This window comes from Rhizocola hellebori (assembly GCF_016862955.1).
Classification (GTDB): Bacteria; Actinomycetota; Actinomycetes; order Mycobacteriales; family Micromonosporaceae; genus Rhizocola; species Rhizocola hellebori.
This window is the reverse complement of record NZ_BONY01000017.1, coordinates 1-57,004: the sequence shown is the minus strand read 5'-3', so window position 1 is coordinate 57,004 and position 57,004 is coordinate 1. Positions and strand designations below refer to the sequence as shown.

At 64.4% G+C, this 57,004-nt stretch carries 50 protein-coding genes and 1 pseudogene (1 of these 51 cut by a window edge); 17 read left to right on the top strand and 34 right to left on the bottom strand.

Going from position 1 to position 57,004, the window contains the following annotated elements; all coding sequences use genetic code 11:
• The 7 genes from Rhe02_RS16085 to Rhe02_RS16055 form a co-directional block, all read right to left on the bottom strand.
• Window positions 1-472 carry the 5' end (the start) of a pseudouridine-5'-phosphate glycosidase gene (locus Rhe02_RS16085; protein WP_203909042.1) on the bottom strand. 479 nt of this gene lie to the left of the window's left edge, so the window shows 472 of its 951 coding nt (coding positions 1-472); it begins with the start codon at window positions 470-472; its stop codon lies beyond the left edge, outside the window.
• 10 nt (window positions 473-482) lie between these two features.
• The gene (locus Rhe02_RS16080; RefSeq protein ID WP_203909041.1) at window positions 483-707 is read right to left on the bottom strand and encodes a tautomerase family protein; all 225 of its coding nucleotides are present in this window, start codon (window positions 705-707) and stop codon (window positions 483-485) included.
• A 13-nt stretch (window positions 708-720) separates the two neighbouring features.
• Window positions 721-4,485: an amino acid adenylation domain-containing protein gene (locus Rhe02_RS16075; protein WP_203909040.1), complete on the bottom strand. Its 3,765-nt coding sequence runs from the start codon at window positions 4,483-4,485 to the stop codon at window positions 721-723.
• A gap of 186 nt (window positions 4,486-4,671) precedes the next feature.
• Window positions 4,672-5,634, bottom strand: coding sequence for an L-histidine N(alpha)-methyltransferase (gene egtD, locus Rhe02_RS16070; RefSeq protein ID WP_203909039.1), 963 nt, complete (start codon window positions 5,632-5,634; stop codon window positions 4,672-4,674).
• The gene (egtC, locus tag Rhe02_RS16065; protein WP_203909038.1) at window positions 5,631-6,365 is read right to left on the bottom strand and encodes an ergothioneine biosynthesis protein EgtC; all 735 of its coding nucleotides are present in this window, start codon (window positions 6,363-6,365) and stop codon (window positions 5,631-5,633) included. The genes egtD and egtC overlap by 4 nt, the downstream gene beginning before the upstream one ends.
• Window positions 6,365-7,666, bottom strand: a complete 1,302-nt coding sequence (egtB, locus tag Rhe02_RS16060; protein ID WP_203909136.1) for an ergothioneine biosynthesis protein EgtB — start codon at window positions 7,664-7,666, stop codon at window positions 6,365-6,367. The genes egtC and egtB overlap by 1 nt, the downstream gene beginning before the upstream one ends.
• Complete coding sequence (locus Rhe02_RS16055; RefSeq protein ID WP_239123857.1) at window positions 7,663-8,862, bottom strand: glutamate-cysteine ligase family protein; 1,200 nt, start codon at window positions 8,860-8,862, stop codon at window positions 7,663-7,665. Before Rhe02_RS16055 ends, egtB begins: the two co-directional genes overlap by 4 nt.
• Window positions 8,863-8,953: 91 nt before the next feature.
• Between Rhe02_RS16055 and Rhe02_RS16050 the strand changes: the two genes are divergently transcribed.
• From Rhe02_RS16050 to Rhe02_RS16015, 8 genes are all read left to right on the top strand, one after another.
• Complete coding sequence (locus tag Rhe02_RS16050) at window positions 8,954-9,325, top strand: cupin domain-containing protein (RefSeq protein ID WP_203909037.1); 372 nt, start codon at window positions 8,954-8,956, stop codon at window positions 9,323-9,325.
• Window positions 9,326-9,850: 525 nt separating this feature from the next.
• Window positions 9,851-11,650, top strand: coding sequence for a branched-chain amino acid ABC transporter permease (locus tag Rhe02_RS16045; RefSeq protein ID WP_203909036.1), 1,800 nt, complete (start codon window positions 9,851-9,853; stop codon window positions 11,648-11,650).
• Window positions 11,651-11,655: 5 nt separating this feature from the next.
• Complete coding sequence (locus tag Rhe02_RS16040) at window positions 11,656-12,537, top strand: haloalkane dehalogenase (RefSeq protein WP_203909035.1); 882 nt, start codon at window positions 11,656-11,658, stop codon at window positions 12,535-12,537.
• A gap of 89 nt (window positions 12,538-12,626) precedes the next feature.
• On the top strand, window positions 12,627-13,838 hold the full coding sequence (locus Rhe02_RS16035; RefSeq protein ID WP_203909034.1) for an ABC transporter substrate-binding protein: 1,212 nt from the start codon (window positions 12,627-12,629) through the stop codon (window positions 13,836-13,838).
• A gap of 13 nt (window positions 13,839-13,851) precedes the next feature.
• A complete protein-coding gene (locus Rhe02_RS16030; protein ID WP_203909033.1) occupies window positions 13,852-14,709 on the top strand; it encodes a branched-chain amino acid ABC transporter permease in 858 nt (285 codons plus the stop codon).
• A gap of 64 nt (window positions 14,710-14,773) precedes the next feature.
• On the top strand, window positions 14,774-15,730 hold the full coding sequence (locus Rhe02_RS16025) for a branched-chain amino acid ABC transporter permease (protein ID WP_203909032.1): 957 nt from the start codon (window positions 14,774-14,776) through the stop codon (window positions 15,728-15,730).
• Window positions 15,727-16,491 carry an ABC transporter ATP-binding protein gene (locus tag Rhe02_RS16020; RefSeq protein WP_203909031.1) on the top strand — a complete coding sequence of 255 codons (765 nt, stop codon included), beginning with the start codon at window positions 15,727-15,729 and terminating at the stop codon, window positions 16,489-16,491. The genes Rhe02_RS16025 and Rhe02_RS16020 overlap by 4 nt, the downstream gene beginning before the upstream one ends.
• Window positions 16,475-17,167: an ABC transporter ATP-binding protein gene (locus tag Rhe02_RS16015; protein ID WP_203909030.1), complete on the top strand. Its 693-nt coding sequence runs from the start codon at window positions 16,475-16,477 to the stop codon at window positions 17,165-17,167. The genes Rhe02_RS16020 and Rhe02_RS16015 overlap by 17 nt, the downstream gene beginning before the upstream one ends.
• Here the strand turns inward: Rhe02_RS16015 and Rhe02_RS16010 are convergent.
• The 6 genes from Rhe02_RS16010 to Rhe02_RS15985 are packed head-to-tail and all read right to left on the bottom strand — an operon-like array spanning window position 17,164 to window position 23,256.
• Entirely contained in the window at window positions 17,164-17,991 is an 828-nt protein-coding gene (locus Rhe02_RS16010) for an arylamine N-acetyltransferase family protein (RefSeq protein WP_203909029.1), read from the bottom strand. The two genes, Rhe02_RS16015 and Rhe02_RS16010, sit on opposite strands and share 4 nt — an antisense overlap.
• Before the next feature lie 8 nt (window positions 17,992-17,999).
• Complete coding sequence (locus Rhe02_RS16005; protein WP_203909028.1) at window positions 18,000-18,629, bottom strand: mycothiol-dependent nitroreductase Rv2466c family protein; 630 nt, start codon at window positions 18,627-18,629, stop codon at window positions 18,000-18,002.
• Window positions 18,626-19,948, bottom strand: a complete 1,323-nt coding sequence (locus Rhe02_RS16000) for a sulfate adenylyltransferase subunit 1 (RefSeq protein ID WP_203909027.1) — start codon at window positions 19,946-19,948, stop codon at window positions 18,626-18,628. Before Rhe02_RS16000 ends, Rhe02_RS16005 begins: the two co-directional genes overlap by 4 nt.
• Window positions 19,948-20,847 (bottom strand): sulfate adenylyltransferase subunit CysD, encoded by a 900-nt coding sequence (gene cysD, locus Rhe02_RS15995; RefSeq protein ID WP_203909026.1) that lies wholly within the window; start codon window positions 20,845-20,847, stop codon window positions 19,948-19,950. The genes Rhe02_RS16000 and cysD overlap by 1 nt, the downstream gene beginning before the upstream one ends.
• Window positions 20,844-22,079: an ABC transporter substrate-binding protein gene (locus tag Rhe02_RS15990; protein WP_203909025.1), complete on the bottom strand. Its 1,236-nt coding sequence runs from the start codon at window positions 22,077-22,079 to the stop codon at window positions 20,844-20,846. The genes cysD and Rhe02_RS15990 overlap by 4 nt, the downstream gene beginning before the upstream one ends.
• Before the next feature lie 10 nt (window positions 22,080-22,089).
• Complete coding sequence (locus Rhe02_RS15985; protein ID WP_203909024.1) at window positions 22,090-23,256, bottom strand: sulfotransferase family protein; 1,167 nt, start codon at window positions 23,254-23,256, stop codon at window positions 22,090-22,092.
• 171 nt (window positions 23,257-23,427) lie between these two features.
• Between Rhe02_RS15985 and Rhe02_RS15980 the strand changes: the two genes are divergently transcribed.
• Together Rhe02_RS15980 and Rhe02_RS15975 are read left to right on the top strand one after the other, a co-directional pair.
• Window positions 23,428-24,219 carry an aminotransferase class IV gene (locus Rhe02_RS15980; protein WP_203909023.1) on the top strand — a complete coding sequence of 264 codons (792 nt, stop codon included), beginning with the start codon at window positions 23,428-23,430 and terminating at the stop codon, window positions 24,217-24,219.
• A 17-nt stretch (window positions 24,220-24,236) separates the two neighbouring features.
• A complete protein-coding gene (locus tag Rhe02_RS15975; protein WP_203909022.1) occupies window positions 24,237-26,081 on the top strand; it encodes a class I adenylate-forming enzyme family protein in 1,845 nt (614 codons plus the stop codon).
• A 73-nt stretch (window positions 26,082-26,154) separates the two neighbouring features.
• Here the strand turns inward: Rhe02_RS15975 and Rhe02_RS15970 are convergent, their stop codons facing one another.
• The 9 genes from Rhe02_RS15970 to Rhe02_RS15930 form a co-directional block, all read right to left on the bottom strand.
• Window positions 26,155-27,975 carry an FAD/NAD(P)-binding protein gene (locus Rhe02_RS15970; protein WP_203909021.1) on the bottom strand — a complete coding sequence of 607 codons (1,821 nt, stop codon included), beginning with the start codon at window positions 27,973-27,975 and terminating at the stop codon, window positions 26,155-26,157.
• Complete coding sequence (gene pabB, locus Rhe02_RS15965) at window positions 27,959-30,097, bottom strand: aminodeoxychorismate synthase component I (RefSeq protein WP_203909020.1); 2,139 nt, start codon at window positions 30,095-30,097, stop codon at window positions 27,959-27,961. The genes Rhe02_RS15970 and pabB overlap by 17 nt, the downstream gene beginning before the upstream one ends.
• Window positions 30,098-30,099: 2 nt before the next feature.
• Complete coding sequence (locus tag Rhe02_RS15960) at window positions 30,100-31,323, bottom strand: 3-deoxy-7-phosphoheptulonate synthase (RefSeq protein WP_203909019.1); 1,224 nt, start codon at window positions 31,321-31,323, stop codon at window positions 30,100-30,102.
• Between the two features lie 182 nt (window positions 31,324-31,505).
• Window positions 31,506-33,059, bottom strand: a complete 1,554-nt coding sequence (pdxR, locus tag Rhe02_RS15955; protein WP_203909018.1) for a MocR-like pyridoxine biosynthesis transcription factor PdxR — start codon at window positions 33,057-33,059, stop codon at window positions 31,506-31,508.
• Between the two features lie 37 nt (window positions 33,060-33,096).
• Window positions 33,097-33,825, bottom strand: a complete 729-nt coding sequence (locus Rhe02_RS15950; RefSeq protein ID WP_203909017.1) for an acyl-CoA synthetase family protein — start codon at window positions 33,823-33,825, stop codon at window positions 33,097-33,099.
• Between the two features lie 83 nt (window positions 33,826-33,908).
• The gene (locus tag Rhe02_RS15945; RefSeq protein WP_203909016.1) at window positions 33,909-35,297 is read right to left on the bottom strand and encodes an aldehyde dehydrogenase family protein; all 1,389 of its coding nucleotides are present in this window, start codon (window positions 35,295-35,297) and stop codon (window positions 33,909-33,911) included.
• Complete coding sequence (locus Rhe02_RS15940) at window positions 35,297-36,376, bottom strand: acyl-CoA synthetase family protein (RefSeq protein WP_203909015.1); 1,080 nt, start codon at window positions 36,374-36,376, stop codon at window positions 35,297-35,299. The genes Rhe02_RS15945 and Rhe02_RS15940 overlap by 1 nt, the downstream gene beginning before the upstream one ends.
• Window positions 36,377-36,401: 25 nt before the next feature.
• Window positions 36,402-37,244: an SDR family NAD(P)-dependent oxidoreductase gene (locus Rhe02_RS15935; protein ID WP_203909014.1), complete on the bottom strand. Its 843-nt coding sequence runs from the start codon at window positions 37,242-37,244 to the stop codon at window positions 36,402-36,404.
• A gap of 33 nt (window positions 37,245-37,277) precedes the next feature.
• Window positions 37,278-37,874: an FMN-dependent NADH-azoreductase gene (locus Rhe02_RS15930; RefSeq protein WP_203909013.1), complete on the bottom strand. Its 597-nt coding sequence runs from the start codon at window positions 37,872-37,874 to the stop codon at window positions 37,278-37,280.
• A 347-nt stretch (window positions 37,875-38,221) separates the two neighbouring features.
• Between Rhe02_RS15930 and Rhe02_RS15925 the strand changes: the two genes are divergently transcribed.
• Complete coding sequence (locus Rhe02_RS15925) at window positions 38,222-38,683, top strand: MarR family winged helix-turn-helix transcriptional regulator (RefSeq protein WP_203909012.1); 462 nt, start codon at window positions 38,222-38,224, stop codon at window positions 38,681-38,683.
• Window positions 38,684-38,737: 54 nt separating this feature from the next.
• Window positions 38,738-39,148, top strand: a complete 411-nt coding sequence (locus Rhe02_RS15920; protein WP_203909011.1) for an MmcQ/YjbR family DNA-binding protein — start codon at window positions 38,738-38,740, stop codon at window positions 39,146-39,148.
• On the opposite strand, the gene pdxR (Rhe02_RS15915) is transcribed toward Rhe02_RS15920, so the two are convergent.
• A complete protein-coding gene (pdxR, locus tag Rhe02_RS15915) occupies window positions 39,145-40,623 on the bottom strand; it encodes a MocR-like pyridoxine biosynthesis transcription factor PdxR (protein ID WP_203909010.1) in 1,479 nt (492 codons plus the stop codon). The two genes, Rhe02_RS15920 and pdxR (Rhe02_RS15915), sit on opposite strands and share 4 nt — an antisense overlap.
• Window positions 40,624-40,689: 66 nt before the next feature.
• Here pdxR (Rhe02_RS15915) and Rhe02_RS15910 point away from each other — a divergent pair, with 66 nt between their 5' ends.
• The 3 genes from Rhe02_RS15910 to Rhe02_RS15900 all read left to right on the top strand — a co-directional run bounded on the left by Rhe02_RS15910 (window position 40,690) and on the right by Rhe02_RS15900 (window position 42,650).
• Window positions 40,690-40,917 carry a SelT/SelW/SelH family protein gene (locus Rhe02_RS15910; protein WP_203909009.1) on the top strand — a complete coding sequence of 76 codons (228 nt, stop codon included), beginning with the start codon at window positions 40,690-40,692 and terminating at the stop codon, window positions 40,915-40,917.
• 100 nt (window positions 40,918-41,017) lie between these two features.
• Window positions 41,018-41,509 carry an RrF2 family transcriptional regulator gene (locus tag Rhe02_RS15905; RefSeq protein ID WP_203909008.1) on the top strand — a complete coding sequence of 164 codons (492 nt, stop codon included), beginning with the start codon at window positions 41,018-41,020 and terminating at the stop codon, window positions 41,507-41,509.
• A 205-nt stretch (window positions 41,510-41,714) separates the two neighbouring features.
• Window positions 41,715-42,650: a DNA alkylation repair protein gene (locus Rhe02_RS15900; RefSeq protein ID WP_239123855.1), complete on the top strand. Its 936-nt coding sequence runs from the start codon at window positions 41,715-41,717 to the stop codon at window positions 42,648-42,650.
• A 62-nt stretch (window positions 42,651-42,712) separates the two neighbouring features.
• On the opposite strand, the gene Rhe02_RS15895 is transcribed toward Rhe02_RS15900, so the two are convergent.
• From Rhe02_RS15895 to Rhe02_RS15850, 10 genes are all read right to left on the bottom strand, one after another.
• Complete coding sequence (locus Rhe02_RS15895) at window positions 42,713-43,057, bottom strand: YidH family protein (RefSeq protein WP_203909006.1); 345 nt, start codon at window positions 43,055-43,057, stop codon at window positions 42,713-42,715.
• A 307-nt stretch (window positions 43,058-43,364) separates the two neighbouring features.
• Complete coding sequence (locus Rhe02_RS15890) at window positions 43,365-43,592, bottom strand: SelT/SelW/SelH family protein (RefSeq protein ID WP_203909005.1); 228 nt, start codon at window positions 43,590-43,592, stop codon at window positions 43,365-43,367.
• 215 nt (window positions 43,593-43,807) lie between these two features.
• Window positions 43,808-44,986, bottom strand: coding sequence for a chorismate synthase (gene aroC / locus Rhe02_RS15885; RefSeq protein WP_203909004.1), 1,179 nt, complete (start codon window positions 44,984-44,986; stop codon window positions 43,808-43,810).
• A gap of 264 nt (window positions 44,987-45,250) precedes the next feature.
• Window positions 45,251-46,771, bottom strand: a complete 1,521-nt coding sequence (locus Rhe02_RS15880) for a hydrogenase large subunit (RefSeq protein WP_203909003.1) — start codon at window positions 46,769-46,771, stop codon at window positions 45,251-45,253.
• A gap of 2 nt (window positions 46,772-46,773) precedes the next feature.
• Entirely contained in the window at window positions 46,774-48,246 is a 1,473-nt protein-coding gene (locus Rhe02_RS15875) for a proton-conducting transporter transmembrane domain-containing protein (RefSeq protein WP_203909002.1), read from the bottom strand.
• Window positions 48,246-48,905, bottom strand: a complete 660-nt coding sequence (locus Rhe02_RS15870; protein WP_203909001.1) for a hypothetical protein — start codon at window positions 48,903-48,905, stop codon at window positions 48,246-48,248. Before Rhe02_RS15870 ends, Rhe02_RS15875 begins: the two co-directional genes overlap by 1 nt.
• A gap of 17 nt (window positions 48,906-48,922) precedes the next feature.
• Entirely contained in the window at window positions 48,923-49,861 is a 939-nt protein-coding gene (locus Rhe02_RS15865; protein WP_203909000.1) for a respiratory chain complex I subunit 1 family protein, read from the bottom strand.
• Window positions 49,858-51,876 carry a proton-conducting transporter transmembrane domain-containing protein gene (locus Rhe02_RS15860; protein WP_203908999.1) on the bottom strand — a complete coding sequence of 673 codons (2,019 nt, stop codon included), beginning with the start codon at window positions 51,874-51,876 and terminating at the stop codon, window positions 49,858-49,860. Before Rhe02_RS15860 ends, Rhe02_RS15865 begins: the two co-directional genes overlap by 4 nt.
• Window positions 51,873-52,349, bottom strand: a complete 477-nt coding sequence (locus tag Rhe02_RS15855; RefSeq protein WP_203908998.1) for an NADH-quinone oxidoreductase subunit B family protein — start codon at window positions 52,347-52,349, stop codon at window positions 51,873-51,875. Before Rhe02_RS15855 ends, Rhe02_RS15860 begins: the two co-directional genes overlap by 4 nt.
• A 147-nt stretch (window positions 52,350-52,496) precedes the next feature.
• A complete protein-coding gene (locus tag Rhe02_RS15850) occupies window positions 52,497-52,841 on the bottom strand; it encodes an ArsR/SmtB family transcription factor (protein WP_203908997.1) in 345 nt (114 codons plus the stop codon).
• A gap of 935 nt (window positions 52,842-53,776) precedes the next feature.
• Between Rhe02_RS15850 and Rhe02_RS15845 the strand changes: the two genes are divergently transcribed.
• On the top strand, window positions 53,777-54,112 hold the full coding sequence (locus Rhe02_RS15845; RefSeq protein ID WP_203909135.1) for a MerR family transcriptional regulator: 336 nt from the start codon (window positions 53,777-53,779) through the stop codon (window positions 54,110-54,112).
• Between the two features lie 630 nt (window positions 54,113-54,742).
• On the opposite strand, the pseudogene Rhe02_RS15840 reads toward Rhe02_RS15845, so the two are convergent.
• Window positions 54,743-55,598 (bottom strand): annotated as a pseudogene (locus tag Rhe02_RS15840) (ADP-ribosylglycohydrolase family protein).
• Window positions 55,599-56,358: 760 nt separating this feature from the next.
• Between Rhe02_RS15840 and Rhe02_RS15835 the strand changes: the two are divergent.
• Window positions 56,359-56,790: a Fic family protein gene (locus tag Rhe02_RS15835; protein ID WP_203908996.1), complete on the top strand. Its 432-nt coding sequence runs from the start codon at window positions 56,359-56,361 to the stop codon at window positions 56,788-56,790.
• Window positions 56,791-57,004 lie beyond the last annotated feature (214 nt).

Here is a 57,004-nt window from a genome sequence, read left to right as displayed (position 1 = left end):
CGACCTTGGAACGGGTGAGCTGGATGAGGTCTGAGGAGATGTCCATGGTCTTCTCGGCGCCGCGATGCACGCCGCCCATTCCGGCGCTGGCCAGAAACGGGATTCCGGCGAGATGGGCCGCCACCAGGGAGGAGGCGATGGTGGTGGCACCCATCCCGGCGGAGGCGAGGACTATCGGCATGTCCCTGCTGCTTACCTTGGGGATGCCGGGCGTGACGGCGAAACGTTCGATTTCCTGCTCGTTCATTCCGGCGATGATGTGGCCGTCCTGGATGCCGATAGTGGCTGGCACAGCGCCGGAGGCCCGCACCGCGGCCTCCACCTTTCGCGCGGTCGCGGCATTGTCTGGATAGGACAATCCATGGGTGATGACGTTGGACTCCAACGCCACCACCGCGTTACCTGCCGACAGCGCGTCGGCCACTTCGTCACCGAGGCGAAGCGGGATGCCGGGGCGTAGTTCGCTGCGCATGAGCGCCGGCCTAGTAGTTGGGAACCTTGCGCAGCAGGTCCCTGCGGGCAACGATTTCGGGCTGGTAGACCCGGTCGTTCCAGGCGGCCTGCTCCACGGGTTCAAGCGCGATGGAGATGACATTCTCGTCGCAGCCCAAGGCATTTTTGACGGCCTCGGTTATCGCGGCGACCAATTTGGATTCCTGGTTACGGTCAAGCGGTACCGGGAAAAATTTGATATTGACATGTGGCATCGGTTTCTCCTTCTCACTTCTTGAGGAGCTGGGCGATCAACCTGAGCAGCTCGTGGACATCGGGTTCCTTGAGAGTGCTGTAGTGGTCGGCCTCGAGCTCGATGACCCGGGTCGCCGAAAAGTCACAGGTATCCACGAAGTCGCGGTCGTCGCCGCGGGTCTGGAAGATCGTCACAGGTGCCGCCACCCGCCGGTCAGCCATGGCCGCGAAGGATTCCTTGAACCGGTAGGTCTGGCGCACCACGGCCATGATGCGGCGGGTGAGATCCGGGTCCAGATGCGGGAAGGTGCGCACGAAGTACGCGACCTGACTGTCCTCGTCGTGAGGCACGCTGTGGTAGCTACGCAGCGCGGGATCGTCTAGCGTGCCGGCGAAGACGGTGAACAGGATCGTCCGATAAGCCCGCTCGCCTTGCGCCTCAAGCAGTGGCGATCCGGGCGCAATCAGCAGGAGGTGGTCGACCCGCGCGCCGGAGTATTCCAGCTGCCGGGCTGCTTCGAAGGCGACTTGCGCGCCGAAGGAGTACCCGCACAGGGTGTAGGGCCCGCTCGGCTGGTTGCGCCGGATCAGCTCGACGTCGTGGGCGGCCATTTCCTCGACAGTGGGGTAGGCGACTTCGCCCTCGTTGATGCCGTAGGCCTGGATGCCATAGACCGGCCGGTCGGCGTCGAGTCCTGCGGCCAGCCGCCGAAGGTTCATGGTGTAGCCGCCTAGGCCCGGCCAGCAATACAGAGGATTGCCCGATCCGCTGGCACGCAGACGCACCAGCCGGGAGGCGACTACCGGCACCTCCCGGTCTACTTCGGAGGCAAGCTGCTCGATGGTGGACAGGCTGAACAGGATCTGTAGCGGCAGGCGGACCCCGAACTCCCGGTTTATCTGGTTTATCAGTCCGACCGCGACCAGCGAGTCGCCACCGCTGGCGAAAAAGTCGTCGTGCATTGAAGCCACATCGCGTTTGAGGACTCGTTTCCAGATGTCGCTGATGCGCCGCTCTGCATCGGTGCGCGCCTCGACTGGCGGCCGGTCGTCGACGGCGGCGGCAGCAGCGCTGGCCAATGCCCGTAACGTGTGATGGTCGATCTTCCCGTTGGACGTTTGCGGCACCCGGTCGATGATCATAACGCGGTTGGGCATCATGTAGTGGGGCAACAGATTGGCGAGGTCGTCGCGGACCATCTCCGCTGGGCCTTTCATGTGCACGATGTCCTCGTGCATGCCCTCGCTGAACATCTGCTCGTCGGTGACACGCCCGCCGAGGAAGAAGTAGGAAGGACCGCCGGTCCTGCCGCACGCATTGAGAATGCTGGCCATCCTGGTGGCGGTGTGTAGGTCGTGGCCAGTTTTGGAACTGTAGCCGGAGGACATGAAGCCCAGGTTGAGGTCGTTCATTTCCAGCCGCTGCAGCTTGCGCCCCAGGTCCACGTAGCTCATCCAGTCCTGACGCGAGTGGCTGATCAGGGTGATGCCGATGCTGGCACGGTCGTACACCTGCTGGTTGATGGCGATGACATGCTTGCGCTGGATCAGCTCGTCGGAAATGAGGTGCAACTCGCCCTTGCGGTAGAGGTACTGCCCGGCCGGCAGGTCGGCCACCTTGTTCGGATGGGTCTGCACGTAAATGTCAAAGGTATCCTCAGGACGCGGCACGGCATATGGCGCGACTTCGAAGCTGCCGAGATAATGGTCCTCGGCGGCGCAGTCGAGCTTGTCCTTGATGGACGGCATGAACCTCGTCGGGAAGATGTTCAAGCCGTAATCGGGCAGGATCTCCTCGAACAGGCCGACCATGTGGCCGGCCTCGATCTCCAGGACCTCGCGAATGTTGTGCTTGTAAACCGGCTTGATAGCACTCGTCTTGCCGACGAAGTGGAGCTTGAACTTGACGATACCGGTGTGGTTGCGCTTGGCCATCAGGACCAGCCGGTGCTGAACCGGATCGTAGTAGTGCAAGCCGTTTCGGATCCCGGCGAGCCCACGCGCTTCCACATACATCTGCGTGGCATAAAGCGATCCGGGCGACGCATAGGCGTGCTTGGCAAGCAGCCTGTCTTCGCTGTGGAACTGCCCGAAGTACCGCAAGATCTCGCCAATCTCGGTAAAGCGCAGCGTTTCCAACCCGCGTGAGCCGGTGCCGACGCTGCGCTTGGCAAGCAGGTGCCGGATGTCGGCCTCCTTGACTTCGCCGCCGTTGAAGAACCTGTAAGTCTTGCGCGCGAAAGCCTTGCGCCGGTGTGCCTCCGGAGGCGTGCGACCGGGCAGCTCCACAAAAGGCCTGCCTTGCAGGTCCGCCTCGTCTCGGCGGCCAGGGTTGGACAGCTGCGCACGGACTTGAAGCCGACTTCCTTTGGACTGATGGTGCGCGCCGGCGTTGCCCTGGTCCATCAGCGCAGCCTCGTTCGGGTTCAGCTCGATGAAGGCGGTGAGGCTCACCGCTGCTGTGCGTGGGTCCTCGGTGACCGTTACGGCAGCGTGCCGGACCCAGTTGTGTGCTTCGATCGCCAGGCGTACCTCGTCTAGCTCGACTCGGTACCCACGCAGCTTGATCTGGTTGTCGACGCGGCCAGCGAAATGCATCACACCGTCAGATGTGCTGAACGCCAGGTCACCTGTGCGATAGAGCCTGGCGTACAAGGGGTGCGTGGACAGCGGGTTCGGGATGAACCGGCGTGTCGTCAGGTCTGGACGGTTGAGATAGCCGCGCGCGACCTGGATCCCGGAAATGTATAGTTCGCCGATCTCGCCCGCGGCCACCGGGGCCATCGAATCGTCAAGGATGTAGCACTCGGTCAAGTTGACGGGGGTGCCGATCGGTATGGCATCAGGCCCTGACCCGACAGTGAGCGGATCGATGGTGTAGGCGCAGGAGTTGATGGTGCATTCGGTGGGACCGTAGAGGTTGGCCAGCTGGCATCCAGGAAGCATGGCCAGGCAGCGCGTCGCCACGTGTTTGGAGAGAGCCTCACCGCCGCTGAAGACCTGGGTCAGTGATTCGCACTTGGCGAAGTCATCCATCTCCAGCAAGGCCCGCAGGAGGGTGGGCACACATTGCAGGGTGGTGACGCGGTGCTTGCGGACGGATGCGATCAGGGCATCCGGGTCGCGGTGCACCCCTGGTGGGCCCATCACGACAGTGCTTCCACAGGCGGGGGCAAGGATCTCCCACTGCGCCGCGTCGAAGCTCATTGGTGTCTTCTGCAGCACGACCTTTGACTCATCGAGCCCGTACTCGCTGCCGAGCCAATGCATCTGGCTGACGATGCTGCGATGCTCGATCATGACACCTTTGGGTCTTCCGGTACTGCCGGACGTGTAGATGACATAGGCAAGGTGCCGCGCCGACGCGCCACCGCGGACAGTGCCGTGTGGCGTTGAGCGGGCGAACTCATGCGCCTGCCGCAAGGTGACAATCCGCGTGTTTGGCGAAGCTAAAGCGGCGGCCGTGTCGGCGAGTTCCTCCTGTGCGACCACGACTTTGGTCTCGGAGTCGTCGAGCATGTAGCGCAGCCGTTCCTCCGGGTATTCCGGCGACAGGGGAAGGTAGGCGCCTCCGGCGATGAGGATCCCCCAGACACCCACCATCAGGTCCTGCGACGGCTCGACGAAGAGGCCTACCCGGCTGTCACTGGTAACGCCGAGATGGCGCAGATATATGGCCAATTTCGTGCTTTGCTGAACGAGCTCGGCGAAGGTGAGACTTTGCCGGTCGTCAACGACCGCGAGGCTGTGCGGGTGCGTTTGAGCCCGCTCCAATAGCATGTCAGCAAGTGTGGTCACGGCCGTTCCCCGAGCAGTAGAACTAAATCGACGAATATTGTCTGTTATGAATGTTGACACTACTGAGTCGCTTGCCCCGGGAAGAAGAGCCATATACGGATGTGGCGGGGAACCAAACTGTGTATCCGATGCGGAGGGTTTCGGAGGTCCGGGTGCCGCGGGGGCACCCGGATGGTGTGAAGACGGCTATTGGGCCTGGGCCAGGGTGACGCCGAAGCGGCCGGCCGGGTCGGTCCACCAGGCCTGGCTGGCGAAACCGGCCCGCTCCAGCTCCGCGGCGATCCCATGGCGACGGAACTTCGCGGAGATCTCTGTGCGCAGCTCCTCGTCCTCGTCGAAGTGGACTGTCAGGCCAAGGCGGGAGATGTTCACCGTCATCTCTCGCTGCGCGCGCAGCCGCATTTCGATCCATTGCTCGGGCACATTCCATACCGCAACATGGGCGAATGCCTCGACGTCGAAGTCCGCTCCCAGCTCACGGTTGATAACCCGCAGAACGTTGCGGTTGAACTCGGCCGTCACGCCACTGGAGTCGTCATAGGCGTCGATGAGTGTCGGCAACGGCTTGACCAGATCCGTGCCCAGCAGCAGCCACTCACCGTCACGCAGCGTGCCGCGCAGCGCAGTGAGGAACTCCGCCCGCTCGTGCGGCATCAGGTTGCCGATGGTGCCGCCAAGGAAGACCACCAGGCGGTTGGCGCCGTCCGGGATCCGGCCTAGATGTTTGAGGAAATCGCCGACGATGGCATGGACCTGCAGCCACGGAAAGTCCGCCGCGATCGCCTCGGCCGACATCTCAAGCATCGACGCGGACACGTCTATCGGCACGAACCCGCGGAGTGTGCCGTGCCGGCCGAAGGCCTCAAGCAGCAGGCGGGTCTTGTCGGAGGATCCCGACCCGAGCTCGACGACCGTGGTGGCGCTGGTGATGCTGGCGATGTCGTCGGCGTGGGCGCTCAGGATGGCTCGCTCACAACCGGTGGGATAATATTCGGGCAACTTGGTGATCAGCTCGAACAGCTCGCTGCCTGCTTCGTCATAGAACCACTTGGGCGGCAAGGTCTTCGGTTTTGTCGATAGTCCACACTGGACATCGTGGCGGAGGTCGGCGGCCAGATCGGCCTCGGTCAGATAGATATCGAACTTCACAACTCCTCCAAGGTGTATCCGGACGGTTCGGTGGTAAGCAGGTGGTTGTCGGGAATCGAGGTCCACGCCGGATGATCGTCGAAGGGCTCCGACGCAATCACGACCTGACCCGGCAGGCACCGGACGAACAGCGAATGGCCCACGCACGAGGCGTACCCACGTACGCCATCGGTGAGCAGGAAGTTGAGCCGGGAGGCGGGGGCTGCCGCGGCTATTTCGGCTACGGTCGTGATGAGGGCGGCGTCCGGCTGCTCGCCGGAGCGCAACAGATGGCGCACCATGGTCCACGTGAACGCGGAGTCCGTTGGCGCGTCGACGGTGAGCAGGTCGGTGATGGGCAGCCGTTCGGCCAGCTTGGCGATGCTGTCGGGCCACCCGGCGATGAAACCGTTGTGGCTGAAAAGCCAGCCGTCGGATCCAAAGGGCGCACACGCGGCGTCGCCCACCGGCATACCGGGCGTTGCAGAGCGCACAGCGGCGAGGATCGCCGTCGCGACGGTGGCGTTGGCCAGGGCGGGCAGGTTCTCATCACCCCACATAGGGGTGCTGCGGCGGTACCGCACCGGGCCGTCTTGGCCGTACCAGCCAATCCCGAAACCGTCGGCGTTGACTGTACTGTGGCCGCCAGCCAATCGTGGTGCCCACGACTGGCGCAGCAGGCTGTGGCTGGGCTCCAGCACCAACGAGGAAACGCGGGCCGGTTCGCCTAGATACAACAGATGCCGGCACATCAGCGGGCCTCCTCCGGGTGAGGGTCGCGGGCGCAGCGCAGGCCGCTAAAGATCTGCCGGCGGACCGGGTAATCCCAGTTGCGGAACGTGCCCCGGCACGCAGACGAGTCAGTGCCGAAGGAACCGCCGCGCAGGACTCGGTACTCATCGCCGAAGAACACCTCCGAGTACTCGGCGTAGGGAAAGGCACGAAAGCCCGGGTACCCGCCAAAGGAGGAGCTGGTCCACTCCCACACATCCCCTATCAGCTGATGCACCCCGTAGGGCGAGGCGCCCTGTGGGTAAGCGCCCACCGGCGCGGGGGACAGATGACGCTGCCCGAGGTTGGCGTGGGCCGAATCGGGATCGTCGTCCCCCCACGGATACCGCCGTGACCGCCCGGTGCGCGGATCGTGGCGCGCGGCTTTCTCCCACTCGGCTTCGGTGGGCAGGCGTTTGCCCGCCCACGCCGCGTAGGCCTGCGCCTCATACCAGCAGACGTGCACCACCGGCTCGTCGGGCAAAATCGGCTCGCGGCGCCCGAATCTGACATAGGTCCCGTCGCCACACCAATGCATTGGGCCGGTGAGGCCGCCCGTCATGCGATGCTGCCACCCGTCTGCACTCCAGTGACGACTGTCGTCGTAGCCGCCGTCGTCGATGAATTCTTGATACTGGCGGTTGGTCACCGGCGCGCGGTCGATGAAAAAGTCGGCGACAAATACTTCGTGCTCGGGGCGTTCGTTGTCCAGCGCCCAGGGCTCCAGCGAGGTGCCCATAGCGAAGGGGCCGCCTTTGATGAGCACCTCGCCGTTGACCGGGATAGCGCTAGCTGGTGGCGGCGCGGCAGCCAGGACCGGATCCCCCTGGCGCAGTTGATGAGTGGCTAGCATGGTCTCGTCGTGCTGCTGCTCGTGCTGCACGATCATGCCGAAGGCGAAAGCCTGGCGGACCAAGGGCCGGTCATCGAGGCTGACGCGGTCGAGCAGGCGGAGCACTCTGTCGCGGACGGTTCCGACATAACGGCGCGCTTCGTTTGGGCCTAGCAACGGTAGGCTTGGCCGGTCACCGCGCGGGTGCTTGAACGCGTCATAAAGATGGTCGATGTCGGAGCGCACAGGTTCACCTCCGCCGACGTCGCGGACGAGCCACAGCTCCTCCTGGTTGCCCACATGCGCCAGGTCCCAGACCAGCGGGGACATCAAGGGGGAGTGCTGCCGGACCAGATCGTGGTCGTCGACCGATTCGGTCAGGCACAGGCTGCGACGGCGGGCACGCTGAAGTTCAGCGGCTACGTGAGTGCGTACATCAGAACCGGTCATAGAAGGTCGCCTGCCTTCCTGCGCAGCCGCTCGGCGAGCCAGGCGGCGGTGTCCGCGGACAGGTCGGTGTCTGCGATTGCCCTACAGGTCAAGGCAAGCAGTGCGGGCACCACCACGGCGATGGCCGGGTCGGCCAGACCCAGCTGGGCGGCCGATGCCCAACGGCCCGCAGCGGGAGCGGCGATGGCTGCTGCCTCATCCACTGTGGACTCCTGCGCGAACAGGGCCGCCAGCATGGTGGTCGCCAGCATCCAGTCCGTTCCGGGCTGAGCGTCCAGGTATCGCACCTCCAGGTAGCCGCGGGCGCGTACCGGAGCGAAGATGGTACTCAGGTGGTAGTCGAGATCGTCATACGTGGGTTGCGGCCGGATCGCACCGGCGATCCAGTCCGCGAAAGTCACCTTCGGCGGTGCGGTCCAGCAATCATCGGGCCGGCGCAGGCACAGCAGCGGCGTGTGCAGGACCCGCCGGGCCCACGCGGCCACCGGGTCGGCGCTGTCGGCCGGGGGGCAGGTACGGATCGGGTCGGTGCCGTACCAGACCTGCATGCGATGCGAGGCCCACCCCGCGCCGGGTGAATTGGCGAACAGCGCGATCAGGGCCGGCCCCAATATGTGCAAGGCGTTCCACCGTGCAGCTACGCGCTGTTCGGTCCCCGCGTCCAGGCAGACCTGCAAGCCGGCGGTGGAGCACATCATCGTGCGCCCGAACGGGCCGATGCGGTCGAAGGCCTGTTCCATCGCTCGATATCGCGGAGAGTCCAGCATGCGCAGGGGTTCACGCGTGAGATCGCAGGCGTCGTCGCTCATTCGCAGTCCAGCCGCCGCCAGCATCCGTCGAAGGTGCCCGATGTCGACGCAGGTGTCATTGATGAGCTCGGCCAGCGACTCGCTAGGCTGGGTGGAGATCTCGACCTGTCCGCCCGGTTCGATCGTGACCAGGCCACCCCGGGGCAAAGGCTGAGGCCGGGCGTGGGGCCGCAACGAGGTCGGGCAGTGGTCACCAAGTGCGACACGCAGCAGGTTCGCGGTGACTGGCCGCCGGGAATCCTCGCTGCGATGCAGGTTCCACTCGAGTTCGGCACCGATGCGGGTGGGAGGGCCGGTCTTGAAGCACACCTTGACGATGTACCCCTCGGCGTCGGCCAGGCAGGTTACTGGCTCCTCGAACATGGTCAAAGCCTCGTCCTTGAGCATCTTCGCGCTCCGTCTTTCTCAGGGTGTGGTGCCGTCGGCCGGGGCATAGTGGTACTGAGGCCGAGCCGATGACGGCATTTACGGTTTCCGGATGCTTATCCATCGGTTTGATCGTGCGGGCGATGCGCAGCGACTATCGTCCTGGCCCGTTCTCAACGCACCGTTCGACGGTGAGTTCTGCATCGTCAAGGCGCACAGTGCAGTTCTGCGCCACGCCCACCGTGAGTACGAGCTTCTCGTCGCCGTGGCGGGGGAGGCCGTGGTGGAGTCGAAGGTGGAACAAATAATCGTCCACCGGGGCGACGTTGTGCACTTCACTCCGTTCGTAGATCACCGAGTGATCAATGGATCGGACAGGGATTTCGAGATGTTCTCGATGCTGTGGTCGCGTGATCTGTGCGACCGCTTCCTGCGACGGCACCTCGATATGGTGACGCGAGGTGCCGACCGCTGGGCTGGCTGATGGATCAGACCTTGACCGGGGACAGCTGGGGCTTGATGGCGTGCAGTTCCTCGGCGGTGAGGCGTTCCAGCTGCTTGGCTTTGGTCCCCGGACCCCAACCAACAGCATGATCAATCCCGCCCACATGCACCAGGTCATCGGCATGTGCGCCAGGTGGAATTGGTTCACGCGGGCCATGTAGTACCTGGGCAGCTGAAGCAGCACGGCGAAGACAGCGACCGAAATCCCCATCCGGAATAGGAATGGGTGCTCGAAGCAGATGCCGTTGGCGCGCTTGCGACTAAGGCTTTTCCATCTCGACTCGGGTGGCAGAACGTCCTTTGTGGACACTTCTAGTAGCACGGGGACACTCCCTGGCGAATTGGTCGTGCACTTGTTCCAGTGCAGCCAAACGCCTGGGGATCCCTCAAGAACCATTATGCGAGTGGCGGCAAGGCCAATCCGACGGGGCACCTCGGGAGGAATCGCGCAGGCCATCGCTTGCAGTTGTGGTGTTTTTCCCAGGTAGGCGTATGGTCGCCGCTCATGGCGTTCCAGCGCAGGGAGATATGGTGGTCGGCCACGGTGCTGCTCGGCACCGTCGCCTTCCTGCCGATGCCGGCTGCGGGCTATCTCGATGCGCTGATCTGCGCCGGGATTACCGCACTGGTGGCGGTGGCCATCGTTCTGACCTTCCGATGCGACGGCTATGTGAGCTTCGCTGAGTTTGCCCTAGCTGCAACGATAGCCACTGCTGCCAATGCGCTTCCCCTCAGTGTGTACCCGTTGATCGCCCCGGTCCTGATAGCGCTCGCGGGTGGGATCGGGTGGTTATGCCACCGCGCGGTGCAGCGGCTGCGCGACTGGCCGCGTGTGGTGCCGACCCTGTTCGGCATGCTTGTGCTGCAGGTGCTGTTCGCGATACGCGGCTGGCTTCCGGCCGGCCAGCCGGCGCCGCTGACTTCCCCGGCATCGGTGACGGTGTTGGTGGCTGCTTGCTTACCAGGTGTGGTCATGATGGCCTTGGCCTGGCGCACGGGAGGCAAGCACCTGCGGTGCGTCGCGGCTGGTCTATGTTGTGGGCTGGCCGGTGTTGCGGGAGCCGCGCTGTTTGCGGTCGGCCCAGGCCCGCTGAGCGCTGCGGGCGCGCACGACCTTCCGGTCACCGCGATGGCCACGGCGATGGTCGCCGCCGCGTGGGGCTGCTTTGAGGATCTGGGCACCATTGTGTTCGGAGCATTGACCCTCAGTGTGTTGCAGGAAGCCATCGTTCGCTCGTTTTCCGACGTAGGGCCATACCAGCTGGCGCTGCTCCCGCTGCTGAGCATCGCCCTCGTGCTGCGCGGCCGCGTGCGCACAACCCCCGTTGTCCCGCTAGCTAGTTCAGAATTTCAGTCTGCGCCCATCCGGGGGTTGACGCCGATCTGTGTGGCCGCGGTGGCAGTCGCCATCGCCGGCTACCTTTTCCCGCCGGCGACCGAACTGGCTGGTCTGTGTCTGGTGGCTCTGTCGCTGAGGCTGCTGATGGGCTGGGTAGGTCAGGTCACCCTCGGCCAGCTCGGCTTCGCGGCGTTGGGTGGCTGGGTGGCGCTGGCAAGCGGCCTGCCCGTTCCGCTGGCGATGCTTGCTGGGGCGGCGTCAGGTGCTGTGCTTTCGCCGTTAGTCGGTTACCCCGCAATCCGGCATGGCGGTGCTCCGGCGCCGGTGACCAGCATGACGTGGGGGGTGTTCGCCTATACCCTGTTCACCTCGCCCCACCTGCTGGGCTGGCCCCGCCTGTTGTCGCGCCAAGAGGATTTGCTGTCCTCGCAATTGCACGGCAGCTGGAATGCGCTAGTGGCGCTCGCTTTGATCGCGTGTTTCGGGACGGTGGCGATGGTCGCCCGCAGCCGTGCTTGCCAGGTGGCCGTGGCTTCACGCCGCGACAGCGGCATCGCGGCGCGGGAGGGGGTCAACCTGCCCCGCGTTCGGCTGGTGATGCTGGTGCTGACCGGGTTTGTCGCTTCGGCCGGCGGGACGGTACTGGCCCTGGCGCATGGCGGGTTGCTGCCGAACACCTACGCCGCCGAATCCGGCGTCAGGCTGGTGTCAGCAACGGGCGTGGGTGGGATGGAGTCGCTGGCCGGTCCGGTGCTGGGCGTGTCGGTCTTTGGGCTGGTGCTTCTGTTGCTGCCGTTGCCCGCACTGCGGTTCGTGGTCAATGGCGTGCTTGGGCTGCTGGTGATACGTGCCGAGCCCAGTGGCCTTGCGGGTATGCGTCGTCAGTTGACGGGCTCGCTGGCCAAGGCACCGCTACATCGCATGATGCGCCCGATAAGACACCTTTGGGAGTCGTCGTCGTTGTAGCCGATATGCGGTCAGAATCGGATATCTCGTCAGCCGACCAGAACCCCCGCTCACAGGTGGATCTCCTAGACACCTATATGGCATATGTTGAAGTGGGTGAAGGCGATCCCATTGTTTTTCTTCACGGCAACCCGACATCCTCCTACTTGTGGCGCAACATCATCCCGGCGGTCAGCGGCGTCGGCCGGTGCTTGGCGCCCGACCTGATCGGGATGGGCGAGTCGGGTCCGGCGCCCGACGGCAACTACCGCTTCCTGGACCAGGTGCGATACCTGGACGCATGGTTCGATGCGGTGGGAGCGACCGACGACGTGGTTCTCGTGGTGCACGACTGGGGATCGGCATTGGGTTTCTACCGCGCGATGCGTCACCCCGAGCAGATCAAGGGAATCGCATACATGGAGGCGCTCGCGGCGCCCAGGCGGTGGGAGGACTTCCCCCACGGTGTGGACGACGCCTTCCGGGCCATCCGGTCACCAGCAGGTGAAAAGCTTGTGCTGCAGGACAACATCTTTATCGAAGGGATACTTCCCAAGAGCGTCATGCGCCCGCTGGGCGAGCAGGAGATGGCGGCCTACCGGCGCCCGTTCCCGAGCCCGCAGTCAAGATTGCCGATCCTGACGCTGGCTCGCGAACTGCCCATCGAAGGTGAGCCGGCCGAAATGGTCTCAATCGTGGAAAGTTACGGCGAGTGGCTGTCGCGGTCGCAAGTGCCCAAGCTGTTTGTCAGCGCCGAGCCTGGCGTGCTGCTCACCGGAAGCGCGCGCGACTTCTGCCGCACTTTCCCTAACCAGAAGGAGATTTCGGTACCGGGAATCCACTACTTGCAAGAGGACTCTCCCGAGGAGATCGGCCTGGCGCTGCACGCATTCGTCGCCGATCTGTGATCGGCAAATGATAGCGGCAGCATTGGCACTGTGCCCGCTCGCCATTTGGCCCTAGGGACTGATCGTCCCTCGCCCATATTTTCAACTGCGTGACTATCAGTTCTCGTTTCAATCGCCGTAGCGTGCTTGGCATGCTCGGTGGGGCGGGCGTCGCCGGTGCCCTTTCGGCCTGCGGCAACAGCCTCACCACGGCGGACAACTCGGGTGACGGCCGCCGCTCCATCAAGGTTGGGCTGGTCATCCCGCAGGCCGGTGTATACACCGCGCTGGGCATCGATATGAAGCGCGGCTGGGATCTATGGCTGGAGCGCCACGGGGGCAAGTTCGGCGACTACACAGTCACGACGGTCACGGCCGACGAAGGGGAGACACCGCAGACAGGTGTCCCCGCGGTCCAGAAGCTGCTGCAGTCCGACCAGGTCGACGTCCTGGTCGGCATCGTCAGCTCCGCCACCGCATTGGGCGTTAAGGACATGGTCAGCGCCGCGAAGAAGCTGCTGATCGTCTCCAACGCCGGTGCGGGCAGCATCACCGGTCCGGGACGCAGCCCTTATATCTGGCGCACGTCCTTCACCAATGCGCAGGTGGCTGGTGCCATGGGCCGCTATCTGTCCACAACGGACATCAAAACCGCATACGCCATCGCGCCCGACTATGCTGCCGGGGCGGAGGCCATCGAGGGTTTCACCAAGGAGTTCACCCGCGGCGGGGGAACGGTCGTCGGGCAGGACAAGCCGCCCTTCGGCAAGACGCAGGACTACCAGCCGTATCTGAGCCGGATACAGGCCTCCCGCGCGCAGGCGACCTTCTGCTTCTTCGGCGGCGCGGAGTCGGTCGCCTTCGTCAAGCAGTACGCACAGTTCGGATTGAGCGCCAAGATACCGATCTACGCCTCCGGGTTCCTCACCGAAGGTGGTGTCCTGGCGGCTCAAGGAGACGCGGCGCTGGGCGTCAAGTCGGCCCTGCACTACACCTCCGAGCTGGACAACCGGGCCAACAACGAGTTCCGTAACGCGTATCAGGCACGCTACGACGCCGTGCCCAACTGCTACGCGGTGGCGACCTGGGACGCCGCAGCCGTGCTGCACCGGGCATTGAAGTCGCCGATCGCTCTCGACGGCGACAGCCTGGTGACCGCGCTTTCCTCGCTAGGGCCGATAGAGGACAGCCCGCGTGGCGCGTGGTCGTTCGACGGCCAATCGCCCCAGCAGGAGTTCTACTTGCGAACGGTGGAGCGGCACGGATCATCGCTGGTGAACGCGGTCACGGGCCAACTTGGCCGCTTCGGGCAGAGCACATAGGCCAGGGGCGGTCATGCCTGAGTGGGTTCCCGTCGCGATGACGGCCACCATCAATGGACTGGCGATCGGGCTGCTGCTGTTCGTCAGCGCGGTCGGCCTGACCCTGATCTTCGGCATGATGGATGTGCTGAACCTTGCGCACGGTGGGCTCTTTCTCATCGGCGCGTATCTGGTCGCGGAAAGTCCGACGTGGACGACGTTCGCCGTGGGCCTAGCCGCGGCGACCACCATCGGGGCAGTGGCAGGCGGTGCCCTTTCGCTGGCCACTGCTCCCCTTGCTCGGCGCCCCCATCTCGACCAGGCCCTGCTGACGCTGGGCATTGCGCTTGTTATCGCCGAGGTGCTGTCCGCGTTGTACGGCGACGACGTTCGCCCAGCGAATCCACCGCCGGGATTGGACGGCGCGGTACCGATTCTCGGCCATCAGTACCCCACCTACCGCCTGGCTGTCATCGGCGTAGGTGTGGTGCTTGCGCTCGTCTTCTACTGGATGGTCGAGCGGACGAAGCTGGGCGCCTTGTTCCGCGCCTCAGTCGCGGATCGCGACATGGTGGCTGCCATCGGCATAGACGTGCGGTTCGTTCGCGTTGGTGTGTTGGTGGTCGGTTCCGCACTGGCCGCCGTGGCCGGGTTTCTCGGCGGCCCGATCTACAACGCCCGGCCCGGGCTGGACAGCACGATTCTGGTGCTGGCGTTGGTGGTCGTCGTCATCGGCGGCCTGGGATCGGTCAGAGGGGTGCTTCTGGCCTCGCTTCTAGTGGGACAGATCGAGTCCACGGGGCGTGCGCTGCTGCCCAGCCTTGCCTCTTTCCTGCTCTTCGGTGCCCTCGCGGTGACCATCGCCGTCAAACCCAAGGGACTGCTGAGATGATCGGACGCTTGCGGCAGCGAACCATGCGATTGGGACAGGAACGGCCAGCGAGCGAGGCCCTGGCATGAGCGCCGTGCCCGCCGGGTTGGGATACGCGCGGGTGAGCCTGCGCTCAGGGGCGCTGGCCGCCGCCATCGCCGTGACGCTCGTGGCCGCGCCCTTCTACCTGGCCCCATACGCCACCACCACGCTGACGCGGATGCTTGTGTTTGGGCTGTTCGCGGCGAGCCTGGACCTGCTGGTAGGACTCATAGGTTTGCCTTCGCTCGGTCACGCCGCCTATCTGGGAATCGGCGCCTACACCGCCGGATGGCTTGCTCTGCATGGGCTGACATCGCCGTTGGCACTGTTGCTGGCCGCGTCGGCCAGCGCCCTGGCAGGGCTGGGCGCGGGCTGGATAAGCGTTCGTTCATCGGGAATCTTCTTCCTCATTCTCACCCTCGCTATTGGCGAGATCGCCGAGCAGATCGCCCAGAGCTGGACCGCGGTAACCGGTGGATCCAATGGGCTGTACGGAATTCCGGCTGCGACCGTAGGACCGTTGACCGCCTCGGATGTCGCTTCGCTCTACTATTACGTGCTGGGCGGGTTCGGTGTTGGAATGGCGATGCTGTGGTCGGTTTCGGCTTCGCCGTTGGGCGCCGCGTTGCGTGGAATCCGGGACAACAAAACCCGCATGCGTGCCCTCGGTTACGAGAGCACACGATACGAACTATTCGCATTCGTGCTAGCAGCTGCTGTGGCCGGCTTCGCCGGTGGTCTGCTGGCCGCGCAGCAACGCCTGGTTACCCCCTCAGATCTGGGCTTCACCACGTCGGCCCTGGCACTTTTCGCGGTGGTGATCGGGGGAAGCGGACGGCTGTGGGCCGCTTGCCTGGGCGCCGCTCTGATCATCGGGGTCCGTGACGTCGCCGGGCTGACTGTGAACGGGCATGGGCCACTGCTTCTGGGCCTGCTGTTCATCGCCGCCGTCTATTTGATGCCGCATGGCATCGCTGGGCTGCCGAGGAGACGAAAATGAACGAGTTGTTGCGCTGCCAGGGTCTCAGCCGCACGTTCGGTGCGGTGCGCGCGGTGTGCGATGTGGATTTGAGTGTGTCCGCCGGCTCCCGCCACGCGCTTATCGGCCCAAACGGCGCAGGCAAGACCACGCTGTTGCGCCTGATCGGGGGTTCTGTCGCGGCCACCTCGGGCAGGGTGTGGTTCGGCGGAGCCGATGTCACGGCGTGGTCGCAGCCCAGGCGGGCGCAGGCCGGCGTCGGTCAGACCTTCCAGCACTCGACGCTGTTCCCGACGCTGAGTGTGGCGCAAAATGTCAGCCTTGCGCTGCAACGTTCGCGGGCCACGCCGTGGTGGCCTCTGCCACGCAAGCCGATCTGGTCGGCGCAGGCCGACGAATCGCTGCGTGCCCTGGGCTTGGCGGAGCACGCACACCGGCCGGTGCGGTCACTGTCCTACGGCGAGTGCCGCCGGCTGGAGGTGGCAGTGGCCATGGTGCGCCGGCCGTCGCTGCTTCTGCTCGACGAGCCGGCGGCGGGCATGTCGGCAGCCGAGAGCGTGTTGCTCACCCGAACTCTGCGCGCGTTGCCGATGGAGGTGACGGTGCTGTTCGTGGAGCATGACCTGGACCTGGTGTTCGACCTGGCGACCCGGATCTCAGTGCTGCATCTAGGAACTGTCCTGGCCACCGGCACCCCGTCGCAGATACGCGAAAACCCGATGGTCCAGCAGGCATATCTTGGCTCGCAAGCGAAGGAGCAGCGGCATGTTGCTCGTGCATGACCTGCACAGTGGGTACGGCTCAGGAACAGTACTGCACGGCCTGTCCCTACAGGTGCGCACCGGGCAGGCGCTGGCGGTGCTGGGGCGAAACGGCGTGGGAAAGACGACGTTGCTGTCGACGTTGATGGGCCTGGTGCGGCCGCGGCGGGGAAGCATCCGCCTTGACGGCTGCGAGCTGGCCGGGCGTCGCCCGGACCAGGTCTCGCGTGCCGGCATTGCCCTGGTGCCGCAGGGCCGGAGGATCTGGCCCACGGTCACAGTGCACGAGCATGTGCGGTTGGCTGTGCGGGGCCAGAGCTGGCCGATTCAGCGGCTCTATGAGCTCTTCCCCAATCTGGCCCACCGCCGCCACCAACCGGCCGGCAATCTCTCCGGTGGTGAACAGCAGATGCTGGCCATCTGCCGGGCGCTGGCGACCGGGCCGTCGCTGATCCTGCTCGACGAGCCCTCTGAGGGACTGGCTCCGGGGATCGTGTCGCACCTGGCGACGGCGATCACCGAGATGGTCCAAAGTGGACTCTCTGTTGTCATCGTTGAGCATGATCTGCGACTGGCGTATGCGGTCGCCAGCGATGTGGCTGTGATGGTCCGGGGAACGGTGGTTCACACCGCAGCCGTGGACGAATTCCGAAATGACCACCGCCGGGCGCATCAGCTTCTCGGGTTGGAGGCCTAGGGCTGGCCACCGGGTCGTGTGCGCTGCCAAAGAGCTGACAGCTGGTCGGGTGAAACGTTGAGTGGCGAGAGGTGAAACACCTCCTGCAGGGTAGTGGCCAAATCGGACTGAGTATTGAGGCGCTTGTTTACCACCGTGCGGTCGCCGCGTTGGGTCAGCCGGCGGCCGACCAGCGTGTCGATCTGGCAGGCGCAGCGGCGCATGACGACGAGGTTACGGACGAAGGTGGACTCCGACGCCGTCGAGAGCTCCTTGTGCGACAATGCGAAATCCTCTGCCTCGGCGGCGGAGTTTTCCCAATCCATGACGTTGAAGGAGCCGTCGACGTCGTGCTCGAAACGCCACCCGTTCACGGTGGGCAACAGCTTGAACATGAACGGCCCCTGGCGGAATGAGCTAGGTTCGAGTGGCACGGGTGAGTGAAGGGCGTCGCCCAGGCCGACGTCGATGAACCAATGGCGTCCGTCGACGTTGACCGTGAGGGCGAGGTGGTTGGGAAAGTCCACGCCGGTGGCAGGCCGGGTGGATTTCTTCACCTGACCCCGGTGGATGGTTACCTGATACCCAAGGCTGGCCAACAGCGCCGAGAAGGCGCCGTTGAGGTGGAAACAGTAGCCTCCTCGGCCACCGGCGATCCGGATCGCGGACTCGACCGGATGCACCGTTGTGGGCAGCCCCAGTTGAATGTCGAGGTTTTCGTAGGCGACGAGTTCGACGTGGCGACGATGGAGCAGATTGAGCGCTTCGATGGTGGGCTGCGGCGGCCGATCGACGCCGAGACGGTGCAGATACTGGCCGGTCAGCGCCGATGTGAGCTGGATCATTGGCTTTCCTAGGTGAATATCGGGTTCACGTTGCGGCTTCGCTTTAGTTCAAAGAATCCTGGTGTACATGCGGCGACGAGTACCCCATCCCATAGTCGTGCTGCCTGGGCACCCTTGGGTGCGGGGCTGACGACCGGGCCGAAGAACGCCGCACGATGACCATCGTTGTCATCGACATGTATGACCGGGGTCCCGACTTCAAGGCCGACCGGTGCCATGCCTTCGTGGTGGCTTTGCCTTACCGCTTCGTCGAATCTGGTGTCGTCGGCCGCGCTGGCAAGGCTCGTCGGCAGGCCCGCCTCAGCTAACGCCGCGTGGTAAAGCGCAGGCCCATAGGGCTCACCGCGCAAGTGCCGGCGCGTTCCCATCGCGGTGTAGAGAGGCCGCAGCGCAGCATTGCCCGCCTCCTTTTCCGCCGCGATGGCCACCCGCACCGGCCCCCACCACTTGGGCAGATTGTCCTGGTAGAACGGGTCCACGTCGGTGCGGCCCTCGTTGAGCACCGAAAGGCTCATGACATGGAAACTGATCAGAATCGGGCGCTTCTGCTCCACCTCCAGCAGCCACCGGGAAGTCAGCCATGCCCACGGGCACACGGGATCGAAGAACATCTTGACATTGACGTATTCGTCGGTCATGAGGGCTCCTTCTGTACCGTTGAAACGCTTTCCACCATCCCGGCAGTGAGAGTCTGCCCGTCGCCGGGATCGATCAGGATGAACGATCCTGTGATCCGGTTTTTACGGTAGCTGTCTACCGCTACCGGTTGGGCAGTGCGCAACCGCACTGTGGCGATATCGTTGACGACGAGCTGTTGCGGCTGCCCCTCACGATGCGTGGTAGCCAGATCCAGCTGGTCGATCAGCTGCTCCACCCGGGCCTCTAGCGTCTTGCTGGCGTACTTCATCAGCACCGCTTGGCCGGGGCGTAGGGGGCGTTCGCTCAGATGGCAGACTGTGGCCACGATCTCCTCGCCGACGTGCGGTGTGTCGTTGACGGCTGCGATGAGGTCGCCGCGTTCGGCTGCTGCGGTGTCGAACAAATGGATCGTCACCGACTGTCCTGCGACGGCGTCGGTGGCGTCGCCGCCGAGCTGGTCGATGGCCTCGATGACCGTCCGGGTGCCGTGCGGCATCACGGTGACAGTCTGGCCGACGGAAAAAGTGCCGGCGGCCACCTGCCCAGCGACGTAGGTGCCGGGCAGGCCGAAGCCGAAGCATCGGCTTGCGGCCCAGTCGGGCCTTGCGGAAGGCGAGAAACTGGACTGAACCGGGAAACGGCCCGGCTGGGTGGACAGATCATCACCCACCTCTACCTCCTCCAGGTGCGACAGCAGAGTCGGTCCGTGATACCACGGCATGTTCTCGGAGGCCGTCACGACGTTGTCGCCGTTGAGGGCCGAAAGGGGAATGGCCGTGTGCGAGGTCACGCCCAACGAGTCAGCCACAACGGTGAATTCTTCAACGATCTCATGGAACCGTTGCAGGCTGAATTCGACGAGATCCATCTTGTTGACCGCAAGCACCACGTGGGGCACCCGCAGCAGGGCGGCCACGGCGATGTGCCGGCGTGTCTGCTCAACGATCCCTTTGCGGGCGTCGACCAGGACGATAGCCAGCTGCGCCGTGGAAGCACCGGTAACCATGTTGCGCGTGTACTGAACATGGCCAGGCGTGTCGGCCAGGATAAAGCGCCGCCGAGGGGTGGCGAAGTAGCGGTAGGCCACGTCGATCGTTATGCCTTGCTCCCGTTCGGCCCGAAGGCCGTCGGTGAGCAAGGCGAGGTCCGCGTTCTGCGAGCCGCGTGCCCGGCTGGCGAACTCGATGGCCTCCAGCTGATCTGCCAACACCGACTTGGAGTCATAGAGCAGGCGTCCGACGAGAGTGGACTTGCCATCGTCGACGCTTCCCGCCGTGGCCAATCGCAGCAGCCTGGTGTGGGAAGTGGTCTCGTTCATCAGAAGTAGCCCTCCCGTTTACGGTCCTCCATCGCAGCCTCGGACAGCTTGTCATCGGCGCGGCTCGAGCCACGCTCAGTGATGCGCGAGGCGGCTATCTCGGCGATGACTTCGGCCAGCGTCGCGGCTTCGGATTCGACTGCGCCAGTGCATGACATGTCGCCGACCGTGCGGTACCGAACGGTTCGCATCTCGACGGCCTCGTCACGTTGTGGTTGCCCCCAATCGCCGGGCGCAAGCCACATTCCGTTGCGCTTGAAGACTTCCCGCTTATGTGAAAAATAGATGGATGGCAGTGCCACGTTTTCGCGCTTGATGTAGTTCCATACGTCCAACTCGGTCCAGTTGGACAGCGGAAAGACCCGCACATGCCCACCAGGGGCATGGCGCCCGTTGTAGAGGTTCCAAAGCTCGGGACGCTGGTTGCGCGGGTCCCACTGGCCGAATTCATCGCGCATCGAGTAGATGCGCTCCTTGGCCCGGGCCTTCTCCTCATCGCGGCGCCCCCCGCCGAATACCGCGTCGAAGCGGTGTTCAGCGATGGCGTCGAGCAAAGGCTGTGTCTGCAGCGGATTTCGGGTACCATCGGGCCGTTCAGCCAGGCGCCCGTCATCTATGTAGCTCTGCACGTCGGCGACATAGAGCCGAAGGCCCAGCTCGGCGACCACCCTGTCCCGAAACTCCAGCACCTCAGCGAAGTTGTGCCCGGTATCGACGTGCATCACCGGGAACGGCACCGTCGCCGGCGCGAAGGCTTTGCGGGCCAGATGAAGCATCACGGCGGAGTCCTTGCCGCCGGAGAACAGCAGGACAGGACGCTCGAACTCGCCGGCCACCTCGCGCATGATATGAACCGACTCCGCCTCCAGGATGTCCATGTAGGACAGGATCCGGCTCATACGGCACCCCCTGGGCGCAGATACTGGTGCGTCTGGAAACGAAGCGGGTAGACGATAGGCACGTTGGTGATGTCCTGGCCGACCGCCTGGTACTGCTGCAGGACCACTGGTGGTGGGCTGTGATGCCAATGCGCTTGGCCGCGCTCAAAGCTGATCTTGCCGCGCCATGTGTCGAAGGTCCCTACTTCCAGGGCGTAGAGCAGGCTCGCCCGGCTGATGGTGGGCACGAGCTCGAGCGCCTGGGCGATAATGGTGACGTCGGTAAAGGCGTTCATCGCCGTGTCCGGCGGCATCATGCCGTACTTTTCGTAGTAGCGCGCGACAAACCAGCGCCCGACTGGTTGCAGGCCGCTCCAGGTAGGGCTGAACTGGCTTGCCGGCCACACCATGTAGTTGCCTGCGTCGCCGGCCAGTCGCCAGTAGTCGCTGGAGCGAAGTGGCCATTGGAATGGAGCCATCATCGGCGTGCCAGGAAGCAGCCCAACCTCTTCGGCCTGGTTGATGATCAGGTAATTGGTGCGGATCACGCCCACGTTGATGAACAGATCGGGCGCGAAATCCTTGATTTTGAATAGCTCCGGCCGCAGATCCTGCACGGTCTCCTGGTCGAAGTCGAACCGCTGTATCTCCCTGGGCTCACCGGGCAAAGCCTTGAGCTGTGCTTCCAGCATGTCGGCGCAGGTGTATCCGAAGACCGTGTTGGCCGCAAGGATCGAGATGCGGCGCATGTTCTGGCTGGCGATGAAGCTGACCAGTTGCGGCACTCGCTCGGCCATCGAGGTGAAGGTGCGAAAAACGTATTGACGCTGTTTCGCGGTGATCGTCGGATGGGCGTTCTCGACGAAGAGAGGAACGCCGATACGCTCTGCGGTGTCGGCTACGTAGTCGGCGTAGCGCAGATGCCACGGCCCCATCGCCGCGAGGACCTCGTCGACCATGGCCAACTTGGCGAAGGCGCCTACGGCGGAGCGAGGCATCGTCCCCCCGTCGAGTTCGACCGTCTCCTGATCGTTGCGGACGAGCAGCTCGACCTGGATGCCTTGGTGAATCCCACCGTGTTCGCGAATATAGTCGGCGGCGATGGTGGCGCCGCGCACGGTGAGCTCACCGGCGGTGGGGTCGCCCGGCCCGCTTAGCGGGGTGACGATGCCGATTTTGATGGTAGGTGCACCGGCGACCTTCGCGTTGGTGGCAGCCGCGTCGGCTTGTGCACGCGCCAGTGGTGTGTCCATCACGCAGCTCCTAGATTCCGTATTCGTCGCGGTAAGCGGCGAAGCGGTTGTCGAGATCCTCTTCGTTGAGGCCGTAGTCCTCGGCGGTGTACTCGTGCTTGCCGAACCGCGTCTGCTTGTTATGGTCGAGGTAGCTGCGGAAGGCGTATTCGGCAGCCCCATCCATGGGCAGGCCGAGGAAATCGCAGATCTCCCCGAGGACATCGACTGGCGTTGCCAACAGCTGGTCATAGTTGACGTTGAAGACCGGTGTGTCCGCGAGATATGTCTTGCCCGCGTCGTCCATCAACTCGAGCATCTCGGCGAAGCGGGTCACCCATAGCTCGCCCAGGGCCTGCCGGTTGACCTCGTCTGAGCGGCTCAACCTGATGATCTCGGTGAGGCTGCAGGTGGAAGGAATGGTCACCCCGGGCCGGCGGTGCATGTAGATGAGCCGCGCGTCGGGATAGGTGCTTACGAGCGCATCCGGGCGCCAAAGGTGGAAGGGGTCCTTGAGCACCAACGTCTCCGTCGGCACGCGCCACAGGATGTGTTGCATCAGGTACCGGTGATAGCCGTAGGCGTCGTACTGGTCCTGCGTCTTGAGCCATTCACCGTATCCCGGGACGTTGTAACGCAGCTCGAACGCCATGGATTTGAAGGTGGGCGCGGTCAGGCGGTGGTCCTCGTCAGGGCGCAGCGCGTGCCAGTAGTGGACCGCCAGCAACTTGGGAGCACATTGGTAGTAGTTGGTGGTGAAGGCTTCGGCGGCGTGGACCAGCTGCAACTTGGTCTCCGGGTCGCGTCGCGTGGTGGCCGGCGCCATCAGCTCCCACAGCTCCGGCGCCCGCAGCTTGGGGTGCTGGCCCAAAAGGTTGTGCATCAAGGAGGTGCCGGTGCGGGTCATGCCCGTGATGAAAACCGGCTTGGTGATGGCGACTTGGGCGATCTCAGGGAACTGCTCGCGCACCTGTTCGGCGGTGGCCTGTGTGGCCAGCGCCGCCACCAGCGCGCCTTTCACGGACTGCACGCCCGCTGCGTTGAGCGCGCCGGTTTCGTTGAGGGAGGTCAGCAGGCGCTCTAGGGCATCCAAATGTTTAAACTCAAAGTCTGGTGCCCCAGCGCGCTCTCGGGCCGAATCGACAAATTCGTCGACACGATACGAGTAGGAGACCGGCGACAGCATGGTTGGAGTCATGGACCGTCGTCCTTCCGAGAGGGGATGGAGTATACAAAGCAGCTAACCGCTGAATTGGTACCGTCAAAAGAACCACATGCCGCTATTAGGCAGGGCCAAACTCCATTGGCTCCGGAGCCAGTTACGACATGGCCCTTTAGAGCACGTCACGGGCCGACCTACGTTCACACCATGGCGTCAACTGCATTGGCAGCCAGTGTGCAGCTGTGGCAATGGGATGAACCGTCAGGACGGTTCACCGCGGCGACGGGCGAACACCCGGTCGTCGTCGACTCATGGCTTGTCTGGCAAGGCCGGGTGCGAGGTTACGAACTGCACTGGGCCCGCTTTGCCGGTTCGATCGTGGAGTACGGCATCAACGATGTCGCCGCATTCCGCGCCGCGACGGAGGCGATCCTGCCCCGCAGCGGGCTATGGTTTCCACGCCTGGAGCTGCACCTCGATCCGCGGCCACGGGTCGCGGTGCGGCTTCGGCCCGCTCCGGATCTGATGCGCTCAGCGCGGGTCTGGGTATATTCCGGGCCTGATCCGCGACGGCAACCGTCACGCAAGGGTCCGGACTTCAAGGTCCAGGAGGCGCTGCGGCAGGCGGCGAAAGAGCACAGGGCCGACGAGGCCATCCTGCTTGATGAGCAGGGCCGGGTTCGCGAAGGTGTGTTCAGCAACGTGTTGTGGTGGGACGGGGCAGACCTGTGCACCGCAGCCGACGACGGTGCGATCCTTCCTGGGATCACCCGGCGGCTCATCCTGGACCATTGTGCCGATCTCGACGTGCGCGTGCGTTACCAATGCGCACCACCGGAACATCTGGCCGCTCGGGAAGTCTGGATCACCAGCGCGCTGCACGGCATCCGCTTGGTGTCCGCATGGGACGGGCGCCCAACCCCGGAGATGCACATTCGCCGACTCAATGCCTTTCGTGCCCACCTGACCTCGGTCTTGCGCCCACTGCCTCGGCAATGAACCGAAGGGAACTATCGATGAGATTCAAAGAATTGAAGGGACGGCTCAGGACAGTTCAGCGGTACGTCGCCGCGGTGCCCCGTATGCACTTCACCGAGTCGCACCGAGGACTGCGAGCGCGTCTCGAGCTGCTGGCCGACAAGCAACTTGGTGCCGGAGACTACTTCTGGCACACCCTGGAGCGCGGGCAGGATCACGACAAGCCGTTGTTCTATCACCTGCCACCCGGTGGCGGCGAGGACGATGTTGTGGTCTACACCCTCAATAACCTGCGTGATCAGACCGAACGTTACGCCCGCTGGTATCACAACATCGGGGTGCGCCACGCCGACCGGGTCGGCATCTTCACCCGCGACGGCATGGCCAGCTTCGTTCACTTCCAAGCGCTCAACAGCCTCGGCGCGATACCGACCGTGATCAACCCAAACATGAACCCGGACACCGCAGCCAAATACCTTGAGCGGCAAGATGCTCTGGGCGTTGTGGTGGACGCCGAGAAGCTGGGTCCGCTGATTGCCGGCTGCAACCCAGCCAAGCCGTTCAAGTTCGTCGCCTCGCAGGAGGAGATGCACGCCGCACCTCCTGCAGGACCGCTCCCGGCGGTCTATCCCTACCGCCACGGCGACCGCGACCCGATCCTGATCTCGCACTCGTCCGGCACGACCGGCATGCCCAAGGCGGCGACCTTTGGCCACCGCCAGTTCTTCGCCGGCAAGCGGCCTCGGCTGTTCACCATCCCCTCCGGCCCCGAGGACAAGATGCTGCTGGCGTTTCCAGCCTCACACTCGTCGGGCTACAGCTACATGATGCTGGCCACACTGTTAGGCCTGCCGACACTGGTAATGGAGTCCCAGGCGGGTGTCGTGGTGGCCGAAGCGATGCGCTGGTGGAAACCAACGGTCGTCACAGCCTTCCCGATCACATACGCCGAGATCGTGGCGCTGGGCGCCGAGCCGTCGGTCGCCTCACATGTGACGACTTGGATCAGCACGGCCGACGCCTCGCACGAGGCGCATGTGCGTGAGCTTGTGCGTCTGGGCAGACATCGCGTGGGCGGAAGCTGGCGTCCCGGGTCGCGTTACCTTGACGGGCTGGGTGCCTCCGAGATGGGTATGGCGCTGTTCCTGAACATTCACGGCCCCAATACCAACACCTACAACCGTTGTGTCGGCTACCCGGAGCCGATCGTGCAGCACGCTGCCGTCTTCGACGACGACGGGGCGGAGCTGGGCATAGGCGAGGTGGGCTATCTGGCAGTGCGCACACCAACGGTGACGCTTGGATACTGGGGAGACCAGGAGCTGACCCAGAAGTCCATCCACAAGGGATACTGGCTTACTGGCGATGTCGGCTACAAGGATGCCAAGGGCCGCTTCTACCACTATGACCGGGTCACCGACGTCATCAGTACCCGACGTGGGCCGGTATACAGCCTCACGCTGGAGGAGGTGATCTTCAAAGCCTGCCGATTCGTCATCGACTGTGCGGTAGTCGGAGCTGTCGATCCGGTTGACCCGACGGAGTTCGAGCCGATCGCTGTGCTTCGGACGATCGACTCTGTGACTATTACCGCCGACGAACTACTCACCTCTATCAACAAGGCCTTGCGTAAGGCCGGCCGGCACGAGATCGCCGCATTGGTTGTCGCCAGCGACAATCTGCAGATCCCGTTGGGAGTCACCGGAAAGGTGCTCAAGCGGGAGGTTCGCTCCGCCTTTACCAATCTGCTGCTCTCCGACGATCTCCAAGGCGCCGAAATCGCGCGGACGCGCTCCGAACAGTTCATCATCCGTCAGGCCACGAACCAACTGCCTGAGTCAGTCAACGGACTGCGGGGAAAGAACAAGAGCGTCCCGGCATAGTCATTGCTCACCCCCCAAAGAAATGTCCGGCGAGTCCCCCACTCGCCGGACATTTCATTGCTCGATAAACGACCTAGCCACCAAAATGTGGGGCAGGCGTGAGACTCAGCATCGCCTGTGAGATTGCGTCGGACTCGCCCAAAAGTACAGATGCGACCCCTGGGCGGGGGTTCCATTGCGCCGCCTTTGAAGGCACGCCAAGGACGAACCGGCGCGGGTGTGCGTCGCCTGTGACGTCGCGCATGTGAAGAGTGCCCGACGCTTCGGAAACGCCATCCGGAGTGGACGGTGGTAGATCGACCGATGAGCCATTGTTGACAAGCCAGCGCAGCAGCGGATCGGCGACGCGATTGGGGTCCGCCGCGTACGGGCGCGCCTCGATGAGCGCGGTGACCAGGCGGCGTGAACCCTTCACCTGTGGTGACTCGACCACGAAGGCTGGCACATCGGCGCGAGTGCCGACGGTAAGGCTTGGCCCGACCAACTCGAGCACCCCGGCGTTTATGAGCGCCACCATCTGCTCCACCCGGAAAGCCGGCGGGCCGATGGAAAGGAAGGCGTTCATCGGCGAGTGCCATTGGTCCAGCACATGCTCGTGCCAGCGGCCCGTCAGCCCGGAGTGGTCGACTACCCTTCTGACCTCACGGCGCAGTTCGCGCAGCGCGTCGGCAGCGGCCTTGACCGGGCCGTCCTCCTCGATTTCGGCTATGGAGCCCACATCGGTCTGCAGGTAGTTCAGGAGCCAGTCGCGGAACTCATCGCGGTCGTCGAAGGTAAGGCCTTCGCACGGCCGGGTGATCGTGTGCCAATTCCATCGCCGGTGCTGGGTAAGACCGAACATCCGCAAGACTGCTTCGGCGCGCCTGTCCCCCCAGGGCAGGGAAAGGAACTCGCCGCGGAACCGATGCACTTTGTGATCGCCCCGGGTCAGGCGCAGCTGGGCAGTGTAGTAGGCGCATTCCACCTGCTTGGCAATAAAGGGCCATAAGCCGTCGTGGAGCTCCAGCGCTTCGGCGGGCAGCCCGGCGTGACTGTTGTTCGCATGATGCACGTCGCGGGCACGGTGGGGGACGCCTCGTGGGCTACCGGCGAACAGCTGCGGTTCCAAGCCGGACGGCTCGTAGTGCAGGCCGTAGTCCTTTTGGACGAAGCGGCCGCCGCGGCCGGCGGTCAGCAGCGCCAAGTAGTCGAAAAAGCCAAGACCCAGCCCCCGCAGCAGAGTCGGCTCGCCCGGGCGGACCATGGTCAGGTCCACATCGGCCGGGTCAGCAGGCAGGATGTAAGTCAGCTCGTTCTCGATGGCGAAGGAAGCCAGCTCTTGTTCGGTTTTGCCAGGGGTCACCCGGTACCGCCCGACGGCCAGGGCGACGGCGTCCAGCCCGCTGAGCCGGTCGCCGGTTTCGAGCAGGACGGATTGGCGCCCGTCCGGCTCGTCCCACAGCGCCACTGCGGTCAACAAGTGATGGGTGACGCGGACCGTCTGCGGCGCGTCGGCGACGATGCGGCGGAAGGCCCAGGCAAGGTAGTGGCCGACCAGGCGGCGGGAGCAGTAGGTGGTGGGCTCGATTCCCCGGATCTCCTCCTCGATCTGCGGATCGAGCTCACCGGCCTGTCTAAACAGGACACAATGACGTGCCCATTCGTAGAGGTTGAGACGCGGCAGCGCGTCTTTGCCGGCCGCCGCTTGCGGGAAGATGGTGATCTGTGCGGCCATCGTGTCGGTCAGCAGCTGCGCGGACTGGTCAGTCCGCCAGACCCGTCCGCCAGGGGCGAACGGGTCAACGACGTGAATTCGCAGCGGCATATCGGTGTTGGTCACGAGCCGTTCCAGCAATGCCAGACCCCGTGGTCCCATGCCGATGATGCAGACGGCGAGCTCATCGGGAGTGGTCACCCGCATCCCCTCCCTCAAGGGCTCCGGCCAGCATGGCCCGCAGCGGGGCGGCGGCTTTCAAAAGCATTTCTTGGTACTCATCGAGTGGGTCGGAGTCCAGAACGATCGCGCCGCCGGCGCCGACACGCATCCATTCGCCGGTCATCACGGCCGTCCTGATGACGATGTTCAGGTCGGCGGTGCCGTTGACAGCGAGGAAGCCGATCGCGCCTGAGTAGATGCCGCGGGCCTCCGTCTCCAAGGTGTCGATGATTTCCAGGGTGCGCAGCTTCGGTGCTCCAGTCATGGAGCCGCCCGGGAAGCAGGCACGTATGCAATCGATAATGTCCAGGTCGGGCCGCAGCCGGCCCTGGATAGTGGAGACGAGCTGGTGGACACTGGCGTAGGTTTCGGTGGCCATCAGCTTGGGAACCACGACACTGCCGATCTCGCATACCCTGCCCAAGTCGTTGCGGAGCAGGTCGACGATCATCAGGTTCTCGGCGCGCGTCTTGGGGCTGTTGGCAAGCTCGCGAAGCAACCGCTGGTCGTCTTCGGCGGTGGCGCCTCGGGGGGCAGTGCCTTTGATCGGCTTGGTTTCCACTACGCGGTCGCGGCCCAGGCGCAGGAAGCGTTCCGGCGACGAGCACGCGACTTCGACTTCACCCAGGCGAAGGTAGGCCGCATAGGGCGCCGGGTTGTAGCGGCGCATGGCCGCGTAGAAACTGAAGCCGTCGTCGGGTCGGGGCAGCAGCAGGTTGTCGGTCAGGCAGATCTCGTAGCTCTCCCCGGCCACGAGCTGCTCCTGGCATGCGAGGACATCGCGCACGTAGCGGTCGCCTGGGCGAACCAGATATCGCTCCAATATGGATGAGTCGGTCGCGGGTGGCCGGGGCGGTTCGCCGGCTTCGTGGCGGGGCAGGGCCAGCAGCCCGGCGGCAATGTCGGACAGCCAAACTTGCGATTCTCGCTCGATCGCGGCGCTGCCGTCGGTGAGGCACACCAGGTAGGTGGTCTGCTGCTCGTGGTCGATGACGATCAGCCGATCGGCGAAGATCCAGCATGAGTCAGCGGTGGGGGAGCGGTGTCGGTTGACCGAGCCTAGATCCGCCTTGAGCTCGTAACCGAAGTAGCCGACATAGCCGCAGTTGAAGTCGAAAGGCAGGGCGTCGGTGAACACTCGCCGGTGTTTCAGGGCTTGTTGCAGGTACCCGAAAATGTCGCCTGCAACCCGCCGAGGCGGCTGGCCGCTGGCAGTCACCTCCACCTCAGCGTCCTCAATGCGGTATCGCACCACTTCGGACAACGGCCCGGACGCGTCTCCCAGGAACGAGAAGCGCGAAAGTACTGGCTCGACACGTGCACTGTCTAGCCAGAAGGCGTAGGGCGATGAGGAGAAGTTCTGCTCGAAGGCTGCTTGTCCGTCCACGGCGTATCCCAGGGAGTAGACCCGAAGCCGGAAGTTGCCTTGCTTCTCGACAGCACCTTCCGGAGTGGACAGTGCGGACGATGCCGCCGCTGTCGCGGCGTTGCGCCGCAGTCGTGGAGTGGAGCTGCGCCGATGGAACCGTTTGGTGATGCGCTGGAAGTTGGCCATCATGGCCCGGCCATACTCAGTGGCGATTGACTCGGGGTGGAACTGCACTCCCCATAGGGGAAGGCCGGTGTGGCGCAGTCCCATGAGGACACCGTCCTCAGCCCATGCCGTGGGGATCAGGTCGTCAGGCAGATCCTCCACGCACAAAGAGTGGTAGCGGACAGCGGTGAAATTCTGCGGTAAGCCGCTGAACACACCGGTGCCCTCGTGGCGCACGGCGGTGAGGTGCCCGTGGCGCGGAGCCGGCGCGCGGACGACATCGGCGCCGAATCCATACCCGATGCCTTGGTGCCCAAGACAAACCCCGAGTATGGGTACTTGTGCCTCAGCGATGATGCGCGCGGAGACCCCGAAGTCGCGCTCGCGGTCGGGACTACCCGGACCGGGCGAGATGACGACGTTGTCGAAATCGCGCACATCCAGCGTGGCTGTTCGCGGGTCGTCGTTGTGGACCACGACGGGGTCTATCCCGTTCACCCCGGCGATGAGCTGGAACAGGTTGTAGGTATAGGAATCGTAGTTGTCGACGAGAAGAGTGCGGGTCATTGTCAGTTTCCCCTAGTCTGGATCGGAACGGGGCGGTCGGCGGACTTCGCGATGAGGTCCGCGGTCGACAACGCCTGCTCCTCGTTGAGGCGCGGGTCGCACAGCGATTCAAAGTTCTGCTCCAGGTCTGCTTCGGTCGAGACGCCGATCCCGCCAACGCACTCGGTCACCTCGCCGCAAGTCATCTCCAGGTGCACTCCACCGGCATGCTGCCGCTGGGTTGCCATGACGGTGAAGAAGGCGGCCAGCTCATCGTGAACTGTGCTCAAGTAACGAGTCTTGCGGCCGTTCGCTGTCTTGACAGTGTTGCCGTGCATGGGATCGCAGATCCAGATGACGGAGTGGCCTCGATCGTGTATTGCTGCGACGATGGTCGGCAGCCGCTCGGACACCGCTGCGGCGCCCATCCTGCTGATCAGTGTCAGCCTGCCCGGTATGCGCTGGGGGTCAAGGATTTCGCACAGCTCGACGATGTCGTCTGGTGTGGCATTGGGGCCAACCTTGACCTGCAACGGGTTGGCCACCGCGGCGAGGAAGGCGACATGCGCGCCACCGATCTGCCGGGTGCGTTCGCCGATCCACGGAAGGTGGGTGGAGAGCAAATAGTGCTCACCGGACGCTGCGTCCAACCGGCGAAATGCTCTTTCGTACTCCAGGATCAGTGCCTCGTGGCTGGTCCACAGACGGCCGCGCAGCTCCTGCAACACGTGCTTGGCTGTGTAGTAGCAGGACAGCAGGCGGTAGGGGTCGGGCTGGCGTTCTGACGCGACCGGCTCCGGGCCGTTGACCATCAACCCGCGGAAGACGGGCAGTGTCACGCCATCGACCACTTCCGTTGGCTCCGACCGTGGCTTGGCGAACTGGCCCGCCAGTCGCCCGACGGTCACCACGTCTAGCCCTAGCCCGGTGCGGATTCGGTCAGCCATCTCCGCGAGCAGGCGCTGCTTGCCCGATGCGCCTTGGACCGCGTCAGTGCCCAAAAGCTCGGCACAGTCGCCGCCCTGTAAAAGAAATGCTTCCCCCGCTTGAACCTTGACGAGCTGCGAGTGTAAATGGGTGATCTCTTGCGGCGTGGTCAGTGCCGGTAGTTCGCTTAGATACTCCGTGACTGCCAGCAGTTCGGCCGGGTCCGGCCACTGCGGTTGCTGGGCGGCTCGACGGTGAAGCCAATCCGCCGGGCCGAGCCAGGTGGCGGAGTTTCGTGATAGAAGCCCAAGGGACGGCATGGCGTCCTCCTCGACGAATACAGATACTCGAATACGGTCCAGGATTCTGTTCCGGCCGTGCTCGAAACGTATCGACGCCGTGGGTGGAGGCCCCAGATCCATGTGGTTGCGCGCCCGAGTGCCAATGAAACCAAATGGCCCTGCTGGCAACGGCTGAGCCGGGCCAGTAGTCCAAGTGGCGCTTAGGGTGTCGACCGATGACGCTGGCGCGACCCGGGCCGGCTGAGGCGTTCAACGATGGCGGCCAGCTGCTCGGCTCCGGCAGCGAGCTGCTTGGGTTCGGTTGCGCCGTAGCCAAGTACCAAACCTCGTCCATGGGCCGAGTCGCCAAGGTGGAAGGTCGACAACGGATAGACCCTCAGATGTGCCTGGCGGCTCAGATGGGCGACCTTCGCCTCATCGATGTCATGGTTGAGCCGCACCACCATGTGCATGCCCGCTGTGGGTTCGTCAAAGCTGATCGCGTCGCCAAGATGTTGGCGTAGTGCTTCGCTGCAGGCCAGGCGGCGCTCGGTGTAGGCCTCACGCATCCGTCGCACATGGCGGGCGAAGTGGTTATCGTTGATGAAATCTACCAGGGCGGCCTGGTTGAGAAGGTTGAGCGAATTGACGGTGACACGATGGGCGGCGGTCAACGCGTCAACCAGATCCGGCGGCGCCACCATGTAGGCCAGACAAATTCCGGGGAACATGACTTTGCTGAAAGTGCCGACGTAGATGACCCGGCCCGTCGGATCGGTGTTGTGCAGGGGTAAAGACGGCTTGTCAGACCAGAACTCGCCGTCGTAGTCGTCCTCGATGATCCAGCCGTCGTTGGCCTGAGTCCATTCAAAAAGCTCGTTACGTCGCGAGTCGGACATCCTGATGGCCAAAGGAAACTGGTTGTTGGGCGTGACCGAGACCAGGCGCGCATTGGGGTAGCGGGTGGCCCCCATCTTGATGCGCAGGCCCTCCCCGTCGACGTCGACACCGCAGGCCTGCACTCCCGTGGCGGTGATGGCCGCTCGGGTCGCGAGATGGCCGGGGCTTTCCACCAGCGCCTGCTCGCCCGGGTCACACAGGACGGTGGTGATCAAGTGAACAGCGACCTGGGCGCTGGGCTCGATGATGACCTGGTCGGCGGTGCAGCGCACGCCGCGCATCAAACCCACCGAGGCGGCGATCTCGCGGCGCAGCGGCCAATAGCCGGCCGGATCCCGATGGCTGTACTGTGCGCTGGTCAACCGGTAGCAGCGGCGGCCGATAATTTCGGCCCAGATCTTCCCGGGGAATAGGTCCAATGCCGGAATGCCCAGGGTGAACGGCCGTTCCGGGTAGCGCAGCCGTTCATGCACCGCGCTGAACAGCTGCGAGGCCCTCATCAGCCGCTGTGCCACCTGGCTGATACGCGGTGGCCGTGAGGGCTGTCTGGCCTCCGGGATCACCGGCTCTGGGGAGTAGGTTTCGTTGTGCGGGCTTATGAACGAGGAGCGGTCGGCGACTCTCGTACCTGAACCCACCTGCCCGTCGAGGTAGCCCTCCGCCTGGAGGCGGTCGTAGGCGACCAGCACGGTGTTGCGCGAGACACCCAGCTCTCGCGCCAGCGTGCGAGTCGCGGGAAGCCGCGTCGAGGCCTGCAGCTGGCCGACCTCGATGCTCCATCGAAGTTGTTCATATAATTGTTGGTGCATGGGTGCGGCGCTGTCGCGATCCAGCACCAGGCCGACACCAGGAAGCGCTGTTGATTCCCTTGGCATCTGGTACCCCCCAAGCCTCCGGCCGAAGGCTTATCATTCACACCACAGCGCCGGCCTGCATTGCGAGGTCCGTTGCCAAGGCAGCAATCGCGGTGTGACCCTCTACGAGGTGACTGAATATGTCGGCTACCAGCTGCGCTGGGCCGTTGTGGATGAACTCCCGGACACCGGGCACTTGCATCGATAATCCCAGATGTTTGAGTTGCGGTGCAGCCGGGAACACGACTGTTCCCTGCACTGCCAAAGTGCGATAGACCCAGACCTGTTGTACGAGACGATCTGGATGGGTGCCGGCGAGGTAGCGGCGCGGGGCGCTGGTGCGGCGCAGAGCCCCGACGATGCTGTCCAGCGCGAAGCCGGTCAGGGCCACCATCCGGTGCGGCTGGCGGTCGTCGACGAAGGTCACCTTGCAGACGTCGTCCTGCTCGCCGCAGGGCGCCGGCGGAGCCAGCGCTGAGCTCGGTACTTGGAAATCAACGGGAACGACCTCGTAGAGCCCCTGCCGGTCGGTGCTGCGCTCGAAGCGGCGCAACGCCCGCCGACCGGGCGCGTCGGCGACGATGACGCCGGTGTCGTCGAGAAGGTCATCGGGCCAGATGTGGCGCTCGGATATGGGCACCGAGACCACTACCATCCCTGCCATCAGCCCTGCCAGATCGGCCACGAGGTGTTCAGCACCGCCCGCGGTGAACAAGGCGACCCGCGGCGGCCCGCCCATTTTGACAGTCTCCTGCAACCGGGTCGCCAGGCTGGCGGCGCGGCGCATGAGGTCACCGTAGGTGATCGAAGGAGCGCCAGGAAGCTGTATCGCTTCTTGAGTGGACCACCACCCATCGAAGATCACATCCTCTAGCCAACGCATCGCAGATCACCGGGCCGTAGCATCGCGATCGTCACGACGCCTTTGGGTTCCAATAGGAATTGAGTGAAGTTGCCTTCGTGCGGCACGCCCGGCCGCGCACTCCACGGCAGCACCTTGCCGAGCGTTACCTTGCGGATGGTCGGCTCGCGCAAGGCCTGCTCGACAACGGTTTCCTGTTTGGTGAGCAGGTTGGCCACAAGCGAATTGCGCAGCGGTGCCGCACCGCTGGAGCTTTCCCATGGCGCCACCACGACGAAAGGAAAAGGCAGCTCGAGACCGACCGCCGGGTGATGCGGGTCAGTGGTGGACATCACCAGTGGGCGGGCCAAGAATGAACCGTCGTCGAGCTTGACGAAAGCATCGCCAGCGTTCAGCGCGGCCGAGTGGTCGGTCAAGCCCGTGCGCAAGCCATCGAGCTGCCGCAGGAAGCCATCGACCCGGCCGGCGTCGATCGCGGGAAGGATCGCTATGGTGTCGCTAGGCGCGGCGACCGGTACCTCGGCCAGCTGGGCGGCGAGCGCGTCGGCTACCTCACCTGGTGACTGGCTGGTCAGGATCGTCGAGAGGTTGTTGCAGCGGGTGCCGCCGTCAAAGGCCGCCGACAGGGTAAGATGATCGACGATATCGGCCGTGCACTTCCTGTCCAACAAGGCTTTCGTGCGCCCGGGACCGCGTGTGGTCACCTGCCTGGAGTGCTGCCAGCGGCGCACGGCGTCGTCGCCACCGTATACGATCCCGCGATCGGCTTGGCTTAGAAGGTATTCGCCAACCCGGTGGTCGCAAGGCAGAAACGCTATGCGGTGAGGCGGCAGGCCCGCCTCGAGCAGGGAGAAAACGAGGCGTCGAGCGGTGAACGGATCCCGGCCGCCAGGGCGCACCACCACGCTGTATCCGTGGTAGAGCGCCTGAATCCAGGATGCGTTGGGCGCAGGATGGTTACTGGCCATCACCGCGGCGAAGACTCGGCCGGCGGCCACCCAATGTATCCGCACGCCGGAAGCCAGTGCCGACGGTGGCAGGTCAGCAACGGTGGCGTCGGGCAAAGACTTAACCTCGGCCATGATGTCGCGCGCAGCGCGGCGCACAGTAGCGATGGCAAGGCCAGTTGCCCGAGCGGTGTTGTGCTGGTACTCGGCCACCGTCTCGCCGCCGGGCTCGCCGGAACAGAAAAGCTCTGCGGCCCGCACGAGAATTGCCGGGTCCGGCGGGATGCCGTCCGCGGCCGCGCGCAGCTCATGAAGGGCCGTCTGCGCCAGCAGCTGCGGCACAACGCCGATATCGGCCAGCCGCTGGCCGTTGACCGCAAACAGCTCGGTCCGGTCGAGGCTTCTGGTTACCCGGCCACAGATTATCGGATCTACTGTCGATGTGGACATCAGTAGACACCCTCTACTAGCTGGACCTCTCCGAGCGTTTTGAAAGTGCGCACCTCTGCCAGGCCGTCGACGGCCCCGGCATGTGTGGGTGCCACACGCACGGCTGTGTCGCGCTCGACAACATTGGGCAGGAACATCTCTTCGGTCACCAGGTGCACGCGTACCCTGCCCCGCTCCCCGTACCCGACAGTGGAGCCATCCTCGTTGATCAGTTCCACTCGGATCGCTTCGGGAAACGGTTCGAACACACAAGGGCTCGGGTCCTCGGGCTGCGCCGGTCGTTGCGGCGCAACACCCATCAGCGTATTGCCATAGATACCGATGATGTTGGTGTCTGGGAAATAATACTCCTTGACTTGGCGCAGGCTTTCCGGGCTGAAGGACGTTCCGGCCCAGACAATGGTGGCAACCTTCTTTTGCACCAGCGCATGCAGTTCCGGTCGGGCGCAGATCGCTTCGATCAGTGGCGGTGTGGTGCTCATGACCCGGATCGGTTGGCTGGTCAGGATCTCAAGCAACTGGTCGAGCAGGTGGGTGATGTAGCGTTCGACTACGTCGGACTGTCCCGCGGCGATGAGCTTCTTGACCCAGCGCGGGTCGAAGTCGACCGTGTAGAAAGTCCCGTTGCCCAGCCGGGCGTAGCTGGCGCAGTCATACCCGAACACGTGCGGGCCGCTGGGGCCTAGGTGGAGCCAGTGCGCCGGGATGGCGACACCTTGCTCCATAAGCCTCAACATTGCCCAGCTGAGCATGCGGATCCGGAAGGCTCCATTGACTATCCGTTTGGGCGGGCCGCTGGTGCCACCAGACTCATAGACGCAGAAGTCGTTGTGTTGTACACCTTGGGGAATCAGGTCCTGCACCGGTACCGTCCGCAGATCGTCGCTGACATCAGGAAACATCAGCAGGTCGCTGGTGGTGCGGATCTCCGTCAGGGGATCAAAGGGCAAGGATGCAGCTCGCTGCAGCCAGAAGGGCGAGCCGGTGCGCGGATCGAAGTGCCACCGCACCAGCTCCGAGACTCGATCGTCGAAGTTACTGTGGCTGTCGAGCGCCACTGGGGCTTGGTTCGTGTCCACCGCAGTCTCCTAAGGGCCGGACCGGCTACACCGGTAGGCTGTCGTATGACATCGACATGCCAACGGTCCGCCACAGATCCATCTCCGCCTTGGTGTCGGCGAGCTTGCCGTCGATGCGCTCCACGCAGTCGACGCCAAGGGCCAGCCGCGTAGGCGGCTGATCAAGAATGGCCGCGTCGATGATCGCGGTGGCGGCCTTGACCGGGTCGCCTTTCTGCTCGTGGTTGTGGCCCACTGCCCACTGGCGGATACGTCCGGCGGTCTGGCCGTAGTCGTCGATGGTCTTCTGCGCCCAGTGCAGTGACGTCGGGTCGAGGAAGTCCGTACGGAAAAGACCGGGTTCGACGATCATTACAGAGATGCCCAGCGGCTCCAGTTCGAGCTGGAGTGCTTCACTCAGTCCCTCCACGGCAAACTTTGTCGACGCGTATATCCCCCAGCCCATCTTGGCGCTGAAGCCCAGCACGGAGCTGAGGTTGACGATGCGGCCGGAGCCCTGCTTGCGCATCACCGGCAGGACGGCGCGAGTCACCGTCAGAAGCCCGAAGACGTTGGTCTCGTAGATGCCCCGGATCTCCGTGTCGTTGGCTTCCTCGACGGCGCCGAGCAAGCCGCGTCCGGCGTTGTTGACCAGAACATCGATGCGCCCGAACGTGGCCAAGGCGGTCTCTACGGCTCGCTGTGCCTGCTCAGGACGGGTGACGTCCAATTCGGCCAGCAGCAGGCGCTCGCTGTCAATGTTCAGCTGAGCTTTGAGCTGACTGGTATCTCGTGCTGTCGCCACGACGGTCTCGCCGCGGGCCAGAAGCTGGCGCGTGATCTCCAGTCCGAATCCCCGTGATGTTCCTGTCACAAACCAAACCGACATCGAACGCCTCCAATGCTGAATGTGAGTGTCGGATCACAGCCTGCGGCCCAGTTCCGCCGCGCGTGCGCAGGCGTGATTGAGATCGTCGGCAAAGGTGCCGCTACGGTCGGCAGCGTTGAGGCGGATCTCCTCGACGTCCTTGACGCCGACGGAGTTCAGCCAGTGGGTGAAGTACGTGGATTGGAAGTCGCGGCCGAACTCCGGTGAGCTGTCTGGATGAAAGACTCCGCTGGTGTAGATCGCACACGCGCGTTTGCCTCGCAGTAATCCGGTGTACCCCTTCGAGCTGAGTGAGAAGGTCAGGCCCGGCTGGGAGACGACATCCACCAGCTGCTTGACCACATAGGGCACACCGAAATTCCACATCGGGATGTTGAACAGGTAGTAGTCGGCGGCAACGAACCTATCGAAGAGCGCTCGGCTCGACATGCCCCGGTTGGCAGAGCCTCTGTTCTTCGCCGCGCCGGCCTCCATATCGCATGGCGGGAGCGGGTCCTCGAACAGATCCAGCGTGTCCACCTTCATCTCTGGCCGCTGCTTTAAGCAAGAATCCAGAAAAGCGTGGGCGATCTTCAGTGACCGGCTCGCCTGACCTCGAGGAGAGCCATTGACGTGCAGCAATTGCGTCATGTTCATCACCCCACTACTACCTTTGTGCTGATCATGGATCACCGATACTCAGCGATACTGACGATCAGTAGCATGCTGATGAGATTATCGGCGGTGGTGTATGCCTTCCAGAGCCACTTACGCCGTAATGGTGGGACCACTCGAGAATCACTGGAACAGCACCAGAGCCCTTTCGCGCCCGCGAGAAAATGGCTTGGACAGCCCATACACAAGGGTTTGTAGACTGTTCATCTTTGACGGGCGGCAGGCAAACTGCGTAACCTGCGTAGCGCTGCGCGGTATGTGGCGATTCCATCGAGGGCCCCCGATGCCGCGCCGAATTCCATCGACGCTGAATGGAACCACCAGTGCATGAGATCGATGCCTCGACGTTTCGCCAACCCCTCGTGCTCGAGATGCGCCTACTAACCCATCTCCTGAGCAGCGTGGTCGAGGCGGCACTGGTTCCTGCTGGTGTGACGTTGCGCCATTTCGGTGTCCTGACAAGGATCTACGCCAGCCCGGGCCAGAACCAGCGGGAAATTGGTGAGATGTTGCGCATCGATCGCACCACGGTGGTGGCCCTGGCTGATGATCTCGAACTGGCCGGGCTGCTGGAGCGCCGTCGCGGGGTCGACAGGCGAAGCTTCGCCCTCTATCTGACGCTTGAGGGAAAGGCACGCACCCAACAGCTGCAGCGGATGGTCGCGGAGGCCGAGGCCACCTTCTTCGCCTCACTGGACAGCGGCGAGCAGGCCGCTCTGCACTCCGTGATCGGCAGACTCCTGGAGGCCGGTAGGTCCGAAACCGAAGGCAATGACAAAGACTGAGGAGCTGAGTAAGCGATGATGACCGTCGAACAAGTGCGCCGCCTAGCACTGGAGATGCCTGAAGCATATGAGCAGGAGACGTGGGGCCACCCCACCTTCCGGGTCCGTGGAGCAATCTTCGCCTCTACCTCCGCTGACGGGCTCGTCGCGATCATCAAGGCGTCTCCGCTGGATCAGGCAGAGCTGATCGCGTCCAACCCGACGGCCTACTCGAAAGCCGACTACTTTGGCCGCTTCGGCTGGGTGCGGGTACACCTGGCTGTGGCTGATCCACGGGAGATCGGGGAGCTGCTGGAAGAAGGATGGCGCCGGGCCGCGCCGAAACGGATGATCACAGCCGCTGACAGCGCGGACCCCGCGCCGCAAAGCCGGCGTGGCCAAAGCCGCCCTGCACGGCGGCACAAGCCAACTCCGCCCAGCATTCCTGCTCAGCAGCAGCACGCCCGCCGTGGCCGTGGCGTCTAGCGCCACAAACCGGCCGCGACCTTTTCCAGCCGTTGGATCGCCGGCTCGATCCGGTCGGTTTGGATTGCTCCGAAACCGAAACCCACGCCGTTGACCACGGAGTTGGAAACGGCGTAGCGGTCCAGCGAGTCCAGCCGGATCCCTTTCACCGCAGCGGCCCGCCTCAGCGCTGACGCCTGGCGTGACTCGGGCATGGTGGCGGCCAAATGCAGCCCAGCGTCGGGCAGGATCGGCCACAGCCAGGCACCGCAGTAGCGCGCGATCGCCTCCAGCAGGACCGCTCTGCGGTTGTGGTAGGTCGTCCGCATCTTGCGGATGTGGTGGGCCAGATGGCCTTCGCCGATGAAGGCGGCCAGCGTGTCTTGGGAATGCACAGCGGTATGCCAATCGGCCCGCTGTTTTGCGCCCAGCAGGGCTCGCCTGGCCCACTGCGGGCACACTATGAACCCGAGGCGCAGCCCGGGGAACAGGCTCTTGGAGAACGTACCGACGTAGAACACGCATTGCTCCTTGTCAAGGGTTTGCAGCGCGTCCAGCGGCCGGCCGCTATGACGGAACTCGCCGTCATAGTCGTCCTCGATCACGACAGCGTTGTTCTCGTTGGCGAAAGTGAGCAGCGCGATGCGTCTGGCCATCGACATTGCCGCACCCATCGGGAACTGGTGCGAGGGCGTGACGAAGATGACCTGTGCCCGTCGTGGCAGGCGCTCCACGATGATTCCTTCTTCGTCCACAGGTACCCCGACCAGCTTCGCGCCTGCCGCAAGCAGAGCGGCCCGCAGCGGCGGGTAACCCGGATCCTCCAGCGCCACCGTTGTCTTGCCGGGCACGATGAGCACCCGCGCGAGCAGATCGAAAGCCTGCTGCGCACCGGAGGTGACGATCACGTCGTCGGGCAGGCACGACACGGCCCTGGCGAACGATACGTGCTTGGCGATGCCTTCGCGCAGCGCGGCCCGCCCCTGCGGGTCGATGTAGCGCACCGGCTCACGGCTGAGCTGACGCAGTGTCCGCCCTGCCAGACGGGCCCACAAGCTGTACGGAAATGAGGACGTTTCCGGTACCCCCATGACGAAGTCGTCAACGAAGTCGGTGGTAGGGGCCATCACGATCAGTTCCGGGTCGCCACGCCAGCGCGCAGGCAACCGAGGGTCGCTGTCGGCGGCGTGCGCCGGTGGCCGCTGCTTGGGGCTGGCGATCACCGCCGCCACATAGGTGCCGCCGCCGGGGCGCGTGACGGCGTAGCCCTCACTGATGAGCATGTCGTAGGCGCTCATGACGGCATTGCGGGAAACGCCGACGCGTTCGGCGAGTACACGGCTGGCGGGTAGCCGCAGCCCGGGAACGAGTCTTCCACTCAATATGCCGGACCTCAGCTGCTGATGCAGCGCCCGGATTCTTGTCCGTGATCCCATCGGCGGCAGATCGATGGCGAGCTCGAAAATTGGTTCCATATTCCCCGCAATAGTGGTCATGTTCAGGCACCAATTGGCACCGTAACTTGGACTATATCGCGCTACCGCAGATGCAAGGAGTAAGCCATGAAAGACGTCGTGATCACGTATTGCAAGCCGTGCGGCTACCTCAAACATGCTCAGGCCGCCGCCGAGGCGATCAACGAGAAGCTCGGCGTTGGCGCCCGATTGGTTCCCGGTAAGGGTGGCATCTTCCAGATCGCTGTCGATGGCCAGGTCGTTGCCAAGCGCACCTCAGCCGGTTTCCCCAAGGAAGACGACGTGGTCGCCGCTCTTCAAGAGGCATTGTCCTGATTGGCTGGCCTGGGCCCAGGCGGATACCTGTCCCATGGTTCGCTGCCGGGGCCCGGGCTACTTTCCGTTCTGATCACCATCCGGTGAGAGCAGGTGGCAGGTGCAGATTTCGGCGCGTGGCGACTATGCGGTACGAGCCGCGATAGAGCTCGCCGCCATATTTCCATGCGTTGTCACATGCCAGGACCTGGCCGCGCGGCAACAACTGCCGCACAAGTTCCTCGAGTCGGTGATGGCCGACCTCAAACGCGCCGAGATTGTGCGCTCCATGCGCGGCGCCGACGGCGGTTACTCGCTGGCCAGGCAGCCGTCCATTATCAGCATTGGCCAGATTTTGCGTGCCACCGATGGTCCCCTGGCCGGGGTCCGAGGGCTTCGCCCAGAAAACCTCCACTATGCCGGAAATGCGGTCCACCTCGCCCACACGTGGGTGGCAGTAAGGGCCGCCGTCCGTTCGGTCCTTGACGAAGTGACGCTTGAGCACGTCCAATCGGGCAACTTCCCTTGCGAGATCATGTCATTGCTGGCTCAACCGGGGGCATGGCAGCCCCGTCCGTTCGGGCGCGAGTCCTTGTCGCCGCACCCCCGTTGACGTCGTTGACATTTCAGTTGACGCGCCCGAGGAGCACCCAGTGCCTGATCTCAAAGACGAATTCTCGCCAGAACTTGTTCGTGCTCTGGCCGGGGAGCTCAGCCGTGCCTGGCCGGGGTTTCCCGCCTCGGCGTTCGTGCGGCAGTGCGTCAAGGGCCTGGCGGATCTGCCGCTGCTGCAACGGGTTCATCACATCAGTGCCGCGATGGCCGAGGCGCTGCCCGCCGATTTCGCCGCGGCGGCATTGTTGCTGGACAAGGCCGTTGACTCACCGGCGTTGACGGGGTGGATGAGCCTGCCGTGCGGCTATTATGTCGCCGACCGCGGTCTGGCGGCGCCGGAGATTGCGCTGCCATTGCTGGCCCGCCTTACACCGCGCTTTTCCAGTGAGGGCCCGATCCGCCCGTTCATAGAACGGCACCCGCAACTGACCTTTACCTATCTGCACAGATGGGCGAAGGATCCGGATGAGCACGTGCGGCGGCTGGCGTCCGAGGGCACCCGGCCAAGGCTGCCCTGGACGCCGCAGCTACGCGGACTGATCGCCGACCCCACACCGGCGATCGCTCTGCTCGACCTCCTGTTTGATGATCCGTCGGAGTACGTGCGACGGTCTGTGGCCAATCACCTCAATGACATCGCCAAAGATCACCCGAGCCTGGCGCTGGCCACCGCCCGCCGATGGCTGAAAAGCGGTAGCCCGCGTGTGGCGTGGGTGATTCGGCACGGGCTGCGCACGCTTATCAAACATGGGGACCCTCAAGCGCTGGCGCTGTTAGGTTTCGACCACACTCAGGCCGTGCAGCTGCAATCGCTTGCCGTCACACCCGCTTCGATCCCGGTCGGGGATGAGGTTGTCATCGAATTCGTGCTGTCCACGAACGACGGTCCGGTCCGCGCCGCGATCGACTACGTGGTGCACTACGCCGGGGCACGTGGCCCGCGCAAGCCGAAGGTATTCAAATTGACCACACGCACCATCGAGCCCGGCCAGCCGCAGTCCATCAGCCGGCGGCACCGCTTCGCCGACGTGTCGATCCGCACTATCCACCCGGGCGAGCACCGCATCGACATACAGGTCAACGGGGTGATTCTGGGCGGCGACACTTTCGAAATCCAGCGCCGCAAGTCGCTAGGGTGACGGGCTGCGTGAAATCCATCCCGGTCACCGACTCTGGCCGCAAGTGGCTATAGGGCAACGAGTCAGCTGAGGAAATAGGCGGTTACCACAGCCGTCACGAGCCCGATAATGGCGACGGTCATCAGGGCGGGCCCATGGCCGGCTGTCGGAAGCTGCCCAGCGCGGATGGCGCGGCCGGTGGCCCGGAAACGCAGATAGCCGATCACTCCACCGAGGCTGCCTAGGCCGAGCAGGCTCAGCCCAACAAGCTGTGCCAGGAGCCGGTCGCCGGCGAATTGCGCGAGGGCCACTCCACCCGCCATAAGAGTCAGTGCAGTCCGCAGCCATGCCAGTAGTGTGCGCTCATTGGCCAGAAGGAAACGAATATCGACATCGAGGTCCTCAGCCGGCGGGTGGATCTGGGTCATCGGGTCACGGCTCCTTGAGTGTGGCGATCCCGGAACCGGGCTCGCTGCCGATGGGCTGTTGCGGTTCCCATGTTGCTTCCGGGTTCGCGGCGTCAAGTATCGGGGCCGTAGCAATGACTCCCGCAAAGAACAGGGATACGGGTATGCCTGGGATCCTCAAGTGGGTGATCCACCTGGGTTCCCCAGGCATACGCATGGCCAGTGTTGCCCTCACCGCATATTCGTCTCGTGCGGATACTTGCACGGTTTCCTCCGATGCCATGACGGGACAAGCCTGGCCGAGCGGCTACGCTGCCCAAGATGTGGATCAGGCCAGCGCACGCTGAACGGCTTGCAGGACTTCTTCGTCCTTGGGGAAACCCCCAGAGGTTCGCTTCGCGACGATCTCGCCGTCCACAGCGATCTGGAAAATGCCGCCCTTACCCGGCACCAGCTCCGCTTCGACACCGAACTTGTCGTTCAACGCCGTGGCAGTGGACTGGGCGCGCTTGAGGTAGCCGCAGGGCTTGCAGTAGGTGATGACAACCGGTTTCATCGTTTGCTCCTTACGACATGCGTGACACTATGCACAGCTTCAAATTACGACGCGGCGTGGCACCCTGAACATGACCACTTACAGTGAAGACTATGGAGCCAATTTCGAGCTGATCTGCCGAGCGCTGCGCCAACACCTCAGGCCGGGATTCTGAGCGGAAGTTTGGTCCCTGGCCAGCGGCTGTCGCACAGCCGGCCGGGATACCTCCACGATGATCATTGGATGATCAGGCTCTTCCGATACGAAGCAAAATTGTGTTGGACCTCTGAGATGCTGTCGCCGCCGAACTTCTCGGCAGCGGCGTCCGCGAGCACCAGAGCGAGCATCGACTCGGCCACGATAGCCGCGGCCGGCACGGCGCAGACGTCGGAACGTTGGTTGATGGCGGTAGCGGGTTCTCCGGTTGTGACATCCACTGTGGACAGTGCCCGATTGAGCGAGGAGATCGGCTTCATTGCCGCCCGCACGCGCAGCGGCTCACCGCTGGTGATGCCGCCCTCCAGGCCACCGGCCCGATCGGTCAGACGCCGCACGCCGGTGGCCGTCGGCACGATCTCGTCATGCGCCACCGACCCGCGTGAACGCGCCTGGGTGAACGCATCGCCAATCTCCACACCCTTGATCGCCTGGATGGACATCAATGCCGCGGCGATCCGAGCGTCCAGCTTGCGGTCCCACTGCGTGTGGCTTCCCAGACCAGGGGGTACCCCATACGCCAGCACCTCCACGACGCCGCCCAAGGTGTCGGCATCACGCCGGGCCGCGTCGACCTCGGCCACCATCCGCTCGCTAGTCTCAGGATCCAAGCACCGCAAGGGGTCCGCGTCGATGCGTTGAGCGTCGGCTGGTGTGGCCAACACGCCGGGCTTAATGCTGACCGGCCCCAACCCCACCACGTGCGAGACAATCTCGATGCGCAACGCTTGCTTGAGAAACGCCTTTGCCACAGTGCCCACCGCGCAGCGCGCAGCAGTCTCGCGAGCGCTGGCCCGCTCCAGGATCGGCCGCGCATCGGTGTGCCCGAACTTCTGCATCCCGGCCAGGTCGGCGTGGCCGGGCCGGGGCCTTGTCAGCGGCGCATTGCGGGCTTGCGTAGCCAGGACGTCGGGGTCGACCGGATCAGCGGCCATCACCGTCTCCCATTTCGGCCACTCCGAGTTGCCGATCTGGATCGCGACCGGGCTGCCAAGGGTAAGGCCGTGCCGCACCCCGCCGACGATCGTCACCACATCTTGCTCGAAGCTCATCCGCGCCCCACGACCGTAACCAAGCCGTCGACGAGCTAATTCCTTACCGATCTCAGCCGACGTGATCCGGACGCCAGCGGGCACACCATCAAGAACCGCGACCAGGGCCGGTCCGTGCGATTCACCTGCAGTCAGCCAACGCCACATGCCAGCTAGTTTGACACAACCCTATATCTCAATCCTTCCGACGTAGCTTGGCTCCCGTGTCCGGTTCGGAGCATGGGCAATCGCGAACGTCAACCTTCGACCGGCACCGATGGTGCCCTTCTGGCGCCGCTTTGACCTGGCGATGGATCCTCTGCACTGATGCAATCGGTGCGGAGTACCACATGCGCTACCCGCACGACGCCACTCATCGGCTGCAAATGCTCGCGAATCCGAGCATAGGGGCGTTTATGGCCTCCTGTTCGCCTAGAGATCGTTACCGGCGTACGAGAGGTTGAAGCTCTTATTCGCCAGGGGGAAGTCCGGGACGATCGTCTCGGTGAGCGCGACGGGCAAGGCTGGCCAGTTGAGAAAGGAGGGGTCAACAATCTTCACCCGTGATAGGCGCCCGTCTGAACCGACTTCGGCGCGGTGGGTGATAGTGCCGCGCCATCCTTCGGCTATGCCGGTGCCGCAACGTATGTCGCCGTCATGTCCGTTGACGTCGCCGGTTTCGGTGTGGTGGTGTCCTGGGGTGATGGTGGGGGCGAGTTGCCTGATGATGGCGGCGGAGTTTTGGGCTTCGGCGGCACGGATACGGAAGCGGGCCAGGACGTCGCCTTCGGTGAAGGTGGGGATGCTGAGTGTCTCGCCGAGGTTGGTAAAAGGGTGTGCGGTGCGGGCATCGTATGCCAGGCCGCTGGCTTTGGCGACGTATCCGAGGACACCGACGTCGGCGGCTTGCTGGCGGGTGAGGACGGCGGTGCCGGTGAAACGTTCGCGCACGACGGTGTGCCCGAGGGCGATCTCGACGATCTCCGCGAGATCCTGTGCGGTGGAGCTGATCTGCATGAGGTCCGGTGTGTTGAGCAGGTGCGCTCCGCCGGGGCGGATGGCACCGCGAAGGAGCCTGTGACCGGTGACGGTTTTGTTGATGCGCAGGAGGGTTTCACGGATGCGCTGGGTGTGTGCGTGGGCGATGCCGTAGGCGACATCGTTGCACAGTGCGCCGATGTCGGCGATGTGGTTGTGTAGCCGTTCCAGTTCCAGCAGCATCGCCCGGATCCGTCGCGCCTGCGGGGGCACGTCGATGTTGAGGGCTTCTTCGATGGCCAGGCAGTAGGCCAGACTGTGCCCGACCGCGGTGTCGCCGCTGATTCGTTCGGCCAGCGCGACCCCGTCGGCGAAGTGTTTGCCTTCGAAGAGTTTTTCTGTTCCTTTGTGGACGTACCAGAGGCGGGCTTTCATCTTCAGGATGGTTTCCCCGACCACGGAAAATCGGAAGTGGCCCGGTTCGATGAGGCCGGCGTGTACGGGGCCGACCGGGATTTCGTAGACGCCGTTGCCGTCGACGGTGAGGAACGGGAATGCTTCCGCGCCGGTCAGCGGTGGGCGTGTCCCGGCGTCGAGGCGCATCGGATGCCAGTCCTGGGGCCAATGCGGGTGGCGCACGAGCTGGCGTGGCAGTGGATGGTTGTCTGGTTCGACGCCGAACAGGTCGCGCATTTCCCGTTCGAACCGGCTGGCGGGAAACGATAGTGCGGCAAGGCTGGGGATATGTGGCTTTGCCGGATCTGCGCGCAGCACGAGCTCGACGCGGCGGTCGGGTTGCCCGGCGACAAACAGGTATACGATCCGGATTGCTTGCCCGCCGCGATGTTGCGCGGTGTCGTGGTGCGCGGCGATCAGGGCGAGGCGGTGCCCATCGGCGAGGAGCCTGGTGACGTGTCTGCCGAGTTCGCCGGCGCTGCCGACCTCGATGACGGCCGTGTGTGGACGATGTGGCATTGCTATCGGCCTCCGGCGATCGCTGTGGCGGCGTCGAGCACGTGGTGCAGCGGCCCGAGGGTGATGCCTATTGCGGCGGTGACGGCCAGCGCGAGGATGAGCGGCATCACGGTGGTGACGCGGTCTGGTGTCATGCTCTGTGGTGAGGGGTTAGGAACCGGTGCGCCGAGGATCATGGCGGTGGTGTGCCGGGCGATGGCGATGAATGCCAGCAGGATCAGGGTGAAGGCGGCGGCGATGGCCCAGCCGTAACCTGCGGTGACGCCGGCGCGGGCGAGGCCGAGTTCGGAGGCGAACAGGCTGAATGGTGGCAGGCCGAGCAGTGCGATCACGCCGATGCCGTAGGTGCCGGCGAGGGCGGGTGCCCTCGCGGTGAGCCCGCGTATGGCATCGATGTGCGAGCTGCCTGTCAGACGCAGAATCTGACCGGCCCCGGCGAAGGCGGCGGCTTTTGCCAGTCCGTGGCCCAGGATGTGCAGCAATGCAGCGGCGATCGCCAGTTTGGTGCCGATGGCCACGCCCAAGGCGACCAGTCCCATGTGCTCGATCGAGGAGTAGGCGAGCAGGCGTTTGTAGTCGCGCTGGGCGATGAGCAGGACGGCGGCGACGGCCAGGGAGGCCAACCCGGCGATCAGGAGCAGGGTGCGGGTGTAGCCGGGGCCGATGGCGGTGTCGGTGATGGTGCGGTAGCGCAGGATCGCGTACATGGCAACGGATAGCAGTACCCCGGACATGAGCGCGGACACTGGCGCGGGGGCTTGGCTGTGGGCGTCGGGCAGCCATGAATGCATTGGGGCGAGGCCGGCCTTGGTGCCGAACCCGAGCAGAATCAGTCCCGCTGCCAGGCGGATCAGGTCGGGGTTCAAGCTGGAGGCGGTCGCCGTCAGGTGGGTCCAGTCCAGGGCGGTGATGCCATGCCCGCCAGCGGCCACTGAGGCGGCGTAGACACAGACGGTACCGAGGAAGGCGATGGCGATGCCGACCGAGCACAACACGACGTACTTCCACGCCGCTTCGATGCTGGGACGGTCGCGTTTGTGCCCGACCAGGAATGCGGTGACGATGGTGGTCGCTTCGACCGCGACCCAGAGCAGGCCCAGGTTGTTGGCCAGGACGGCCAGGCTCATGCAGGCCACAAACAGCTGGGCCAGTACGAGGTAGCGGCGTGTGGCCCGTCTCGTGGCGGTGGTCGTTTCGTGGCGCAGGTAGGAAATGGTCGCGGCGGCGGCGATGGCGGCGACAGCGCCGATGACGAGAAGCATCCACACGGTCAGGGCGTCCGCGCGCAGCGGGCCGGCTGATAGCGCCCCGTCGGCGGACACCCACACGGCCAGGACGACACCACTGGCCAATATGGACAGCGCGGCGAGCATACCGGCCCACGCTGCGGGCCGCCACGGCAGGACGAGGGCGAGGAGGGCTGCAAAAAAGGGGGCGGCTGCCGGCGCATACAAGGCGAAAGTGGTGGTGGTCATCAGTCGTGCAGCTCTCGTAGTTCGTCGAGGTCGGTGGGGCCGAAAGCGGTGTGCAGGTGGCTGGTCAGGATTTGCAGCACGAGGACGGCAAGAGCGAGGTCGACGGAGACGCCGAGCTCGACGATCAGGGGTACCCCGCCAGTGGCGAGGAAGGCGACGGCGGCGATGCCGTTGTCGACCAGCAGCAAGCCGATGATCTGGGAGATGGCCCGCTGGCGGGTGGCGGCGAGGAAGAACCCGATCAGGATCACAGCGATGCCAACAGGTGTCGCCTTTGCCGAAGCCGTGGGCGCCAGGGCAACCAAGGGCCGCGCGGCGGAATAGGCTAGCAAAGTCAGCCCCGCCGCGGCCAGCAGGGAGGTGGAGACGTTGACCAGCGGCCGGGTTTCGCGGGCGTCTGGGAGCTGCTGGTGAACGCGCCGCAGCATCCACGGTATGACCACCGCTTTGAGCAGGCCGACGCCAATCGCGATGGTTGCGGCCTCGGCGCTGCGGTGCTGTTCGGCGAGGATGACCGCGATGGCGGCGAGCGCGACGCCTTGTACGGTCAGCAAGGTGATCAGCGCGGAGACCTGGCGCCGCCACAGCACACCCACAGCGGTCAGCAGAAACAGGCCGCAGGCAACGTTGAGTAACTGGCTGGATATCTGCGCGGACATCGGCGATCACCCCGTTTCTAGGCCAGGATGTATGAGGTCAGGACGGCCAGCAGCGCCATCGCGAATGAGCCGGCCAGGAGTTCGGGTACCCGGAAAAGGCGCAGTTTGGCCGCGTAGACCTCCGCCGCGGCCAGCAGCGTCGCCAGCCCGCACATCTTCACGGTCAATACCGCGGCGGCAATGACTACTGCTGTCCAAGTGGTGCCAGTGGCGACGCCCCAGGGTGCGAACAGATTCGCCAAAAGTCCTAAAAGGATGGCCAGCCGCATCGCCGAGGCCCACTCCACGAGAGCGAGATCGCGGCCGGAATATTCGAGGATCATCGCCTCGTGCACCATGGTCAGCTCAAGGTGGGTGGAGGGGTTGTCGACCGGAATCCGCGCGGTCTCGGCCAGGGTCGCGATCGCCAATGCAGCAAAGGCCAGCAAGCTCGCCGGGGTAAACACCGCAGCCGGGTCCGACGCGCCCGCGGCGACGATGACGCCCAGGTTCGTTGTCCCCACCCGTGTCGACAGGGCGAACACGGCCAGCAGCAGTGTGGGCTCGACCAGCGCGGCGATCGTCATCTCCCGTGACGACCCCATCCCCCCGAACGCCGTGCCGGTATCCAGCCCGGCCAGGGCGAGTGCGACAGTGCCGAGTAAGAGCAGCCCCACCACCACAATCAGGTCTGCGCTGCCGGCGATGCCCGCCGTGGATACGAACGGGACGGTGGCCGCTATGAGCAGGCTCGTCGACATCAGCACCACGGGAGCGGCGGAGAAGAACACCCCAGCTCCCTCGGGGCTGGTGGGCGGTTTGCGTAGCAGCTTGCGGATGTCGCGCCATGGCTGTGCGATCCGCCCGCCGGCTCGGCCTTCCAGCCGTGCCCGCACCGCCCGGGTCACTCCCGTCACGATCGGTGCCAGTAACGCGATCAGCAGTGCCTGCCCAGCCGCGGCAATCCAGGCGCTCACCGGATCGCCCCCGCGACGAGTACGACGATCAGGGCGGTCAGCATGTAGGCCAGGTAGCGGTGCATCACACCGGGAGCCAGCCGTTTGGCCGCCGCGCCAAGCTTTTGCACGGCGGCGACCAGGGGCCGGTAGATCCGGTTTTCGATCCGGTCAGGGATCTGCTGGCGGTACTGGATGGACGCGATCACGTACTGCGACTCCACGCTGTGGGTGACATCGACATCGGCGACCGGTTCGAGGATGTTGTCGAAAACCCGCTGCAGCGGTTCGGCGTACGAGGTGGCGGTGTGCTCCATCCGGGCGGTCAGCGGACCGTCGCCGCAGTCCCAGGCGATCGCCCGCCTACGCGCCTTTCCCAGTACTCGCGCCAGAACAGCTGCCGCCGTCGTTGCGGCGATGATTCCTACGGCGATCCACAACGGGGCAATATGGCTGCTGATCCCGGACAGCCGCAGGTCCAGCAGCCCTTCCGACAGCGGCGTTTGGCTGATCTGGAGGCTGTTGATGACCCGGGCCAATGCCGGGGCAGTGACCGCGGGGACGACAGCCAGCACGGCGCATACGGCCGCCGCACCGGTCATGGCGGTGAGCATGCTGGGCGGCGACTCCGCGGCCTGTGCGGCGGCATCGCTGCGCGGTCTGGCCAGGAATCCGGTTCCCACCATCTTCACGAAGGCGGCCACACCCACCCCGGCCGTGAGTGCCACGACGGCAACCCCGATCGGCGCGGCGATCGCCAGCATCGTCCCGGCGTTCGGGGTCTGGTGCAAAAGCGCTTGCAGCAAAAGCCATTCGGAGATGAACCCGTTGCCGGGCGGCAGTGCCGCTGCGGCCAGGGCGCCGGCCGCGACAAGGGCGGTGGTGACCCGCATCCGGTGTGACAGCCCGCCGAGCTTGTCGAGGTCGCGGGTGCCGGTGGCGCGCTGCACCGATCCGGCACCGAAGAACAGCAGCGTTTTGAACCCCGCATGGTTGGCGGTGTGCAGCAGCGCCGCCGCCATGGCAACGGCCCCGATAGCGGGCTGCCCGGACCGGGCCAGCATTCCCGCGAAACCCACACCGAGCAGGATCAGGCCGATGTTCTCGGAAGTGGAGAACGCGAGCAGCCGCTTAAGATCGGTGGCCACCACAGCTTGCACGATTCCGTAGACTGCTGACAGCGCGCCGAGTGCGGCGACGGCCAGCCACCACCAGCGTAATCCACCGCCGAGAAGGTCGAACCCGAGTCGCAGGACGCCGTAGACACCAAGTTTGACCATGGCAGCGGACATCAGCGCCGACACGTGACTGGGGGCCTCGGCGTGTGCGCGGGGCAGCCATGGGTGCAGCGGAACCGCACCGGCTTTAGAAGCGAACCCCAGTAGGCACAGCAGGAAGATAGTGCCAGCGGCAAAAGGGCGAATCGACACCGCTGCTTCCCGGATGCCGTCAAACGCCTGGGTCCCTGTGGCGGCGGCCAGCCAGGACAGTCCGATGAGGACGGTGACGAACCCTGCCTGGGTCATTGCGGCGTACCAGATCGCGGCGGGGCGGACCGCCTTGTGGTGACGGTGTTCGGTCATCACCAGGATCAGGGAGGTGACGGCCATGAGTTCCCAGAAGAGAAGGAAGGTGGTGACACTGGCCGCCAGCGGCACGAGCAGCATCGCGGCGGTGAAAAGCGGCACAACGGCCATGGCGGTACGCGAGCCGGGCCCATGGCTGGTGCGCCCGGCGTAACCGATGGCGTACACACCGGCGGCAGCCGTAACCGCGCCGATGATCACCAGAAACCAACCCGAGAGCGGGTCCGCAGCCAGGCTGACACCGGCTAGCGGCAGCAACGTGGGCAGCTCAGCCCGCCACACCATACCTGTGACCGCCAAAGCTCCCACCAGGACACCAGCCGCACCTGACAGTCCTAACAGGACACCGGCCAGCCTCGTGCGCCACTTTACCGGCATCACCAGCCCGGCCAGACAGGCCAGCAGCGCAGTCGCGAGAGATGTGCCAAGGGCAATAGAAAGCGTGTTCACCGGCCGGTCAGCCCGCGCAGCGCCGCGACAATCCGGGCGGGCTCCGGCGGGCACCCAGCGACATGCACATCGACGGGGACCACGTCGGAGACGGGACCAGTGACCCCGTGCCCTGCGGCGAACATGCCGCAGTCCTTGGCGCAGTCGCCGATGGCCACCACGATGCGTGGTTCGGGCATGGCCTCAAATGTTTTGCGCAGCGGCCCGGCCATGTTCACCGTCACCGGCCCGGTCACCGTCAGCACGTCGGCGTGCCGGGGGGAGGCCACCAGCCGTGCCCCGTGCCGTTCGGCGTCGTACACCGGCGAAAAGGCCTGTCCTATCTCAATTTCACAGCCGTTGCACGACCCGGCATCCACATGGCGCACCTGAACGGATCCACTGAGCCCGGCCGCCTTTGGCAACACCTCGCCCGCCCTTGCCGCGGGCTCGGCCACCCGCCCCGTCTTGAGGATCTTCCTGGTAAGACCCACCACCGCCACCCCACATCGTGACCGACGCCTAAGGAAATTTCGTTTGTGTGACAGAAATGTGGGCGGGGGTGCCGATTGGGTACGAGAAATGGGGAAGCCCGCTTGGCACCCCCGCCCCGCCTATCCGCCGCGCATGCGGCCGGGCGCTCATCGCTGCCCCGTCGTCTGCGCGGCCCGTAGATCGTCGAGCAGGTCGGCCTGGCTGGATAGCACTTCAGTCAGGATCCGGCGGGCGACCGCAAGCAGCTCGGCGACCTGCGGGCTGACCAGCGAATAGAACACCGTCGAACCCTCCTTGCGGGTCACGACGAGATTCATTTTGCGCAGTACTGACAGCTGCTGCGACAGATGCGCCGCCTCCAGGCCCACTTCGGGCAGCATCTCCGACACCGAATGTTCCCGCTGCGACAACAGCTCCAGGACCCGGATCCGCGCCGGGTGCGCCAGTGCTTTGAAGAACTCGGCCTTGGCCTGATATAGCGGTGTGCTCACCGGTCCACCCCCTTGTAGCGCTCAACGCTACGGGAGTCCTGAGCTAGGCCGCGGCCATGCCTGTACGCGCCCGCTGCAGTCATGCCCTCACCCCACCTCACACCGGCCAAGCCGAAGGCCGAGGGCAGCCGGTGAACCTCACTGCAACCCCGGACTTCATTACTTGCTAAAGTTAGCAAATAATGAGGCTGTGCGGAAGCCACCCATCCCGACAGGCGGTGTAGCCCGGCCCGCGAGTCGCTCAGTGTGCCAGGCGACCGCACGATCGCCCGGCTCAAGACCCCGAGCCTGCATGTCGGAAGTCTCGGTCGTACTGGCAGATGGGGGTGACAGCGTCGCCGGTGAACAATTTGGTATCGCGTCCCCGAGGCCGTCGCTGTTGACGTTGCGGCGGTGAAGCCGTCACCGCGTCTGCTAAAAATCTGTCGGCGCGAAAGTAGACATCTGCCGGGGGCGTGTGTAAAGTTCTGGGTGTTGCGAAGGGCGATTAGTGCGGCAGGCGAACTGGCGCACGGAAAGCAAGACGGCTCGTGTGATGCGGGTCTTGCGGCCACGAAGGTGAACAGGGTTGCAGGATTGCTCTGCGGGCATGGTGGCCGGACCGTTCCGGTGCCTGAAAGCAAGACAAGTTAGAGCAGTCAGAGTTGGTGTGAAAGAAGCAGGTAACAAGCGGAGAAAGGAGTTACACCATCGGATTACCCACCGTGGCTGCGACACGCGCCGGTGGGAACCGCAGACCCCAGGAACGGAAGGTGGTCCCCGGTCAATATCCACGCCATAGGACCGCAGCACTGCCTCACGGCAGAAACAAGCGGCCAAGACGAAAACCGGTGCAACTTAACGGCCGGTGGTGGTAGATAACTTTGAAGTCCGCAGGGTCCCGGCACCGATATGGTGCTGGGACCCTTACCCGCGTTAAGCAGATACGGATGTTTATGACCGCTGAAAACCCCACGTCGCCGGATAAATTCGACGACGAGCATTACCCGGCCTACACCATGGGCCGCGCCGCGGAAATGATCGGTGCCACGGCCGCGTTCCTGCGCTCCGTGGAAGCCGCGAAACTGTTTGACCCGTTCCGCTCCGGCGGAGGGCACCGCCGCTACAGCCGCTACCAGCTGCGCCTGGCAGCCCGGGTACGCGAAATCGCTGACCAGGGCACCAGCGTTGAATCCGCCTGCCGAATCGTGATCCTGGAAGACCAGCTCGCCGAAGCACAGGAACTCAACAGGCAATACGGGCGAGGCACGCCAGGCACCGCAGTGCGCTAGACCCGCACAGATCAGCGCCGCGCACACCGAAATCGAATGAGCGTAGGCTCTCCCTGTCGCTCTGGTCCTCGGTGGCTGCCCATTTCGCCGCCGCCTTCCATGGGCACTTGAGCCGACGTTGTCATGACCGCCTAGATCTGGCCCGCACCTGATCCATTGCCACGTGACCGGCGCGCATTCTTTGATTCCTGGCCGCTGGACCGAGGGCTCGTCATGGGAGCCTTACGGCCATTTCTCCCGGCCCTTACGCGTCTAGCGCTACGGAAACTTGATCAACGAAACCTTGAAGGCATGTGAGCGCGATGGTCGACATCGCCAAACCGCACAGTTCTTTCATCGCCACCGACTAACCCCGACACAGTTTTCCCAACGCTCAGCCGACCCGATTCGGTTCAGCGCCAACCAACTGCCCCTGCAGCAGATCCGCGCGCGGCTGCTGCGGTGCGGTATCTGCTCGAGCGATGTGATCGCGCGCTCGCTCTTATGGGGCAACGCCGACCGCGGAGCACGATCAGCACACTGTCGGTGGATGCGTCAGTCGCCCGGTTTAATCCTGTGCGGCGATCATCGGCAGCTGAGAGCTGTCGATGCGTCCCAGCACATATTCGTGGGCCTCCCAGGACAGCCGTCTCATTGTTGTGTGGTACCGGGAATGGTGATTGATGCGGGCAATGGTTCGCAGGCATCGAGCCATTCGGCCGGGACGGCGCTGAGCCCGGTGCGGCCGGCGACGATACCGCCGGTGATGGCGCAGGTGGTATCGATGTCCCCGCCAGCGGACGCCGTCGCCCACAGCGCCTCCGGCAGATCGTCCAAATGCCTTGCCGCGCACCAGATCGCGTAAGGCACGGTATCTGGTGCGGAGACCTGCAGGCCGCAGCCGACCTCACCAGCGATCCATGTCGGTGGCGAGTCAAACGGCCGGGTGGCGATACGGCGTAGCCGCGACGCCACCTCGCTTTCCGGGGTGTGCGTCAGGGGCGCGGGCTGACAGTCTTGCTTGCTCGGCCACGAGGTCGAGGTCGGTGGCGAACCAGGCGCCCAGTGGTGCGACTCGCATCGCGGCGCCGTTGCCCCATGAGCCTTGCCCGCCGAACTGGCGTGTGGTGACTTCCCGCCACGGCTCGCCGTCGTGGATGGCTTCCAGGACGCCGTGCATGGATGGTCCGTACTTGCGGTAAGGGTCGGCGTCATAGGCGTCGGCGAGCAGCATCGCCAGCTCCTCCTGCACGACCCTCCCGCGGGTGGACAGCAAGTGGAACAGGCTGATCGCCATGGCGGTGTCGTCGGTCCACGGCCACGGACCTTCGGCGACGGCCTGCTGGGCGATGAGCTGTTCCACCTCACCCGCGGGGCGCAAGAACCACGTGTCGCCGAACGCGTCACCCAGCGCTAGACCACGCAGAGAGTCCAGGGCGGCAGCAGGCACAGCAAACACCCAGCGATGATGCCAGGCCAAACGGATCGCAACCAGCGGATTACGCATCAGCGCTTCTGCTTGCCGCAGTGCGTCTACAGGGTTGGTGACAGCAGCTCGACGGTGTGCAGCCAGGTCGACGATCGGCGGCGGGGCAGTCCTGCCGATGATCTGCTCGCCGGACTCCACGAACGATAGATTGGCGAGCGACGGCGAAGGCGTCTGAGGCACCGTTGCCGGAGCAAGGCGAGCTGATCTTTGACTATATGCTGTACGAATAGGTTGATAACGTAAATATAGCTCAGGAGACCGTAAATATTCCGTTTCAGCACCGAGGGCTTGCCTGGCGGGAAAGGGCCATATGGCCGCTGATGCCCAGGGGACGCTGATGCTCAGGGCTTGTAGCGGCAGTCCTGTGCTTAAATGGCATCGGTCCGTGTGCGGGCGATTGGATGGCAGGGAGGCGCGGTAATGACGGACAAGAAATCGAAGAAGGTACCGGCTGAGGCCATCGAGCGCTTCGCTGCCCGGTCAGCCAGGACGTCGGCGAAACTGGCAAACCGGGAGCTGCCGGCCGGCTACGTGTTGTCCGCGAAAGCTAAGCGCTTCCTAGACAGACGACGCCAGAACGCCTAGTGCCACTCACGCCCGAGTACGGGGAAACACCCGTAGACGACGACGAGACCCAAGCGCTGACGCCAGAGATCCGCGAGCAGCTCGGCGAACCGGTCAGCAAGGCTGACCTCTATGCCATCGAGCAGGAGATCGAGGCCGAGGTTACTGGGGACATGGCCACGAGGATCACCGAAGGTGATCTTGGTGTCGGGACTTGCTTACCGACTTCTTCGTCCGTGACCTGCATAGGCGGCTGTACGGCGACATATGGGCATGGGCGGGCAAGTACCGGCAGCGCGAGCTGAACATAGGCATCGCACCGGAGAAGATCGCCGCAGAGCTGCGTACCTCGCTCGAGACCATGCTGTACCGCTTCGAGCACACTAGCGACTGGAGTCCGCGTCAGTTCGGCGTTGCGGTACACGCCGAGACCGTCAGGATCCACCCTTTCACCGACGGCAACGGCCGCACCACCAGGCTACTCGCGAACTTGATCTTCCTTGCTGCCCAAGATGGCGACCAACTGCAGGAGTACGACTGGGATATGGATAAGCCCAGCTACATCTCGCTGCTGCGCGCCTATGACCGGGATCGCGATCCCACTGGGCTGGCTGCCTTCATAGGAATCAAGTCGTTCGGCATTTAGCGCACTAGCCAATCGCCGTCGGGCCAATGAGATGGCGACGGTTCCCAAAACTAGCCCTCCATTTGGGATTGCAGCCCTGAACGGGGTAGCACTAATGTCTGCCGCTATGACCACTCACTTTCTTGGTGGGTGCGGCAAGGTTCCGAGCTACTTGAACACACAAACCACGCGCCAGTGCAGTGCGTGGGGGTTCAAGTCCCCTCGGACACGCAAA

Excerpts from the sequence above, each read along its gene's own strand:
- Rhe02_RS15945 (WP_203909016.1), bottom strand. The coding sequence starts at position 35,297 with ATGTCCACATCGACAGTAGATCCGATAATCTGTGGCCGGGTAACCAGA.
- Rhe02_RS15845 (WP_203909135.1), top strand. The coding sequence starts at position 53,777 with ATGACCGCTGAAAACCCCACGTCGCCGGATAAATTCGACGACGAGCAT.
- pdxR (WP_203909018.1), bottom strand. The coding sequence starts at position 33,059 with ATGCCAAGGGAATCAACAGCGCTTCCTGGTGTCGGCCTGGTGCTGGAT.
- Rhe02_RS16080 (WP_203909041.1), bottom strand. The coding sequence starts at position 707 with ATGCCACATGTCAATATCAAATTTTTCCCGGTACCGCTTGACCGTAAC.
- Rhe02_RS16025 (WP_203909032.1), top strand. The coding sequence starts at position 14,774 with ATGAGCGCCGTGCCCGCCGGGTTGGGATACGCGCGGGTGAGCCTGCGC.
- Rhe02_RS15935 (WP_203909014.1), bottom strand. The coding sequence starts at position 37,244 with ATGTCGGTTTGGTTTGTGACAGGAACATCACGGGGATTCGGACTGGAG.
- Rhe02_RS16000 (WP_203909027.1), bottom strand. The coding sequence starts at position 19,948 with ATGAACGAGACCACTTCCCACACCAGGCTGCTGCGATTGGCCACGGCG.
- Rhe02_RS16010 (WP_203909029.1), bottom strand. The coding sequence starts at position 17,991 with ATGATCCAGCTCACATCGGCGCTGACCGGCCAGTATCTGCACCGTCTC.
- Rhe02_RS15930 (WP_203909013.1), bottom strand. The coding sequence starts at position 37,874 with ATGACGCAATTGCTGCACGTCAATGGCTCTCCTCGAGGTCAGGCGAGC.
- pabB (WP_203909020.1), bottom strand. The coding sequence starts at position 30,097 with ATGACCCGCACTCTTCTCGTCGACAACTACGATTCCTATACCTACAAC.
- Rhe02_RS16055 (WP_239123857.1), bottom strand. The coding sequence starts at position 8,862 with ATGCTCAAGGACGAGGCTTTGACCATGTTCGAGGAGCCAGTAACCTGC.
- Rhe02_RS16040 (WP_203909035.1), top strand. The coding sequence starts at position 11,656 with ATGCGGTCAGAATCGGATATCTCGTCAGCCGACCAGAACCCCCGCTCA.
- Rhe02_RS15875 (WP_203909002.1), bottom strand. The coding sequence starts at position 48,246 with ATGACCACCACCACTTTCGCCTTGTATGCGCCGGCAGCCGCCCCCTTT.
- cysD (WP_203909026.1), bottom strand. The coding sequence starts at position 20,847 with ATGAGCCGGATCCTGTCCTACATGGACATCCTGGAGGCGGAGTCGGTT.
- Rhe02_RS15960 (WP_203909019.1), bottom strand. The coding sequence starts at position 31,323 with ATGCCGTCCCTTGGGCTTCTATCACGAAACTCCGCCACCTGGCTCGGC.
- Rhe02_RS15870 (WP_203909001.1), bottom strand. The coding sequence starts at position 48,905 with ATGTCCGCGCAGATATCCAGCCAGTTACTCAACGTTGCCTGCGGCCTG.
- Rhe02_RS15985 (WP_203909024.1), bottom strand. The coding sequence starts at position 23,256 with ATGACTCCAACCATGCTGTCGCCGGTCTCCTACTCGTATCGTGTCGAC.
- Rhe02_RS15950 (WP_203909017.1), bottom strand. The coding sequence starts at position 33,825 with ATGCGCCGCGCCGCCAGCCTGGCGACCCGGTTGCAGGAGACTGTCAAA.
- Rhe02_RS15890 (WP_203909005.1), bottom strand. The coding sequence starts at position 43,592 with ATGAAACCGGTTGTCATCACCTACTGCAAGCCCTGCGGCTACCTCAAG.
- Rhe02_RS16030 (WP_203909033.1), top strand. The coding sequence starts at position 13,852 with ATGCCTGAGTGGGTTCCCGTCGCGATGACGGCCACCATCAATGGACTG.
- Rhe02_RS16050 (WP_203909037.1), top strand. The coding sequence starts at position 8,954 with ATGCTTATCCATCGGTTTGATCGTGCGGGCGATGCGCAGCGACTATCG.
- Rhe02_RS15975 (WP_203909022.1), top strand. The coding sequence starts at position 24,237 with ATGAGATTCAAAGAATTGAAGGGACGGCTCAGGACAGTTCAGCGGTAC.
- Rhe02_RS15920 (WP_203909011.1), top strand. The coding sequence starts at position 38,738 with ATGCCTGAAGCATATGAGCAGGAGACGTGGGGCCACCCCACCTTCCGG.
- Rhe02_RS16045 (WP_203909036.1), top strand. The coding sequence starts at position 9,851 with ATGGCGTTCCAGCGCAGGGAGATATGGTGGTCGGCCACGGTGCTGCTC.
- Rhe02_RS16020 (WP_203909031.1), top strand. The coding sequence starts at position 15,727 with ATGAACGAGTTGTTGCGCTGCCAGGGTCTCAGCCGCACGTTCGGTGCG.
- Rhe02_RS15895 (WP_203909006.1), bottom strand. The coding sequence starts at position 43,057 with ATGACCCAGATCCACCCGCCGGCTGAGGACCTCGATGTCGATATTCGT.
- Rhe02_RS15980 (WP_203909023.1), top strand. The coding sequence starts at position 23,428 with ATGGCGTCAACTGCATTGGCAGCCAGTGTGCAGCTGTGGCAATGGGAT.
- egtC (WP_203909038.1), bottom strand. The coding sequence starts at position 6,365 with ATGTGCCGGCATCTGTTGTATCTAGGCGAACCGGCCCGCGTTTCCTCG.
- Rhe02_RS15900 (WP_239123855.1), top strand. The coding sequence starts at position 41,715 with ATGGCCGAGGCGCTGCCCGCCGATTTCGCCGCGGCGGCATTGTTGCTG.
- Rhe02_RS16015 (WP_203909030.1), top strand. The coding sequence starts at position 16,475 with ATGTTGCTCGTGCATGACCTGCACAGTGGGTACGGCTCAGGAACAGTA.
- Rhe02_RS16005 (WP_203909028.1), bottom strand. The coding sequence starts at position 18,629 with ATGACCGACGAATACGTCAATGTCAAGATGTTCTTCGATCCCGTGTGC.
- Rhe02_RS15880 (WP_203909003.1), bottom strand. The coding sequence starts at position 46,771 with ATGCCACATCGTCCACACACGGCCGTCATCGAGGTCGGCAGCGCCGGC.
- Rhe02_RS15910 (WP_203909009.1), top strand. The coding sequence starts at position 40,690 with ATGAAAGACGTCGTGATCACGTATTGCAAGCCGTGCGGCTACCTCAAA.
- Rhe02_RS15990 (WP_203909025.1), bottom strand. The coding sequence starts at position 22,079 with ATGGACACACCACTGGCGCGTGCACAAGCCGACGCGGCTGCCACCAAC.
- aroC (WP_203909004.1), bottom strand. The coding sequence starts at position 44,986 with ATGTGGCGTTGGCTGACTGCAGGTGAATCGCACGGACCGGCCCTGGTC.
- pdxR (WP_203909010.1), bottom strand. The coding sequence starts at position 40,623 with ATGACCACTATTGCGGGGAATATGGAACCAATTTTCGAGCTCGCCATC.
- egtB (WP_203909136.1), bottom strand. The coding sequence starts at position 7,666 with ATGACCGGTTCTGATGTACGCACTCACGTAGCCGCTGAACTTCAGCGT.